Consider the following 47,304-nt stretch of genomic DNA (forward strand, 5'->3'; position numbering starts at 1 on the left):
GCGCGGGCCGCCGCGAGCCCGCCCGGGTGCACGCGCTCCGCGGTCCGCAGCACGACGACGGCGGCGCCGCGGCGCGCGAGCCGGCCGGCGGCGTAGAGGGCGTCGCCGCCGTTGTCACCCGCCCCGGCCAGCACGACGACGCGGCGGCCCACCACCCCGCCGGTGCGCGCGCGCAGCACGGCGGCGCACTCGACGGCCAGGGCGGCGGCGGCGCGCTGCATGAGGGCGCCCTCGGGCGAGCGGGCCATCACGGCGGCCTCGGCGGCCCGGACGTCGGCGGTGCGGTGCGCGGGGATCACGCGGGCGAGCCTCGCACCGCGCCCGCGCCGGCGCACTCAGACGCCGGTCAGCGGCCTTCGGCGACGACCATCGCGGAGGCGATGCCCGCGTCGTGCGAGAGCGAGAGGTGGAAGGTCTCGACCCCGAGGTCCGCGGCGATCTTGGCCACGCTGCCGCGCACGACGATCTGCGGCCGGTGGCCGTTCTCGCGCTCGACGACGACGTCGCGCCACACCAGGCCCACGGGAGCCCCGAGCGACTTGGCGACGGCCTCCTTCGCGGCGAAGCGCGCGGCGAGCGACTCGGCGGGCAGGCCCCGCTCCCCGTCGCCGAAGAGGCGGTCCAGCAGGCGTGGCGTGCGCTCGATCTGTCGCACGAACCTCGCGATGTCCACCACGTCGATCCCGATCCCGACGATCATGCGGGTCCCCCTCCGGCCGAGGCGCCACCGTCCCACGGTGCGGCGCGCCCGGCTGCGGCGGGGTGGGCTCACTCGACCGTGACGGACTTCGCCAGGTTGCGCGGCTGGTCGACGTCGAGGCCCTTGGCGGTCGCGAGCTCGCACGCGAAGACCTGCAGCGGCACCACGGCCAGCAGGGGCGAGAGCAGCGTCGAGGTCTGCGGGATGCGGATGATCACGTCGGCGAAGGGCTCGACCGCCGTGTCGCCGACCTCGGCGATGACCAGGGTGCGCGCGCCGCGGGCCCGCACCTCCTGGATGTTCGAGACGACCTTGGCGTGCAGCGAGTGCCGCCCGCGCGGGGAGGGCACGACGACGAACACCGGCTGGCCGGGTTCGACGAGTGCGATCGGGCCGTGCTTCAGCTCGCCGGCCGCGAAGCCCTCGGCGTGGATGTAGGCGAGCTCCTTGAGCTTCAGCGCGCCCTCCATCGCCACGGGGTAGCCGACGTGGCGGCCCAGGAACAGCACCGAGCGGGTGTCGGCCATGTAGCGGGCGATCTCGCGGACCTGCTCGAGGCCGTCGAGCACCTGCCGGACCTGGCCGGGGATCTCCTGCAGCTGCTCCATCACGCCGGCGACCTCGTCGGCGTACTTGTCGCCGCGCAGCTGCGCCAGGTACAGGCCCAGCAGGTAGCAGGCCGTGATCTGCGCGAGGAACGCCTTGGTCGAGGCGACCGCGATCTCCGGGCCCGCGTGGGTGTAGAGCGCGGCGTCGGACTCGCGCGGGATCGTCGAGCCGTTGGTGTTGCAGATGGCCAGGACGCGCGCGCCCTGCTCGCGCGCGTGGCGCACCGCCATGATCGTGTCCATCGTCTCGCCCGACTGCGAGATCGCGACGACCAGCGTCCGCTCGTCGACCACGGGGTCGCGGTAGCGGAACTCGTGCGCGAGGTCCACCTCGACGGGGATCCGGCACCAGTGCTCGATGGCGTACTTCGCGACCTGCCCGGCGTAGGCCGCCGTCCCGCAGGCGACCACGACGATCTTGTTCACGGCGCGCAGGTCGGCCTCGGAGATCTTCATCTCGTCCAGGACGAGGCGGCCCGTGGCGTCCGTGCGGCCCAGCAGGGTGTCCGCGATCGCCTGGGGCTGGTCGTGGATCTCCTTGGCCATGAAGCTGGGGAAGCCGCCCTTCTCGGCGGCCGCGGCGTCCCAGTCGACGTGGAAGCGGCGGCCCTCGGCGGGACGGCCGTCGAAGCCCTGCACGCGCACCGCGTCGGGGGTGATGGTGACGACCTGGTCCTGGCCGAGCTCCAGCGCCTCGCGGGTGTGGGCGATGAACGCCGCGACGTCGGAGCCGAGGTAGTTCGCGCCCTCGCCCAGGCCCACGACGAGCGGGGAGTTGCGGCGCGCGCCCACGATCGTGCCCGGCGCCCCGCGGTGCACGGCGAGGAGCGTGAACGCCCCCTCCAGCCGCGCGCACACGAGCCGCATGGCCTCGGTGAGGTCCTGCGTGCGGGCGAACTCCGCGCCCAGCAGGTGCGCGACGACCTCGGTGTCGGTCTCGCTCGTGAACGGCACGCCCGCCTCGAGCAGTTCGCCGCGCAGCACGGCGAAGTTCTCGACGATGCCGTTGTGGATGACCGCGACGGTGCCGGACGCGTCGACGTGGGGGTGCGCGTTCTCGTCGGTGGGCCCGCCGTGGGTGGCCCAGCGGGTGTGCCCGATCGCCGTGGTCGAGGCGGCCAGCGGGTCCAGGTCGAGGGCCTCGACGAGGTTGACCAGCTTGCCGGAGCGCTTGCGGACGTCGAGGCCGTCCGGCGTCACGACGGCGATGCCCGCGGAGTCGTAGCCCCGGTACTCCAGGCGCCGCAGCCCCTCCAGGACGACGGCGGTGCCGTCGACGGCGCCCGCGTGCTCGGAGCTGACGTATCCGACGATTCCGCACATGGTTGCCAGCCTACGGTGGGTGACGGCGCGCCGAGGGCGTCCGCGCGCCGTCCCTCCGGACGGCCCAACGGCGCCCGCGCCCGCCGGGGGCGGTGCGGGCACCCGGTAGCGTTCGGCCCGTGAGCACCGCTGGTCCGGCCCACGAGGCGCAGCTGCCCGCGGAGCGCGCCGGCGTCCGGGACGCCTCGCCCTACGTCGAGCTGGACCGCAAGGCCTGGAGCGAGCTGCGCGCCTCGACACCGCTGACCCTCACGGCCGAGGACGTCTCGCGCCTGCGCGGCCTCGGGGACCGCATCGACCTGCGGGAGGTCGAGGAGGTCTACCTGCCGCTGTCGCGGCTGCTGACCCTCTACGACCGCGCCGCCGGCAGCCTGCACGCCGCGACGTCGACGTTCCTCGGCGAGCGCACGGCGCGCACCCCGTTCGTCATCGGCGTCGCCGGGTCCGTGGCCGTCGGGAAGTCGACGACGGCGCGCATCCTGCGGGAGCTGCTGTCGCACTGGCCCGAGACGCCGCGCGTGGAGCTCCTCACGACCGACGGGTTCCTGCTGCCCAACGCCGAGCTGGAGCGCCGGGGCATCCTGCACCGCAAGGGCTTCCCCGAGTCCTACGACCGGCGGGCGCTGCTGCGGTTCGTGTCCGCCGTGAAGTCCGGCGCCCCCGAGGTGCGGGCGCCGGTGTACTCCCACCTCACCTACGACATCGTCGAGGGCGAGGAGGTCGTCGTCCGCCAGCCCGACGTCCTCATCGTCGAGGGCCTCAACGTCCTGCAGCCGGCCCGCGTGCGGGCCGACGGCACGCAGGGCGTGACCGTCAGCGACTACTTCGACTTCTCCGTCTACGTGGACGCCCGCACCGACGACGTCCGCAACTGGTACGTCTCGCGGTTCCTGCGCCTGCGCGAGACGGCGTTCAGCCGGCCGGAGTCCTACTTCCACCGCTACGCCGGCCTCACCGACTCCGAGGCCGTGACGCGCGCGCAGCGCATCTGGCACACCATCAACGAGCCGAACCTCGTGGAGAACGTCCGGCCCACCCGCGCCCGGGCGACGCTGGTGCTGGCCAAGGACTCCGACCACTCCGTGCGCCGCGTCCGCCTGCGCAAGCTGTAGCCGGGCGCGCCGGGCCTAGCGCCGCACCGCGTCCCGGGCGGCGAGGGCGCTGCGGACGTCCGCGACGGGGGCCTCGAGCTCCTCGCACAGCTCGTCGAGCCGGAACCCCATGGCCTCGTTCACCGCGATCATCGGGACGTTGGACGTCGCGTTCCAGGTGGACACCCTCGTCGCCTCCGGCGCGTCGGCGACGGCGGCGCGCAGGGCGGCGACCTTGAGCAGCGTCCCGAGCCGGTGCCCGCGGTGCTCCGCCACCACCAGGGTGTCCCACTGCTGTAGGCGGTCCGGCTCGTGCGCGGACTGCACGAGCGTCGTGTAGCCGACGAGGGTGCCGGCGGCGTCGGCCGCGACGGCGGTCCAGCTGCGCCGGCCCTGCGCGCGCCGCAGCGCCTCCCCCGAGCGCACGCGCGCCGCGTCCCACACCTCCGGCTCGACGGCGAGGTCGCCCTGCGGGGCGTCGGTGCTCATGCGGGCCATCAGCCCCGCCACCGCCTCGACGTCGGGCTCGGGCACGGCGTCGGGGAAGGTCCACCAGCGGTAGCCCGCGGCGTGCGGCCGGGCGGCGGCCTCCAGGTCGTCCAGCGTCCGCGCCGGCACGGGCAGGGCGAGCTGGCGGCGCGCCTCGACCAGCCCGGGGGCGAAGCCCCAGCGCCGGAGCGCGACGGTGCCCGGCCAGGTGCCCTCGGGGTGGGCGACCGGTCGCTCGGTCTCGGCGCGCAGGACGCTGCACCCCGCGGCGGCGGCCACCTCGGCCACCGCGGCGAGCAGCCGGGTGCCGACCCCGCGGCGGCGGGAACCCGGGGGCACCGCGATCTGCAGCCGCGCGACGTGGCGGTTGTCGTGCACCGCCACCCGCACGTCGGCGGCCCCGGCCGCGGTGCCGTCGTCGTCGAGGGCCAGCAGCCAGTGCAGGACGTCGTGGTCGGTGCCGCGCGCGAGCTCGGCCCGCAGCTCCTCCGGTCGCCACGACGCGGGGTCGGGACGGTCGTGCCCCTCGCCCGCGGCGAGCGCGGCGTACCAGCGGTCGAAGAACTCCCCCGCCCACGCCTCGCGGGCGGGGTCGTCGGACGACGTCGTCACGAGTCTCACCCGCTCAGTGAAGCGGGCCGCCGCTGCCCGGGGCGAGCGCTTTTCCGCGGGCCCGGGCGGAGGGGGCCGGCCTCAGAGGGCCAGGCGGTCCCGCACGACGACGGCGAGCCGGTCGGCGATCTCCTGCGCGTGCCCCAGCTCGGCGGCCTCGACCATGACCCGCACCAGGGGCTCGGTGCCGGAGGAGCGCAGCAGGACGCGGCCGAGGCCGGCGAGCTCCGCGTCGGCGGCGGCGACGGCGGCCTGCAGCCCCTCGTCGGTGGCGGCCCGGGCCTTGTCGACCCCGCGCACGTTGACGAGGACCTGCGGCAGGCGCTGCACGACGCCCGCGAGGTCGGCGAGGCTGCGGCCCGTCTGCGTCATGCGGCCCGCGAGCTGCAGGGCCGTGAGGACGCCGTCACCCGTCGTCGCGTGCGAGGGCAGCACCACGTGGCCGCTCTGCTCTCCGCCGATGCTGAACCCGCCCGCGGTCAGGGCCTCCAGCACGTAGCGGTCGCCCACGCCGGTCACGACCATCCGGACGCCCTCGCGCTCCATGGCCAGCTTCAGCCCGAGGTTGCTCATGACGGTCGCGACGAGCGTGTCGTCCGTGAGCTCACCGCGCTCCTTCAGCGCGAGCGCGAGCACGGCCATGATCTGGTCGCCGTCGACGACCTCGCCCGCCGCGTCCACGGCCAGGCAGCGGTCCGCGTCGCCGTCGAGCGCGACCCCGAGGTCGGCGCCGTGCGCCAGGACGGCGGCCTGCAGCGGCCCGAGGTGCGTGGAGCCGACCCCGTCGTTGATGTTCAGCCCGTCCGGCGCGGCCGCCAGCGCGGTCACCCGGGCGCCGGCCTCGGCGAGGACCCGGGGCGCGATGGCGCTGGCCGCGCCGTGGGCGCAGTCGACGACGACGTGCAGCCCGTCGAGGGAGTGCGGCAGCGAGGCGAGGACGTGCGCGACGTAGGCGTCCGCGGCGGCGGCCTCGACCACCGGGCCGCGCTCGACGCGGCCCACGTCGGCGCCGGTCGGGCGGTGCGCGACGCCGTCGCGGTACGCCTTCTCGACCGCGTCCTCGACGTCGTCGGGCAGCTTGGTGCCGCCGCGGGCGAAGATCTTCAGCCCGTTGTCGGGCATGGGGTTGTGCGAGGCGGAGAGCATCACGCCGAAGTCGCTGCCGGTGAGGCCGACCAGGTGGGCCAGGGCCGGGGTGGGGACGACGCCCACGTCGCGCACGTCCACGCCCGCGCTGGCGAGGCCGGCCACGACGGCGGCGGAGAGGAACTCCCCGGACGCGCGGGGGTCGCGCGCCACGAGGGCGGTGGTGCGCCCGCTCGCGGCGCCGAGGACGCCCGCGGCGGCCACCGACAGGCCCAGGGCCATCTCGGCGGTGAGGTCGACGTTCGCGACACCGCGCACGCCGTCGGTCCCGAAGATGCGGCCCACTGCGTCGTCCTCCTCCTGCCCGGCCTCGCGGCCGGACGTGCTGCTGGGCACCTGCCGCAGACGCCAAGACGGCCCCGGGGTCGCCCCCGGGGCCGTCTGGCGGCTGCTGCCGTCCGCGCGGTGCGCGGGCGGGATCAGCGCTTGCTGAACTGAGGCGCCTTGCGGGCCTTCTTGAGTCCGGCCTTCTTGCGCTCGATGGCGCGCGGGTCGCGGGTCAGGAAGCCGGCCTTCTTCAGCGCCGGGCGGTTGGCCTCGAGGTCGATCGCGTTCAGCGCGCGGGCCACGCCGAGGCGCAGGGCGCCGGCCTGACCGGACGAGCCGCCGCCGTGGATGCGGGCGACGACGTCGAAGGAGCTCTCCAGCTCGGTGACCCGGAACGGCTCGTTGACGAGCTGCTGGTGCACCTTGTTGGGGAAGTAGTTGTCCAGCTCACGGCCGTTGATGACCCACTTGCCGGTGCCCGGGACGATGCGCACGCGGGCGATGGCCTGCTTGCGCCGGCCCGTCGCCGCACCGGGGGCGATGATGCTGGACCCGCCGGTCCGCGGCTGCGCGGACTCGGAGGTGTAGGTGCCCGTGAACTCGTCGGACTCGGTGATGTCCTCGACGGTCTCGGTGGTGTACTCGGCCACGATTCTCCTCAGTCAGTTCGCAGTGGGCGCAGTGCTCACTGCGCGACCTGGGTCAGCTGGTACGGCACGGGCTGCTGGGCCGCGTGCGGGTGCTCAGAGCCCGCGTAGACCTTGAGCTTGGACAGGACCTGACGGCCCAGCGAGTTCTTGGGGATCATCCCGCGGATGGCCTTCTCGACGGCCTTCTCCGGGTTCTTCTCCAGGAGCTCGGTGTACGAGGTGGCGCGCAGGCCGCCCGGGTAGCCGGAGTGGCGGTACGCCAGCTTCTGCTCCCGCTTGGAGCCCGTGAGGGCCACCTTGGCCGCGTTGATGATGATGACGTGGTCACCACCGTCGACGTGCGGGGCGTAGGTCGGCTTGTGCTTGCCACGGAGGAGGATCGCGGTCTGCGACGCGAGGCGCCCGAGCACGACGTCCTCAGCGTCGATGACGAGCCAACGGCGGTCGATGTCGCCTGGCTTCGGGGTGAACGTGCGCACGGGACTAGCCCAACTCCTCGAGACGGTTTCCGGACATGGCCCTCGCTCGGGGCCGCCGGGGTGGGCAGGCACTGCGTGGGCGCAACGGCCAGTCACGTTACCTTCCGGGTGGCCGCAGGGTCAAAACGGTGCGGTTCCGGGGGTCGCGCGGGCCGGGAGGCTGCTCAGCGTGCCCGGAGGACCCGACCAGCGTCCCAGACCGGCTCGGGTGCCTCGAACACGCCGCCGTCCTCGCCGAAGACGAGGAAGCGGTCGAAGCCGCGGGCGAACCAGCGGTCGTGGGTGACGGCCACGACCGTGCCCTCGAACGCCGCGAGCGCCTCCTCCAGGGCCTCGGCCGAGTGCAGGTCGAGGTTGTCCGTCGGCTCGTCCAGCAGCAGCAGCGTGGCGCCGGACAGCTCCAGCAGCAGGATCTGCAGCCGCGCCTGCTGGCCGCCCGAGAGGTGCTCGAAGCGCTGCTCGGCGGCCTCGGCGAGGCCGTAGCGGTCCAGGGCGCGCGAGGCCGTCTCGCGGTCCATGCCGCTGCGGTGGCCCGTGCCGCGGTGCAGCACCTCGAGCAGGGTGCGCCCCGCCAGCGTCGGCTGCTCGTGCGTCTGCGCGAACCAGCCGGGGCGCACGCGGGCCCCCAGCCGCGCGGAGCCGGTGTGCGCGACGGGCGCCACGGGGGTGCCGCCGTCCTCCTCCCCGACCGGCTGGTGCTCGAGGTCGGGGTCGCTGCCGCCGGCGGCCAGCAGCCGCAGGAAGTGCGACTTGCCGGAGCCGTTGGCGCCGAGCACCGCCACCCGGTCGCCCAGCCACAGCTCCGCGTCGAAGGGCCGCATGAGGCCCGTCAGCTCCAACCGCTCGCAGACCACGGCGCGCTTGCCCGTGCGCCCGCCCCGCAGCCGCATCCGCACGTCCTGGGCCGCGGGCGGGGCCTGCGGCGGGCCGGCCTCCTCGAACTTGGCCAGCCGGGTCTGCGCGGCGGCGTAGCGCGAGGCCAGGCCGTCGTTGAACTTGGCCTTCTCCCGCAGCGTGAGGACCAGGGCGCGCAGCTTGACCCGCTCCTCGTCCCAGCGCCGGCGCAGCTCCTCCAGCCGCTCGCCGCGGGCCGTGCGCGCCGCGCCGTAGGAGGCGAAGGAGCCGCCGTGCACCCACGCGACGGCGCCCAGCGCGCCCGGTTCGAGGGTCACGATCCGGTCGGCCGCGGCGGCCAGGAGCTCGCGGTCGTGGCTGACGAGCAGGACCGACTTCGGCGTCTCGCGCAGCTGCTGCTCGAGCCAGCGCTTGCCGGGCACGTCGAGGTAGTTGTCCGGCTCGTCCAGCAGCAGGACCTCGTCGTCGCCGCGCAGCAGGGCCTCCAGCACGAGCCGCTTCTGCTCCCCGCCCGACAGCGTCCGCACGAGGCGGTGCTGGCAGCGGTCGAACTCCACGCCGAGCGCCGCGAGGGTGCAGGAGTCCCACAGCACCTCGGCGTCGTAGCCGCCGGCGTCGCCGAAGTCGGCCAGGGCGTGGGCGTAGCGCATCTGCTCGCGCTCGGCGTCGGTCTCGAGCATGGCCAGCTCCGCGGCGTCGACGGCGGCCGCGGCCTCGCGCAGCCGGGGCCCGGCGACCGAGACGAGCAGCTCGCGCACGGACGTGTCGTCGCGCAGGGACCCCACGAACTGGCGCATGACGCCGAGGCCGCCGCTGCGGGCCACGGCCCCGGACTGCACCGGCAGGTCGTCCGCGATGAGCCGCAGCAGCGTCGTCTTGCCGGTGCCGTTCGGGCCGATCAGGGCGGTGGTCCGGCCGTCGGAGACGCGGAAGCTCACCTCCGACAGCAGCGGCCTGCCGTCGGGGAGCTCGTGACTGACGGCCTGGACGTCGACGTGACCCACACCCCCGAGTGTGCCGTCCCGCGGGGCGGTGCTGGACCGGGTTGCCGGCTCAGTCCTCCGCGCGGGCCGTGTGGAGGGTGCGCAGGGTGCAGCTGGTGGAGTCGGCGTCGGCCCAGGAGCCCTCGACGTCGAGGACGGCGACCTGGCAGGTGCGCAGCTGGTGCACCTCCCCCGTCAGGGCCTCCACGAGGGCGCTCACGCCGGGGTTGTGCGCCACGAGGACGACGGTCGCCTCGGGGCCGTCGATGTCCAGCCCCCGCACGATGCGCAGCAGGTCGCCCAGCGACGCCTCGTACAGCCGTTCCTCGTCGACGACGACGGGCTCGACGCCCCACGCGTCGAGCAGCCGCGCGGTGGTCTCCTCGGTGCGCCGGGCCGGCGACGTCAGCAGCAGCTGCGGGGACGCGACCGCGCCGGCGAGCCAGCGGCCCGCCTCCTCGGCGTCCGCGCGGCCCCGCGGGGACAGCGGGCGGGCGATGTCCTGGAGTCCGGGCGGGCTGTCGGCCTTGGCGTGGCGGACGACGACGAGCGTGGGCACGGCTCCAGCGTGCCCGACCCGGGTCGCGGGCGGCGCCCCGGGTCACCGGGTGCCCGCTGAGGCGGGAGGTGGGGCGGGCGGTTCAGTCGGGCGGCAGGGTCCGCACGGCGCGGGCCTCGCGCGCCCGGGCCGCGAGGTCGGCGTCGGGCGGGTAGACGACCTCCTCCAGGCACAGGCCGTGCGGTCCGACGACCGTGACGGCGGGGTCGCGGACGCCGGCGGTCAGCACCTCGGCGGGCCAGGCGACGGGGTGGCGGCCCTCCCCCACCGCGAGGACGGCGCCGACGAGCGCGCGGACCATCGAGTGGCAGAAGGCGTCCGCCTGCACGTCGGCGACGACGAGGCCGTCGTCGCCCTCGTCGCGGCGCCAGCCGTAGCGCAGCAGCGTGCGCACCGTCGTGGCGCCGTCGCGGGGGCGGCAGTAGGCGGCGAAGTCGTGCAGGCCGACGAGCCGGGAGGCGGCCTCGTCCATGGCGGCCACGTCGAGGGGGCGCCGGTGGGCGAGCACGTCCAGGCGCCGCAGCGGCGGTGCGCCCGCGGGGTCGTCGCTGACCCGGTAGGCGTAGCGGCGGCGCAGGGCGCCGAAGCGCGCGTCGAAGCCCGCCGGGGCGAGCCGGGCGCCGTGCACGCGGACGTCGGCGGGCAGGACCCCCGCCAGGCGCCGCACGAGGGCCGCCGGGGGCTCGGCGACCGACCGGCCGGGGACGCCGTCCCAGGCCGCGCGCGGGACGTCCACGTGGACCACCTGGCCGCGGGCGTGCACGCCGGCGTCCGTGCGGCCCGCGACGATGAGGCGGGGCGCCGGGTCCAGGCGGAGCACCCGGGCGAGGGCGGCCGTCAGGACGCCCTGGACGGTGCGCAGCCCGGGCTGCTCGGCCCAGCCCGCGAAGGCCGTGCCGTCGTAGCCCAGGTCCAGGCGGACGCGGACGAGCCCGCCGTCCCCGGTGTCGGGGAGGGCGGGCTCGTCCACGGACGGGAGGGAGGCGCTCAGGCCTTGCCCTCGGTGTCCGCGACGTCGGGCAGGGTGTCCGGCTGGTCCACGCTGCCGGCCTCGACCTCGGGGACCTCGGTCGTGGTGCCAGCGGTCGTGCCCTCGGCGGGCGCGGTCTCGGCCGTGGTGGCCTCGTCCGTGCTCGTCGCGGGAGCCTCGTCGCCGACGACGACCTCGTCGGCGGCGGGAGCAGCGGCCGGCGCGGTCGCGGCGGCGACCTGCTCGGCCTCGCGGACGGTGGCCTGCTTGGCGCTGACCGGCTCGAGGACGAGCGCGATCACGGCCATGGGGGCCTTGTCGCCGCGGCGCGGGCCGATCTTCACGATGCGGGTGTAGCCGCCCGAGCGCTCGGCCATCGCCGGGGCGATGTCGGTGAAGAGCTCGTGGACGACGCCCTTGTCCTTGACCGTGCGCATGACACGGCGGCGGGAGGCGAGGTCACCCTGCTTCGCGAAGGTGATCAGCCGCTCGGCGTAGGGCCGCAGCCGCCGGGCCTTGGCCTCGGTGGTGGTGATGCTGCGGTGCTCGAAGAGCTGCGTCGCCAGGTTGGCCAGGATGTGCCGCTGGTGGGCCGGCCCGCCGCCGAGCCGCGCACCTTTGGTGGGGGTGGGCATGTGTGTCGATCTCCTCGGTGATTCTCAGCCCCCTCGGTGGAGGGGGCTGAGGTGCGGACTAGCTCAGAGCTGCTCGTCCTCGGCGAAGGACTGGTCGTCCTCCTCGAAGTCGTTGACGACGGCGCTCGGGTCGAACCCGGGCGGGGAGTCCTTGAGGTGCAGGCCCATGCCGACGAGCTTGGCCTTCACCTCGTCGATGGACTTCTGCCCGAAGTTGCGGATGTCCAGCAGGTCGGCCTCGCTGCGCGAGACGAGCTCGCCGACCGTGTGGATGCCCTCGCGCTTGAGGCAGTTGTAGGAGCGGACCGTGAGGTCCAGCGCCTCGATCTCGAGCGCGAGGTCGGCGGCCAGGGCCGCGTCGGTCGGGGACGGGCCCATGTCGATGCCCTCGGCCTCGACGTTGAGCTCGCGCGCCAGGCCGAACAGCTCGGTCAGCGTCTTGCCGGCCGAGGCCACGGCGTCGCGCGGGCTGATCGAGTGCTTGGTCTCGACGTCGACCACGAGGCGGTCGAAGTCGGTGCGCTGCTCGACGCGGGTCGCCTCGACCTTGTAGGTGACCTTGAGGACCGGCGAGTAGATCGAGTCGATCGGGATGCGCCCGATCTCCTGCTCACCGGACTTGTTCTGCGCCGCGGAGACGTACCCGCGACCGCGCTCGACGGTCAGCTCCAGCTCGAGCTTGCCCTTGCCGTTGAGGGTCGCGATGTGGAGGTCGGGGTTGTGGACCTCGACGCCCGCGGGGGGCGCGATGTCCGCAGCGGTGACCGCACCGGGACCCTGCTTGCGCAGGTACATGACGACCGGCTCGTCGTGCTCCGAGGAGACGACGAGGTTCTTGATGTTGAGGACGATCTCGGTGACGTCCTCCTTGACACCCGGCACGCTCGTGAACTCGTGGAGCACGCCGTCGATGCGGAGGCTCGTCACGGCCGCACCGGGGATGCTCGAGAGCAGCGTCCGGCGCAGCGAGTTGCCGAGGGTGTAGCCGAAGCCCGGCTCCAGAGGCTCGATGACGAACCGCGAGCGGTACTCGTCGACGACGTCCTCGGTGAGGGTGGGGCGCTGTGCGATCAGCACGGAGACTTCCTTCCCGCGGGCGTCCGCCATATGACGCCCCGCACGCCCGTCAGCATCGGTCCACCGACGGGGTCTGGATCGATCGTGAACTGCGTCGATCGTGCGACGGCCCCGGCGGAAGCTCCGCCGGGGTCGTCACCGGGTCAGACGCGCCGGCGCTTGGGGGGCCGGCAGCCGTTGTGCGGGCTGGGGGTGACGTCCTGGATCGCGCCGACCTCCAGGCCCGTGGCCTGCAGCGAGCGGATCGCGGTCTCGCGGCCCGAACCCGGGCCCTTCACGAAGACGTCGACCTTGCGCATGCCGTGCTCCTGGGCGCGGCGGGCCGCGGCCTCGGCAGCCATCTGGGCGGCGAAGGGGGTCGACTTGCGCGAACCCTTGAAGCCGACCTGGCCGGCGGAGGCCCAGGCGATCACCGCACCCGTGGGGTCGGTGATCGACACGATCGTGTTGTTGAACGTGCTCTTGATGTGCGCGTGGCCGTGAGCGACGTTCTTCTTCTCCTTGCGGCGCGGCTTGCGCGCCGCCGTGGCCTGGCGGCTCTTGGGAGGCATGTGGTCCGTACTCCTGGGACTCGAGGACTGAGATCGAGGGCGGGTCGGCGAACGACCCGGGCGGCCCGTGCGGGGCCGCGAGCGCTACTTGCGGCCGACCTTCTTCTTGCCGGCGACCGTGCGCTTCGGGCCCTTGCGGGTGCGGGCGTTGGTCTTGGTGCGCTGCCCGCGGACGGGCAGACCGCGGCGGTGCCGCAGACCCTGGTAGGTGCCGATCTCCACCTTGCGGCGGATGTCGGCGGCCACCTCGCGACGGAGGTCACCCTCGACGCGGTAGTTGCCCTCGATGTAGTCGCGCAGTGCGACCAGGTCCTCGTCCGAGAGGTCGCGGACGCGGAGGTCGGGGCTGACGCCAGTGGCGGCCAGCGCTGCCTTGGCGCGGGTGCGTCCGACGCCGTAGATGTACGTGAGCGCGATCTCCAGCCGCTTCTCGCGGGGGAGGTCGACGCCGACGAGACGTGCCATGCGGGATGGTCCCTTGTCTTCGCGGAGGTCTGCCGCAGCACCGGTCCCGTCGGGTTCGGACGGGTCCCCGGCCTCCGACCGGGGGTGTCGCCGGGAGCGGGGCTCCCGGCGGGTGCTGCGATGGTGCGCCGTCGCGGGACGCGACGGTCACGGGTGCTGCTGCGTCAGCCCTGGCGCTGCTTGTGGCGCAGGTTCTCGCAGATGACCATGACACGTCCGTGTCGGCGGATCACCTTGCACTTGTCGCAGATCTTCTTGACGCTCGGCTTGACCTTCATCACGTCTCCGGTCGTGCGGGCACGCAGCTCGCGGCCAGTGGGGTCACTTGTAGCGGTAGACGATGCGCCCGCGGGACAGGTCGTAAGGGCTGAGCTCGACGACCACCCGGTCCTCGGGGAGGATGCGGATGTAGTGCTGCCGCATCTTCCCGGAGATGTGGGCCAGCACCTTGTGCCCGTTGCTCAGCTCGACGCGGAACATCGCGTTGGGCAGAGCTTCGACCACGGTGCCCTCGATCTCGATGACGCCGTCCTTCTTCGGCATGTCCTCCGCTTTTCCGTCGGTGTCGGATCGTGGTCCGCGGTCCTCCCCCGCGGCTGCGGAGGAGGCATGACGGACCGACGGTCAAGCTTACGTGACGGCGAGCCGCAGACGAAATCCGCGACGGGCCACCGGAGCCGCCCTCGCGGGAGGGGCTGCGGCGCAGTCAGTCCGTGGGGACCTTCACACCCAGCGGACCGAGCTCGGAGGCCCCGCCGTCGGGGGCGGTCAGCACCCAGAGCCCCTCGTCGAGCACGGCGACCGTGTGCTCCCAGTGCGCGGCGCGCGAGCCGTCGCTCGTCACGACCGTCCACTCGTCGGCCAGGACGTCGGTCTCGTCGGTCCCCCGCGTGCACATGGGCTCGATGGCCAGGCACAGGCCCGGGCGGACCTTCGGCCCCCGGTCGCGGTCGCGGTGGTTGAGCACCTCGGGCGCCTGGTGCATGGCCGTGCCGATGCCGTGGCCGGTGTAGCCGTCCACGATCGCGAGCCGGCCGTCGACGGCGTCCTCGACGGCCGCCCCGACGTCGCCGACCCGGCCGCGCCGGTCCAGCGCCGCGATCCCCCGCCACATCGCCTGCCGCGTGATCTCGACGAGCTCCTCGTCGCCGGCCTCGCGCGGCGTCCCGACGATCTGCGTGAACGCGGAGTCGCCGTGCCAGCCGTCGACGACCGCCCCGCCGTCGATCGAGACGACGTCGCCCTCCTCGACCACCCGCCCGCCGGGGATGCCGTGCACGACGACCTCGTTGACGGAGATGCAGAGCGTCTTGGGGTAGCCGTGGTAGCCGAGGAAGTTCGACGTCCCGCCCCCGGCCCGGATGACCTCGGCCGCGACGGCGTCGAGCTCGTCGGTCGTCACGCCCGGCCGCAGCGCGGCCCGAGCGGCCTCCAGCGCGGCGTGGGTGAGCAGGCCCGCCCGGCGCATGGTGCGGATCTGCTCGGGCGTCTTCAGCTCGACCCGGTCGCGTCCGAACACGGTCAGCCGGCGTCCGCGAGGCCGGCCGCGGGGGCGTCGTCCCCGAGCGCGGCGACCAGGCGCGAGGTCACGTCGTCGATGCTGCCCAGGCCGTCCACGCTGCGCAGCAGACCCCGGTCGGAGTAGACCTGCACCAGCGGCGCGGTCTGCTCGAGGTAGACCTCCTGGCGCGTGCGCACGACGCCCTCGGCGTCGTCGCTGCGGCCCTCGGCACCGGCGCGCAGCGTCAGGCGGCGCACCAGCTCGTCGGTGTCGGCCGTGAGCTCCAGGACGGCGGTCAGCGCGGTGCCGGCCTCGGCCAGCATGTCGTCGAGCTCGCGCACCTGGTCGGTCGTGCGGGGGTAGCCGTCGAGGATGAAGCCGCCCGCGGCGTCGGGCTGGGCCAGGCGGTCGCGGACCATCGCGTTGGTGACGGTGTCCGGGACGTACTTGCCCGCGTCCATGTACTCCTTGGCCGTCGTGCCCAGCTCGGTCCCCTGCGCGACGTTGGCGCGGAAGATGTCGCCCGTGGAGATCGCGGGCACGTCGAGGCGGGCCGCCAGGCGCTTGGCCTGGGTGCCCTTCCCGGCGCCGGGGGGACCCAGGAGGACGAGACGGCTCATCGCAAGAACCCTTCGTAGTTGCGCTGCTGGAGCTGAGACTCGATCTGCTTCACCGTCTCCAGGCCGACCCCGACGATGATCAGGATGGACGTGCCCCCGAAGGGGAAGTTGCTGTTGGCGTTGAACGCCACCAGCGCGATGAGCGGCAGGAGCGAGATGAGGCCGAGGTACAGGGCCCCCGGCAGGGTGATGCGGGTCAGGATGTAGTCGAGGTACTCGGCCGTCGGCCGGCCCGCGCGCACCCCGGGGATGAAGCCCCCGTACTTGCGCATGTTCTCGGCGACCTCGTCCGGGTTGAACGTGATCGCGACGTAGAAGAACGCGAAGAAGATGATGAGCAGGAAGTACGCCGCCATGTAGAGCGGGTGGTCCCCGCGCACCAGGTACTTGTCGATCCAGATGACCCAGCCGTCGTTCGGGTCGTTGAACTGCGCCAGCAGGGCCGGCAGGTACAGCAGCGACGAGGCGAAGATGACCGGGATGACGCCGGCCATGTTGACCTTCAGCGGGATGTAGGTGCTCGAGCCGCCGAACATGCGGCGCCCGATCATCCGCTTGGCGTACTGCACCGGGACGCGGCGCTGGGACTGCTCGACGGCGACCACGGCCGCGACCACGACGAGGCCCATGAGCAGGACCGCCGCGAAGGTGAGGAACCCGCGCTCGCGCTGGATGGCCCACAGCGACGTCGGGAAGCCCGAGGCGATCTGCACGAAGATCAGCAGCGACATGCCGTTGCCGACGCCGCGCTCGGTGACGAGCTCGCCCAGCCACATGACGAGGCCGGTGCCCGCGGTCATGGTCAGGACCATGAGGGCGATGACGTGCACGCTCTGGTCGGGGACGACCTGGGCGGTGCAGTTCGTCTGGAAGAGCCGCGTGGGGTCCCGCGCGATCGACACGTAGGTCGTCGACTGCAGGACCGCCAGGGCGATCGTGAGGTAGCGCGTGTACTGGGTCAGCTTGGTGGTGCCCTGCTGACCCTCCTTCTTGAGCTCCTCGAAGCGCGGGATGACCACGGTGAGCAGCTGGATGATGATGCTCGCCGTGATGTACGGCATGATCCCGAGCGCGAAGACCGACAGCTGCAGGAGCGCGCCGCCGGAGAAGAGGTTGACCAGGCCGAGCAAGCTGTTGCCGGTCTCGGCCTGCGCGATGCACTGCTGCACCGCGGAGTAGTCGACCCCCGGCGTCGGCACGAACGAGCCGACGCGGACGAGGACGATGATGCCGAGCGTGAACAGCAGCTTGCGGCGCAGGTCCGGCGTGCGGAACGCCCGGGCCAATGCGGTGAGCACTCGAACCTCCTGCACCGGCCCTGCGGCACGCAGGGGCGGACTGGGGACTGACGGACGGTTGGTGACCGGCGGCAGGCGCCGACCACGGTCCAGACCCTACCGCCCCCCGGAACGACCACGCGGCGGTAGCAGACGATCACTCGTCGCTACCGCCGCGGGGACGCACGGGGTCGTGCAGGTGTGCTGGTCGATCAGAGCGCGGTGGTCGACCCACCGGCTGCGGCGATCTTCTCCACGGCGGACGCGGAGAACTTGTGGGCGCTGACCTGCAGGGCCACACCCACCTCGCCCGTGCCGAGCACCTTCACGAGGTGCCCGTCGCGCACGGCGCCCTTGGCGACGAGGTCGTCCACGGACACGCTGCCACCCTCGGGGAAGAGGGAGGCGAGCTTGTCGAGGTTGACGACCTGGTACTCGACGCGGAACGGGTTCTTGAACCCGCGCAGCTTCGGCAGGCGCATGTGCAGGGGCATCTGGCCACCCTCGAACCCGGCAGGCACCTGGTAGCGCGCCTTCGAGCCCTTGGTACCGCGACCAGCGGTCTTGCCCTTGCTGCCCTCACCGCGACCCACGCGCTGCTTGGCGGTCTTCGCGCCAGGTGCGGGACGCAGGTGGTGCACCTTCAGGACGTGCTCGCCCGGAGTGCCGGCCATGTCAGTCCACCTCCTCGACGGTGACGAGGTGAGCCACCGTGTTCGCCATGCCGCGGAACTCGGGCTTGTCGTCCTTGACGACGCTCTGCCCGATCTTGTGCAGCCCGAGGCTGCGCAGCGTGTTCCGCTGGTTCTGCTTGCCACCGATGCCCGACTTGACCTGGGTCACCTTGATCCTGCCCATCAGGAGGTCACCCCCGCGGCACGTGCGCGCAGCATCGCGGCCGGGGCCACGTGCTCCACGGTCAGACCGCGGCGGGCCGCGACCTGCTCGGGGCGCTCGAGGCCCTTGAGGGCCTCGATCGTCGCGTGCACGATGTTGATCGCGTTGTCGCTGCCCAGGGACTTCGACAGGACGTCGTGGATCCCCGCGCACTCGAGCACGGCGCGCACCGGACCACCGGCGATGACGCCGGTACCCGGGGAGGCCGGGCGCAGCATGACCACGCCGGCCGCCTTCTCGCCCTGGATGGGGTGAGGGATGGTGCCCTGGATGCGGGGCACGCGGAAGAAGTTCTTCTTGGCCTCCTCGACGCCCTTGGCGATCGCCGCGGGCACCTCCTTGGCCTTGCCGTAGCCGACACCGACGGTGCCGTCGCCGTCGCCCACGACCACGAGGGCCGTGAAGCTGAAGCGGCGGCCGCCCTTGACGACCTTGGCGACGCGGTTGATGGTCACGACGCGCTCGACGAAGTTGCTGCGGTCGCCCTGACCGCCGCGGGCGTCACCGCGACCGCCGTCACGGCGACCGCCGTCACGGCCACCGCGGTCGTTGCCACCGGCTCCGCCGGCCGCACCGGTTCCACCGGCGCCTCGGCGCTGGGGTCCAGGCATCAGACGTTCCTCTTCTCTGCTGCGGTCACGGTCGTCGCCCTCACAGGGCCAGTCCGGCTTCGCGGGCGCCGTCGGCGATCGCCGCGACACGTCCCGCGTAGCGGTTGCCGCCGCGGTCGAAGACCACGGCCTCGATGCCGGCCGCCTTGGCGCGCTCGGCCACGAGCTGGCCGACCTGCTTGGCCTTCGCCGACTTGTCGTCGGAGGAGCCGCGCAGGTCCGCCTCCATGGTCGAGGCGGACGCCAGCGTGTGGCCGGCCGCGTCGTCGATGACCTGCACGAAGACGTGGCGGGTCGAACGCGTGACGACGAGGCGCGGACGTGCGGCGGTGCCGACGACCTTCTTGCGCACGCGGGTGTGGCGGCGCTTGAGCGACGCGGACTTGCCCTTGGTGGTGCGCTGCGTGGACAGAGCCATCGTCACTTACCAGCCTTTCCGACCTTGCGGCGGACTACCTCGCCCGCGTACCGCACGCCCTTGCCCTTGTACGGGTCGGGCTTGCGCAGCTTGCGGATGTTGGCGGCGACCTCGCCGACCTGCTGCTTGTCGATCCCCGCCACGGAGAAGCGGGTCTGGTTCTCGACGGCGAACGTGATGCCCTCGGGAGCCCGGACGACGACCGGGTGGCTGAAGCCCAGGGCGAACTCGAGGTCCGAGCCCTTGGCGGCCACGCGGTAACCGGTGCCGACGATCTCGAGGCGCTTGACGTAGCCCTCGGTCACGCCGACGAGCATGTTGTTGATGAGCGTCCGCGTCAGCCCGTGCAGCGAGCGCGAAGCGCGCTCGTCGTCGGGACGCACCACCCGGAGGACGCCGTCCTCCGGGCGCTCGACCGTGATCGGGTCGGCGATGGTGTGGGCGAGCGTGCCCTTGGGGCCCGTGACCGTGACGGCGGAGCCGTCGATGGTCACGTCCACGCCGGCGGGAACGGGGATCGGAAGTCGACCGATGCGCGACATGAGTCCTCCTCCCTCACCAGACGTAGGCGAGGACTTCCCCACCCACGCCCTTCTTGTTGGCCTGCTTGTCGGTCAGCAGCCCCGAGGACGTGGACAGGATCGCCACGCCGAGGCCACCGAGCACGCGGGGCAGGTTGGTCGACTTCGCGTACACCCGGAGACCGGGCTTCGACACGCGGCGCAGGCCGGCGATCGAGCGCTCGCGGTTCGGGCCGAACTTCAGGTTCATCGTCAGCTTCTTGCCGACCTCGGCGTCCTCGACCGTCCAGGAGGCGATGTAGCCCTCCGCCTGGAGGATCTCCGCGATGTGCGACTTCAGCTTGCTGTACGGCATGGAGACCGTGTCGTGGTACGCCGAGTTGGCGTTGCGCAGACGGGTCAACATGTCCGCGATGGGGTCGGTCATCGTCATCGGGCTCGTCCGCCCTTCCTCACCGGGGTTTCCGGACCACGGGGCGTGGTGCGGACCTGCGGCGTCGTCGTGTACAGAGAGGTCACCAGCTGCTCTTCGTCACACCGGGCAGCTCGCCGGCGTGCGCCATCTCGCGGACGCAGATCCGGCACAGGCCGAACTTGCGGTAGACCGCGTGCGGTCGCCCGCAGCGCTGGCAGCGGGTGTAGCCGCGCACCGCGAACTTCGGCTTGCGCGCGGCCTTCATGATCAGAGCGGTCTTCGCCACGGTCAGTTCTCCTTGAAGGGGAAGCCCAGCGCACGGAGCAGCGCGCGGCCCTCCTCGTCGGTCTTCGCCGTCGTCACGACGGTGATGTCCATGCCGCGGACCCGGTCGATGCGGTCCTGGTCGATCTCGTGGAACATGGACTGCTCGTTGAGACCGAACGTGTAGTTGCCGTTGCCGTCGAACTGCTTCGGCGAGAGACCGCGGAAGTCGCGGATGCGCGGCAGCGCGAGCGACACGAGGCGGTCCAGGAACTCCCACATGCGGTCGCCGCGCAGCGTGGTGTGCGCGCCGATCGGCATGCCCTCGCGGAGCTTGAACTGCGCGATGGACTTGCGGGCCTTGGTCACCTGGGGCTTCTGCCCCGTGATGACGGTCAGGTCGCGGATCGCGCCGTCGATCAGCTTGGAGTCGCGTGCAGCCTCGCCGACACCCATGTTCACCACGACCTTGACCAGGCCGGGGATCTGCATGACGTTGCCGTACTCGAACTGCGTCTGCAGCGTGCTCTTGATCTCGTCCCGGTAGCGCTGCTTCAGGCGAGGCAGCGGGCGGGCGGTGGTGGTCTCAGTCGTCATCAGATGTCCTTGCCGGAGCGCTTGGCGACGCGGATCCGCTGGGTCTTCTGGCGACCGTCGCGCTCCACGGACTCGGTGCGGATGCCGACGCGGGTCGGCTTGCCCGTCTCCGGGTCGACCAGCTGCACGTTGCTGATGTGCAGCGGGGCCTCGCGGACCTCGATGCCGCCGGCGACGCCGGGAGCCGCCTTGGTGTGGCGCTTCATCTGGTTGACGCCCTCGACGAGCACCCGACCGGTGTCGGCGAAGACCTCCAGGACCTTGCCCTGCTTGCCCAGGTCGGAGGTCTTGGTGCCGTCCTCGTTGCGACGACCACGCACGCGCGTGATCACCTGCACGAGGTCACCCTTCTTGATCCTGATCTTCCCCATGGTCAGAGCACCTCCGGAGCCAGCGAGATGATCCGCATGAACTTCTTGTCGCGCAGCTCGCGGCCGACCGGCCCGAAGATGCGCGTACCCCGCGGGTCCCCGTCAGCCCGGAGGATGACGGCCGCGTTCTCGTCGAAGCGGATGTAGGAACCGTCGGCGCGCCGACGCTCCTTCTTGGTGCGGACGATGACCGCCTTGACGACGTCGCCCTTCTTCACGTTGCCACCGGGGATCGCGTCCTTGACCGTGGCCACGATCACGTCACCGATGCCCGCGTAGCGGCGGCCGGAGCCGCCGAGCACGCGGATGCAAAGGATCTCCTTGGCACCCGTGTTGTCGGCGACCTTGAGCCGCGACTCCTGCTGGATCACTCTCTACTCCTTCGTCGCGCCGGTTCTCGCCGTGCGGTCTGGCCGGACGGCGAGCCTGACGGAACGGACATGGACTCGTCTCGGGCGACCCCGGCCGGAGCCGGGGCGCCTGAGGTCACTTGGCGCGCTCGAGGACCTCGACCACGCGCCAGCGCTTGGTCGCGGACAGCGGACGGGTCTCGGCGATGAGGACGAGGTCGCCCACACCCGCCGACGAGACCTCGTCGTGCGCCTTGACCTTGGTGGTGCGGCGGATGACCTTCGCGTAGAGGGGGTGCTTGACGCGGTCCTCCACCTCCACGACGACGGTCTTCTGCATCTTGTCGCTGACGACGTAGCCGCGACGCGTCTTGCGCTGCCCGCGGTCGTTCGTCGTCTCGGCGCTCTGCTCGCTCACTCAGCGGCCTCCTTGGTGATCGGCGCCTCGGTGATGCCGAGCTCGCGCTCACGCATCGTCGTGTAGATGCGGGAGATGTCCCGCTTGACGGCGCGGAGCCGGCTGTTGTTCTCCAGCTGACCGGTCGCCGACTGGAAGCGCAGGTTGAAGAGCTCTTCCTTCGCCTTCTTGAGCTCCTCGACCAGCTTCGCGTCCTCGAACTCGCGCAGCTCGTCCGGGCCGAGGCCCTTGGTCCCGACGGACATCACGCCTCACCGCCTTCACGACGCACGATCTTGCACTTGACCGGCAGCTTGTGGATGGCGCGGGTCAGCGCCTCCGAAGCGGTCTTCTCGTTGGGGAACGACAGCTCGAACATGACGCGTCCGGGCTTGATGTTCGCGATCCACCACTCCGGCGAGCCCTTGCCGGAACCCATGCGGGTCTCGGCGGGCTTCTTGGTGAGCGGCCGGTCCGGGTAGATGTTGATCCAGACCTTGCCGCCACGACGGATGTGGCGGGTGATGGCGATACGAGCGGACTCGATCTGGCGGTTGGTGACGTAGCCGCCCTCCACCGCCATGATCCCGTACTCGCCGAACGTCACGCGGGTGCCGCCGCTGGCCGCACCACGCCGCGTGGGGTGGTGCTGCTTGCGGTGCTTGACTCGCCGTGGGATGAGCACGACTCAGGCCTCCGTTCCGTTCGAGCCCTTGCCGGTGACGGGCTGGGCAGCCGCCTCACCGGTGGGCGCGGCAGCGCCGGCCGCGGCCTCGGCCACGGGCGCGCTGGTCTCGGTGGGACGACGCCGGGGGGCGCCGCCGCGGTCGGGACGGTCACCGCGCTCAGGGCGACGGGGCGCCCGGGGGGCGGCCGCCTGCGACTGGGCGAGCTCACGGCTGGTGACGTCGCCGTGGTAGATCCAGACCTTCACGCCGATGCGGCCGAAGGTCGTCTTGGCCTCGTAGAAGCCGTAGTCGATGTTCGCGCGCAGCGTGTGCAGCGGCACACGACCCTCGCGGTAGAACTCCGAGCGGCTCATCTCCGCGCCGCCGAGGCGGCCCGAGCACTGCACCCGGATGCCCTTGGCGCCCGAGCGGAGCGACGTCTGCATCCCCTTGCGCATGGCGCGGCGGAACGAGACGCGGCTCGCGAGCTGCTCGGCGATGCCCTGGGCGACCAGCTGCGAGTCCACCTCGGGGTTCTTCACCTCGAGGATGTTCAGCTGCACCTGCTTGCCCGTGAGCTTCTCGAGCTCGCCGCGGATGCGGTCGGCCTCCGCACCGCGACGGCCGATGACGATGCCCGGCCGGGCGGTGTGGATGTCGATGCGGACGCGGTCACGCGTGCGCTCGATCTCGACCTTGGAGATGCCGGCCCGCTCCATGCCCTTGGACATGAGCCTGCGGATCGCGACGTCTTCCTTCACGTAGTCGGCGTAGCGCTGACCCGTCTTGGTCGAGTCGGCGAACCACCGGCTGGAGTGGTCGGTGGTGATGCCCAGTCGGAACCCGTGCGGGTTGACCTTCTGTCCCACTAGCGGGTCCTCCTCGTCTTCTTGGCGCCCGGAACCGCGGGCGCGACGACCACGGTGATGTGGCTCGTGCGCTTCAGGATGCGTCCCGCCCGGCCCTGGGCGCGGGGACGGAAGCGCTTCATCGTCGGCCCCTCGTCCACGGAGATGCTCTGCACGACGAGGTCGTTCGGGTCGAACGCCTCGGAGTGCTTGTCGGCGAGGAACCGCGCGTTGGCGATCGCACTCTCGACGAGCTTCAGCACCGGCTCGGCGGCCGCCTGGGGGGCGAACGAGAGCACGGCGACGGCCTCGTTGGCCTTCTTGCCCCGGATCAGGTCGACGACTCGGCGCGCCTTCTGGGGCGTGACGCGGAGGTACCGCGTCTGCGCCTTGGCTTCCATCCCTGTCCTGCCTTCTGGTCTCAGTCTCACGACTGGCGTTCGGTCACTTGCTCGGGCTGACGTTCGTGCCGACTCGGTGGTCAGCGACGACGCCCCTTGCGGTCGTCCTTCTCGTGACCGCGGAACGTGCGCGTGGGCGCGAACTCGCCGAGCTTGTGCCCCACCATCGCCTCGGTGACGAAGACGGGGACGTGCTTGCGGCCGTCGTGCACCGCGAACGTGTGGCCCAGGAAGTCCGGCGTGACGACCGAACGGCGGGACCAGGTCCGGATGACGGTGTGGGTGCCCGCTTCGTTCTGAGCGTCCACCTTCTTCTGAAGGTGGTCGTCGACGAAGGGGCCCTTCTTCAAGCTGCGAGGCATTGTTCTTCAGGCTCCCTATCGGCGCTTCTTGCCGGCGCGGCGCCGACGGACGATGAGCTTGTCGCTCTCCTTGCCCGGACGCCGCGTGCGGCCCTCGGCCTGGCCCCACGGGCTGACGGGGTGACGTCCACCGGACGTCTTGCCCTCGCCACCACCGTGCGGGTGGTCGATCGGGTTCATCGCGACACCGCGGACGGTGGGGCGCTTGCCCTTCCAGCGCATGCGGCCGGCCTTGCCCCAGTTGATGTTCGACTGCTCGGCGTTGCCGACCTCGCCGACGGTGGCGCGGCAGCGCACGTCGACGTTGCGGATCTCGCCCGACGGCAGGCGCAGCTGGGCGAAGCGGCCCTCGCGGGCCACGAGCTGGACGCTGGCGCCGGCCGAGCGCGCCATCTTCGCGCCGCCACCGGGGCGGAGCTCGACGGCGTGGATCACGGTGCCGACGGGGATGTTGCGCAGCGGCAGGTTGTTGCCGGGCTTGATGTCGGCGGCCGGACCGTTCTCGATCTGGTCGCCCTGCTTCAGGCGGGTCGGCGCGATGATGTAGCGCTTCTCGCCGTCCACGTAGTGCAGCAGCGCGATGCGCGCCGTGCGGTTGGGGTCGTACTCGATGTGCGCGACCTTGGCCGGCACGCCGTCCTTGTCATGGCGACGGAAGTCGATGACCCGGTAGGCGCGCTTGTGGCCGCCACCGATGTGGCGGGTCGTGATCCGGCCGGTCGAGTTGCGCCCGCCGGTCTTCGACAAGGGGCGGACGAGCGACTTCTCAGGCTCGGACCGCGTCACCTCGACGAAGTCGGCGACGCTCGAGCCACGGCGGCCCGGAGTCGTCGGCTTGTACTTGCGGATTCCCATGGTGCGTCAGTCCTCGGGTTCGATGGTGGTCTGCGACGGTCGCCGGTCAGGCGGCCGAGCCGCCGAAGATGTCGATCGTGCCCTCGCGCAACGTCACGATGGCCCGCTTGGTGTCCTTGCGCTTGCCGATCCCGTTGCGGGTCCGCCGGGTCTTGCCCTGGCGGTTCGCGGTGTTCACGGACGAGACCTTGACGCCGAAGACCTTCTCCACGGCGATCTTGATCTCGGTCTTGTTCGCGCCGGGGTCGACGATGAACGTGTATTTGCCCTCGTCGATGAGCCCGTAGCTCTTCTCCGAGACGACCGGCGCGATGAGGATGTCGCGCGGGTCCTTCTGCGTGCCGCCGAGCGCGCTCACAGGGTGCTCCCTTCCGACTCCGAGGCCACCGCGGTCGCCGTGCGGACCGGTCCGGCCACGAACGCGTCGAGCGCGTCGCGGGTGAACACGACGTCGTCGGAGACCATGACGTCGTAGGTGTTGAGCTGGTCGGCCACGAGGACGTGGACGCCGGCGATGTTGCGCAGGCTCTTCTCCGCCACCTCGTCGCCGCGGCGCACGACCACGAGCACGTTCTTGCGCCCGCTGAGGGTGCTGATCAGCGAGACCGCGGTCTTCGTCGAGGGGACGTCACCCAGGGCGAGGCCCTCGACGACGTGCACGCGCTCGTGGTTGACGCGGTCCGAGAGCGCTCCGCGCAGAGCGGCGGCGATCATCTTCTTGGGCGTCCGCTGGGAGTAGTCGCGCGGCTTCGGGCCGTGCACGACGCCACCACCGGTGAACTGGGGGGCGCGGAGCGAACCCTGACGGGCGCGGCCGGTGCCCTTCTGCTTGTACGGCTTCTTGCCGCCACCGCGGACCTCGCCCCGGCGCTTGACCGACGCGGTGCCCTGGCGGGCGGCGGCGAGCTGCGCCGTCACGACCTGGTGGATCAGGGGGACGTTGACCTGGCGGCCGAAGTGCTCGGCCGGCAGCTCGACGGTGCCGTTCGTCCCGCCGTCGGCGGTCCGCAGCGGCACGGTGATCGGCTCGGTGGCCTCGATCGTCGTGGACATCTGCTCAGGCCTCCTTCGTGCGCGCCTTGGACGCGTTCTTGACGAGGACCACGCCACCGCGGGGGCCGGGGACCGCGCCCGTGATGAGCAGCAGACCCTTCGCCGCGTCGATCGCGTGGACCGTCAGGTTCTGGGTGGTCTGGCGGGCGCCGCCCATGCGGCCGGCCATGCGCATGCCCTTGAAGACGCGACCGGGAGTGGCGCAGCCACCGATCGATCCGGGCTTGCGGTGGTTGCGGTGCGCACCGTGGGAGGCACCGACGCCGTGGAAGCCGTGACGCTTCATGACACCGGCGAAGCCCTTGCCCTTGGTGGTGCCGACGACGTCGACCGTCTCACCGGTGGTGAAGACCTCGACGGTGACCTCCTGGCCGGCGGTGTACTCCGCGGCGTCGGAGGTGCGCAGCTCGACCAGGTGACGGCGCGGCGCGACGCCGGCCTTGTCGAAGTGCCCGGTCGAGGGCTTGTTCGCCTTGCGCGGGTCGACGACCTGGGCGGCCAGCTGGACGGCCTCGTAGCCGTCGGTGGACGCGGTGCGGACCTGGGTCACGACGTTGGGCTCGACGCGGACCACCGTCACGGGCACGAGCCGGTTGGCCTCGTCCCACAGCTGGGTCATGCCGAGCTTGGTGCCGAGCACCCCTCGCAGTTGCCTGTCGCTCATCGTCTGCAGTCCCTCAGAGCTTGATCTCGATGTCGACACCCGCGGGGAGGTCGAGTCGCATGAGCGAGTCGACCGTCTTCGGCGTGGGGTCGATGATGTCGATGAGGCGCTTGTGCGTGCGCATCTCGAAGTGCTCGCGGCTGTCCTTGTACTTGTGCGGCGAGCGGATCACGCAGTAGACGTTCTTCTCGGTCGGCAGCGGCACGGGCCCGGCGACGGAAGCGCCAGTACGGGTCACCGTGTCGACGATCTTGCGCGCCGAGCTGTCGATGACCTCGTGGTCGTAGGCCTTGAGCCTGATGCGGATCTTCTGTCCCGCCATGGCGTCGTCTGACTCTCTCTCTTCGTCCCGCTACTGACTCGCGCGCGGCGCGGAGCCCTGGTCCGAGCTCCGACCCCCGAGGTCGGGCGTGTCGTGCTCTCGCACGGCTTCCACCCTCGCCCGGTTGCCCGGTGTGGTCCTGTTCAGGTCTGTACCGTCCGCCGCCCGACGAGTCGGTCGACGTTCGCGGTTGTGGCCGCGGGCGCGGAAGCACGCCTCAGCGACACAGCAACCCCGACAGTCTGCCAGAAGGCAGTGGCCCTTGGCCAATCGCGGCCCGCGGCTCCCACCGCGGACGACGAACCTGGTGTCCCCCACCGGAACGGCGCGGGCTTCTCGTGCGTGCGGGGCGGGTCCGAGAGGACCCGCCCCGCACGAGGTGTGAGCTGGGCGGCTAGGCCGCCCGCATCACTTGAGGATCTTCGTGACCCGGCCGGCGCCGACGGTGCGGCCACCCTCGCGGATCGCGAACTTGAGGCCCTCTTCCATGGCGATCGGCTGGATGAGGTCGACCTTCATCTCAGTGTTGTCGCCGGGCATGACCATCTCGGTGCCCTCGGGCAGCGAGACGACGCCGGTGACGTCGGTCGTCCGGAAGTAGAACTGCGGACGGTAGTTGTTGTAGAAGGGCGTGTGACGGCCACCCTCGTCCTTCGAGAGGATGTACGACTGCGCCTCGAACTCCGTGTGCGGGGTGATCGAGCCGGGCTTGCACACGACCTGACCGCGCTCGACGTCCTCGCGCTTGAGACCGCGCAGGAGCAGCCCGACGTTCTCGCCGGCCTGGCCCTCGTCGAGGAGCTTGCGGAACATCTCGACGCCCGTGACGGTCGTCTTCTGGTTCTTCTCGCGGATGCCGACGATCTCGACCTCCTCGTTGACCTTGAGGATGCCTCGCTCGATGCGCCCGGTCACGACGGTGCCGCGGCCGGTGATCGTGAAGACGTCCTCGATCGGCATGAGGAAGGGCTGGTCGACCGCGCGCACGGGCTCGGGGATCGCGGTGTCGACCGCGTCCATGAGCTCGAGCAGCTTGGCGCCCCACTCGGCGTCGCCCTCGAGGGCCTTCAGCGCGGAGACCCGCACGACCGGGAGGTCGTCGCCGGGGAACTCGTAGCTGGAGAGCAGCTCGCGGACCTCCATCTCGACGAGCTCGAGGAGCTCCTCGTCCTCGACCATGTCGGCCTTGTTCAGCGCGACGACGATGTAGGGGACGCCGACCTGGCGGGCCAGGATGACGTGCTCCTTCGTCTGCGGCATGGGGCCGTCGGTCGCCGCGACCACGAGGATGGCGCCGTCCATCTGCGCCGCACCCGTGATCATGTTCTTGATGTAGTCGGCGTGACCAGGGCAGTCGACGTGCGCGTAGTGGCGCGACTCGGTCTGGTACTCGACGTGCGCGATGGAGATGGTGATGCCGCGCTGGCGCTCTTCGGGCGCCTTGTCGATCTGGTCGAACGCCGACGCCGCGTTGAGGGTCGGGTACTTGTCGTGCAGCACCCGGGTGATGGCCGCAGTCAGCGTCGTCTTCCCGTGGTCGATGTGACCAATGGTGCCGATGTTGACGTGCGGCTTAGTCCGCTCGAACTTCGCCTTCGCCACTGGGGGTCCTCCTCGGACTTGTAGATCTTCCCCGACCCGGTGGGTCGGGAGGGTGGGTGTCCGGCCCACCGTGTGGTGGCCCAGATGGTGTTCTGCCGTGCCCTGCTGGGGGTGTTACTCCCCGCGGACCTTCTTGACGATCTCCTCCGACACGTTCCGCGGAACCTCCGCGTAGGAGTCGAACTGCATGCTGTAGACCGCCCGGCCCTGCGTCTTGGACCGCAGGTCCCCGACGTAGCCGAACATCTCCGACAGCGGGACCGTCGCCTTGACCAGCTTCGCCCCGCTGACGTCCTCCATGGACTGGATCTGTCCGCGGCGGGAGTTCAGGTCGCCGATGACTTCACCCATGTAGGACTCGGGGGTGCGGACCTCGACGGCCATGACCGGCTCCAGCAGAACCGGGTCAGCGCGCTTGACGGCCTCCTTGAGGACCATCGAGCCCGCGATCTTGAACGCCATCTCGGAGGAGTCGACGTCGTGCGCCGCACCGTCGAGAAGGCTCGCCCTGATGCCGACGAGCGGGTAGCCCGCCACGACGCCGAGCTGCATGGCGTCCTGGATGCCGGCGTCCACGCTCGGGATGTACTCCCGCGGGACGCGGCCACCGGTGACCTTGTTGTTGAACTCGTAGAACTCCCCGTCAGAGGTGTCCATGGGCTCGATGGTCACCTGGACCTTGGCGTACTGGCCGGACCCACCGGTCTGCTTCTTGTGGGTGTAGTCCATCTTCTCCACCGCGCGACGGATCGTCTCGCGGTAGGCGACCTGGGGCTTGCCGACGTTGGCCTCGACCTTGTACTCGCGGCGCATCCGGTCCACGAGGATGTCGAGGTGGAGCTCGCCCATCCCCTTGATGATCGTCTGGCCGGTCTCCTGATCGAGCTCGACCTGGAAGGTCGGGTCCTCCTCCGCCAGGCGCTGGATCGCGGTGCCCAGCTTCTCCTGGTCGCCCTTCGTCTTCGGCTCGATGGCCACCGAGATGACGGGCTCGGGGAAGGTCATCGACTCCAGGACGACCTGCTGCGCGGGGTCGCACAGCGTGTCGCCGGTGGTCGTGTCCTTGAGGCCGATCATCGCGTAGATGTGGCCCGCACGAGCCTCGTCGACCGGGTTCTCCTTGTTGGAGTGCATCTGGAAGAGCTTCCCGATGCGCTCCTTCTTGCCCTTGGTCGAGTTCACGACGCCCGAGCCGGCGGCGACGCGGCCGGAGTACACCCGGACGTACGTCAGCTTGCCGAAGAACGGGTGCGCGGCGACCTTGAAGGCGAGGCCGGAGAAGGGCTCGGTCGCGTCCGGACGGCGCACGATCTCCACCGTCTCGTCGCCGACCTTGTGCCCGACCATGGGCTTCACGTCCAGCGGCGAGGGCAGGTAGTCGATGACGGCGTCGAGCATGGGCTGCACGCCCTTGTTCTTGAACGCCGAGCCGCAGAAGATCGGGTAGAGCTCGGAGTTGACGGTCAGCGTGCGGACGCCGGCCTTGATCTCCTCCGTCGTCAGCTCACCCCCGCCGAGGTACTTCTCCATCAGCTCGTCGTCCGCCTCGGCGACGCGCTCGACCAGGGCGCTGCGGTACTCCGCGGCCTGCTCGGCCAGGTCGGCCGGGATGTCCTCGACCTCGTAGTCGGCGCCCATCTGGACGTCACCGCGCCAGGTCAGGGCCTTCATCGTGACCAGGTCGATGACACCGGTGAAGGTGTTCTCGGCACCGATCGGCAGCTGCATGACCAGCGGCTCGGCGCCGAGGCGCTCCTTGATCGTCTTCACGGTGAAGAAGAAGTCCGCGCCGAGCTTGTCCATCTTGTTGACGAAGCAGATGCGGGGGACGTCGTACTTGTCCGCCTGCCGCCACACCGTCTCGGACTGGGGCTCGACACCCTCCTTGCCGTCGAAGACGGCGACCGCACCGTCCAGGACGCGCAGCGAGCGCTCGACCTCGACCGTGAAGTCGACGTGGCCGGGCGTGTCGATGATGTTGATCTGGTTGTTGTCCCAGAAGCAGGTGGTGGCCGCGGAGGTGATGGTGATGCCCCGCTCCTGCTCCTGCTCCATCCAGTCCATCGTGGCCGCGCCGTCGTGGACCTCACCGATCTTGTAGTTGATCCCCGTGTAGAAGAGGATCCGCTCGGTGGTCGTGGTCTTGCCGGCGTCGATGTGGGCCATGATGCCGATGTTGCGGACCTTGGTCAGGTCCGTCAGCACGTCCTGTGCCACGGTTTACTGCCTCTTCCCTGGGATCGAGGGGGTGAGTCGGCGAGGTGCGGACGCCGCCGGGGTCACCAGCGGTAGTGCGCGAAGGCCCGGTTCGACTCGGCCATCTTGTGGGTGTCCTCGCGGCGCTTCACCGCGGCACCGAGGCCGTTGGACGCGTCGAGGATCTCGTTGAGCAGGCGCTCGGTCATCGTCTTCTCGCGACGCTGCCGGGAGTAGCCGACGAGCCAGCGCAGCGCGAGCGTCGTGGAACGGCTCGGGCGCACCTCGATCGGCACCTGGTAGGTCGACCCGCCGACGCGGCGGGAACGGACTTCGAGCGCCGGCTTGACGTTGTCGAGGGCGCGCTTGAGGACGACGACCGGGTCGCCGCCCGTCTTGTCGCGCGTGCCTTCGAGAGCGCCGTAGACGATGCTCTCCGCGACGGACTTCTTGCCGTCGAGGAGGATCTTGTTGACGAGCTGCGTCACCAGGGGGGACTGGTAGACGGGGTCCACCACGAGGGGACGCTTGGGTGCGGGGCCCTTGCGGGGCATCAGCTCTTCTCCTTCTTCGCGCCGTAGCGGCTGCGCGCCTGCTTGCGGTTCTTGACACCCTGCGTGTCCAGCGAGCCGCGGACGATCTTGTAGCGGACACCGGGGAGGTCCTTCACGCGGCCGCCGCGCACCAGGACCATCGAGTGCTCCTGGAGGTTGTGGCCCACGCCCGGGATGTAGGCCGTGACCTCGATGCCGCTCGTGAGCTTCACGCGCGCCACCTTGCGCAGCGCGGAGTTCGGCTTCTTGGGCGTCGTGGTGTACACGCGGGTGCAGACACCGCGGCGCTGGGGGCTGCCCTTGAGAGCGGGGGTCTTGGTCTTGACGACCTTGTCCTCCCGGCCCTTGCGGACCAGCTGCTGGATCGTAGGCACCCTGTCTCCGTCATTCGTTCGATCTGGTGTGTCGGCCTGCGCTGCCCGTGGTGGGCCGGCGCTACACGCTTGTGCCGACCCACGAGGTCGGGCGTGTCGTTCTCGGTGAGGACCCCCACGCCGACGTCCTGTCAGCTGTGTGCGGGCACGCTCGTGTCAAGCGGACACGAATCTACCTGCTGGGCAGGAGAGGGTCAAAACGGCTCGTGGCCGCCCTCTCCCCCACCGTGGCACCGCCCGTCCCCCCGCGGTCAGCGGGGGGACGGGCGGCACCGGAGGCGTCAGCGGTAGTCGCTGCTGCCGTAGTCGAACTCCTCGAGCGGGACGGCCTGACCGCTGCCGACCCCGAACTGGGAGTAGTCGACGTCGTCGTAGCCCGGCACCGCGTACATCTGCGCCTTGGCCTCCTCGGTCGGCTCCACCCGGACGTTGCGGTAGCGCGGGAGACCCGTGCCGGCCGGGATGAGCTTGCCGATGATGACGTTCTCCTTGAGCCCGAGCAGCGGGTCGCTCTTGCCCTCCATCGCGGCGTTCGTCAGGACGCGGGTCGTCTCCTGGAAGGAGGCCGCGGACAGCCACGAGTCCGTCGCGAGCGACGCCTTCGTGATGCCCATCAGCTCCGGGCGACCGGAGGACGGCTGGCCGCCCTCCGCCATGACCCGGCGGTTCTCCTCCTCGAAGCGCGCGCGCTCGACGAGCTCGCCCGGCAACATCTCGGCGTCGTTCTGCTCGATGATCGTGACGCGCTTGAGCATCTGCCGGACGATGACCTCGATGTGCTTGTCGTGGATCGACACGCCCTGCGAGCGGTAGACCTCCTGGACCTCGTCGACGAGGTGCATCTGCACCCGACGCGGCCCGAGGATGCGCAGCACCTGCTTGGGGTCGATGGCCCCCTGCACGAGCTTCTGGCCGACCTCGACGTGCGAGCCCTCCTCGACGAGCAGCCGGTGGCGCTTGGTCACCGGGTACGCGATCTCCTCGGACCCGTCGTCGGGGGTGACGACGAGGCGCCGGCCCTTGTCGGTGTCCTCGATGGACACGCGACCGGGGACCTCCGAGATGGGCGCGTTGCCCTTGGGGGTGCGGGCCTCGAAGAGCTCGACCACGCGCGGCAGGCCGTGCGTGATGTCGCCCGACTCCGACGCGGCACCACCGGTGTGGAAGGTGCGCATCGTCAGCTGGGTGCCGGGCTCGCCGATCGACTGGGCCGCGACGATGCCGACGGCCTCGCCGATGTCCACGAGCTTGCCGCTGGCCAGCGAACGCCCGTAGCAGAGGGCGCAGGTGCCGACCTTCGACTCGCAGGTGAGCACGGAGCGGACCTTGATGGTCTCCACGCCGCGCTCGACCAGGTCGTCGATGACGACGTCGCCGAGGTCCGAGCCGGCCGCGAGGACGACGTCGCCGTCGACCTCCACGTCGGAGGCCAGGACGCGGGCGTAGACGCTCGTCTCGACGTCGTCGTGACGGCGCAGCGACCCGTCGCCACCGCGGACCGCGATGGGCATCGAGAGACCGCGCGAGGTGCCGCAGTCCTCCTCGCGCACGATGACGTCCTGCGACACGTCGACGAGGCGCCGGGTGAGGTACCCGGAGTCCGCCGTGCGCAGCGCGGTGTCGGCGAGGCCCTTGCGGGCACCGTGCGTGGTGATGAAGAACTCCAGCACCGTCAGGCCCTCGCGGAAGCTGGCCTTCACGGGGCGGGGGATGATCTCGCCCTTCGGGTTGGCCATCAGGCCGCGCATGCCGGCGAGCTGACGCATCTGCATCCAGTTGCCTCGCGCCCCCGACGACACCATCCGGTGGATGGTGTTGTGCGTGGGCATCGCGGCCTCGAGGTCGCGGGCGACCTCGTTGGTGGCCTGGGTCCAGATCTCGATGAGCTCCTGGCGACGCTCGTCGTCGGTGATCAGACCGCGCTCGTACTGCTGCTGGACCTTCTCGGCCTTGGCCTCGAAGACCTCGAGGATCGCGAGCTTGTTCGGCGGCGTGACGACGTCGGAGATCGCGACCGTGGTGCCCGAGCGGGTGGCCCAGTGGAAGCCGGCCTCCTTCAGGGCGTCCAGCGTCGCGGCCACCTGGACCTTCGGGTAGCGCTCGGCCAGGTCGTTGACGATCAGCGACAGGCGCTTCTTGTCCACGACGGCGTCGACGAACTCGTAGTCCACGGGCAGCGTCTCGTTGAAGAGCGCGCGGCCCAGCGTGGTCTCCACGACCAGGTCGTCACCCGCGGTCCAGCCCTCGGGCAGCTTGCCGTCGGCGGCCCACGTGTGGCCGGGGACGACGCCCGAGAGGCGGATGCGGACCCGTGCGTTCAGGTCCAGCTGGCGAGCGTCGAACGCCATGATCGCCTCGGCGAGCGAGGAGAGCGTGCGCCCGGCGCCCAGCACGTCCTCGCGCTCGGCGGTGAGGTGGTAGATGCCGATGATCATGTCCTGGGTGGGCATGGTCACCGGGCGACCGTCCGCCGGCTTGAGGATGTTGTTGCTGGACAGCATGAGGATGCGGGCCTCGGCCTGCGCCTCGGCCGACAGCGGCACGTGCACGGCCATCTGGTCGCCGTCGAAGTCCGCGTTGAACGCGGTGCAGACGAGCGGGTGGATCTGGATGGCCTTGCCCTCGACCAGCTGGGGCTCGAAGGCCTGGATGCCGAGGCGGTGCAGCGTCGGGGCGCGGTTGAGCAGCACCGGGTGCTCGGTGATGACCTCGGACAGGACGTCCCAGACCACCGGGCGGGCGCGCTCGACCATGCGCTTGGCCGACTTGATGTTCTGCGCGTGGCTGAGGTCGACGAGCCGCTTCATGACGAAGGGCTTGAAGAGCTCCAGCGCCATCTGCTTGGGCAGGCCGCACTGGTGCAGCTTGAGCTGCGGGCCGACGACGATGACCGAGCGGCCGGAGTAGTCGACGCGCTTGCCGAGCAGGTTCTGGCGGAACCGGCCCTGCTTGCCCTTGAGCATGTCGGACAGCGACTTCAGGGGCCGGTTGCCCGGGCCCGTGACGGGACGACCGCGGCGGCCGTTGTCGAACAGCGCGTCGACGGCCTCCTGCAGCATCCGCTTCTCGTTGTTGACGATGATCTCGGGCGCACCGAGGTCCAGCAGCCGCTTCAGCCGGTTGTTGCGGTTGATGACGCGGCGGTACAGGTCGTTCAGGTCGGAGGTCGCGAAGCGGCCACCGTCCAGCTGCACCATCGGGCGCAGGTCCGGCGGGATGACCGGGACGCAGTCCAGGACCATGCCCTCGGGCGAGTTGCGCGTCGTCAGGAACGCCGAGACGACCTTGAGCCGCTTCAGCGCGCGCGTCTTGCGCTGCCCCTTGCCCGTCGCGATGATCTCGCGCAGGTTCTCGGCCTCGGCCTCGAGGTCGAAGCTCTGCAGGCGCTTCTGCAGCGCAGCAGCACCCATCCCGCCTTCGAAGTACATGCCGAAGCGCTCGCGCATGGCGCGGTAGAGCACCTCGTCACCCTCGAGGTCCTGGACCTTGAGGTTGCGGAAGCGGTCCCAGACCGTGGCGAGGCGGTCGATCTCGGCGTCGGCACGACGGCGGATCTGCGCCATCTCGCGCTCGGCCGACTCGCGCACCTTGCGGCGCACGTCCGACTTCGCACCCTCGGCCTCGAGCTCGGCCAGGTCGTTCTCGAGCGTCTTGGCGCGCGTGTCGACGTCGTTGTCACGACGGTTCTCGACCTCGCGCTTCTCGACCTCGATCTGCGCCTCGAGCGAGGAGAAGTCGCGCTGGCGACCCTCGTCGTCGACCCACGTGATCATGTAGGCGGCGAAGTAGATGACCTTCTCGAGGTCCTTCGGCGCCAGGTCGAGCAGGTAGCCCAGACGGCTCGGGACGCCCTTGAAGTACCAGATGTGCGTGACGGGGGCGGCCAGCTCGATGTGCCCCATCCGCTCACGACGCACCTTGGCGCGCGTGACCTCCACGCCGCAGCGCTCGCAGATGATGCCCTTGAAGCGGACGCGCTTGTACTTGCCGCAGTAGCACTCCCAGTCCCGGGTCGGACCGAAGATCTTCTCGCAGAAGAGCCCGTCCTTCTCCGGCTTGAGCGTGCGGTAGTTGATGGTCTCCGGCTTCTTGACCTCACCGTGCGACCACGTGCGGATGTCCTCCGCCGTGGCCAGGCCGATGCGTAGCTCGTCGAAGAAGTTGACGTCGAGCAACGTGATCTTCTTTCTGTCGTGTGCTGAGAGGTCTGACATTCCGTGGAACCCGCCCGGGACGTCCCGGGGGCTCCGTTGGCCGGCGGTGGCGGGCCGCAGGTGCGAACACCCGCGGCCCACGCCCGTCAGACCTCTTCGACGCTGCTCGGCTCGCGCCGAGCCAGGTCGATGCCCAGCTCCTCGGCCGCCCGGAAGACGTCCTCGTCGCTGTCGCGCATCTCGATGGCCATGCCGTCCGAGGAGAGGACCTCCACGTTCAGGCACAGCGACTGCATCTCCTTGATGAGCACCTTGAAGGACTCGGGGATGCCGGGCTCCGGGATGTTCTCGCCCTTGACGATGGCCTCGTAGACCTTCACGCGGCCGAGGACGTCGTCGGACTTGATCGTCAGGAGCTCCTGCAGGGCGTAGGCGGCGCCGTACGCCTCCAGGGCCCAGACCTCCATCTCGCCGAAGCGCTGACCACCGAACTGCGCCTTACCACCCAGCGGCTGCTGCGTGATCATCGAGTAGGGACCCGTGGAGCGCGCGTGGATCTTGTCGTCGACCAGGTGGTGCAGCTTCAGGATGTACATGTAGCCGACCGAGACCGGCTCCGGGAACGGCTCGCCGGAGCGGCCGTCGAACAGGCGCGCCTTGCCGTTGCCCTTGACCAGGCGCTCCCCGTCGCGGGTCGGCGTGGTCGAGGACAGCAGCCCGGTGATCTCCTCCTCGCGCGCACCGTCGAAGACGGGCGAGGCGATGCGGGAGCCGCCGGGAGCGCTGCGGATCTCCTCCGGGATGAGCTTCGCCCAGTCCGGCTGACCCTCGATCTCCCAGCCCTGCTGGGCGACCCAGCCGAGGTGGAGCTCGAGGACCTGGCCGACGTTCATCCGGCTCGGCACGCCGAGCGGGTTCAGGATGATGTCGACCGGGGTCCCGTCCTCGAGGAACGGCATGTCCTCGACGGGCAGGATCTTGGAGATGACGCCCTTGTTGCCGTGGCGGCCGGCCAGCTTGTCGCCGTCCGTGATCTTGCGCTTGTTCGCCACGTAGACGCGGACCAGCTGGTTCACGCCCGGGGGCAGCTCGTCACCCTCGTCGCGGTCGAAGACCTTGACGCCGATGACCGTGCCGGTCTCGCCGTGGGGCACCTTCAGCGACGTGTCGCGGACCTCGCGGGCCTTCTCGCCGAAGATGGCGCGCAGCAGGCGCTCCTCCGGGGTCAGCTCGGTCTCGCCCTTGGGCGTGACCTTGCCGACGAGCAGGTCGCCGTCGCGGACCTCGGCGCCGATGCGGATGATCCCGCGCTCGTCGAGGTCGGCGAGGACCTCCTCCGCGACGTTGGGGATGTCGCGGGTGATCTCCTCCGGCCCCAGCTTGGTGTCGCGGGCGTCGACCTCGTGCTCCTCGATGTGGATGGAGGAGAGGACGTCGTCCTGCACGATGCGCTGCGACAGGATGATCGCGTCTTCGTAGTTGTGGCCCTCCCACGGCATGAACGCCACGAGGAGGTTGCGGCCCAGGGCCATCTCGCCACCGTCGGTCGACGGGCCGTCGGCCAGGACCGTGCCGACCTCGACGCGGTCGCCGTCGCTGATCACGACGCGCTGGTTGTACGCGGTGCCGTGGTTGGAGCGGCGGAACTTCGCGACCCGGTAGGTCGAGGTGGTCCCGTCGTCGTTGCTGACCGTCACGAGGTCCGCGGAGACCTCCGTGGCGACGCCGGCCTTCTCGGCCACGATCACGTCACCCGCGTCGACGGCCGCGCGGAACTCCATGCCCGTGCCGATGAGCGGCGCCTCGGTCTTGACCAGCGGCACCGCCTGGCGCTGCATGTTCGAGCCCATGAGCGCGCGGTTGGCGTCGTCGTGCTCGAGGAACGGGATCATCGCGGTGGCGACGGAGACCATCTGCCGCGCCGCGACGTCCATGTAGTCGACCTCGGAGCGCTGCACGAACTCCGCGTCCCCGCCCTTGGCGCGGACCAGCACGCGGGCCTCGGCGAAGGCGCCGTCCGCGTCCAGCGGGGCGTTCGCCTGCGCGATGACGAAGGCGTCCTCCTCGTCCGCGGTCAGGTAGTCGACCTCGTCGGAGACCTTGCCGTCGGTGACCTTGCGGTACGGCGTCTCGATGAAGCCGAACGGGTTGATGCGCCCGTAGCTCGACAGCGACCCGATCAGGCCGATGTTCGGGCCCTCCGGGGTCTCGATCGGGCACATGCGGCCGTAGTGCGACGGGTGGACGTCGCGGACCTCCATGCCGGCGCGCTCGCGGGACAGACCGCCCGGCCCGAGCGCCGACAGGCGGCGCTTGTGGGTCAGCCCGGCGAGCGGGTTGGTCTGGTCCATGAACTGCGACAGCTGGCTCGTCCCGAAGAACTCCTTGATGGAGGCCACGACGGGACGGATGTTGATCAGCGTCTGCGGCGTGATCGCCTCGACGTCCTGGGTCGTCATGCGCTCGCGCACGACGCGCTCCATCCGCGACAGGCCCGTGCGGACCTGGTTCTGGATGAGCTCGCCGACGCTGCGCAGGCGGCGGTTGCCGAAGTGGTCGATGTCGTCGACCTCGACCCGGAGGTCGATCGGCTCACCGGCGCGCGTGCCCGGCATGGTGACCTCGCCGGCGTGCAGCTTGACGAGGTACTTGATCGTCGAGGCGATGTCGTCGACGGACAGCACGCTGTTGGCCAGCGGCTGCTCCTGCCCCAGCTTCTTGTTCACCTTGTAGCGGCCGACCTTCGCGAGGTCGTAGCGCTTGGGGTTGAAGTAGAGGTTGTCGAGCAGGTTGCGCGCGGCCTCCTGGGTCGGCGGCTCGCCCGGGCGCAGCTTGCGGTAGATGTCCAGCAGCGCGTCCTCGACGCCCGCGGTGTGGTCCTTCTCCAGCGTGGAGATCATCGACTCGTGGTCGGCGAACTCCTCGCGGATCTGGGACTCGCTCCAGCCGAGGGCCTTGAGCAGCACCGTGACGGACTGCTTGCGCTTGCGGTCGATGCGGACGCCGACCGTGTCGCGCTTGTCGATCTCGAACTCCAGCCACGCACCGCGCGACGGGATGATCTTGGCGGTCCACGTGTCGCGGTCCGACGTCTTGTCCGGCACGCGCTCGAAGTAGATGCCCGGCGAGCGGACGAGCTGCGAGACGACGACGCGCTCGGTGCCGTTGATGACGAAGGTGCCGCGCTCGGTCATGAGCGGGAAGTCGCCCATGAAGACGGTCTGGCTCTTGATCTCGCCGGTCGTCGTGTTCATGAACTCGGCGGTGACGAACAGGGGCGCGGCGTAGGTGAGGTCGCGCTCCTTGCAGTCCTCGAGCGTGTACTTCGCCGGCTCGAAGCGGTGGTCGCGGAACGACAGCGACATGGAGCCCGAGAAGTCCTCGATCGGGGAGATCTCCTCGAAGATCTCCTCCAGACCGGAGGTCATCGGGACGTCGAGCCCACCCGAGCGGGAGGCCTCGACGCGGTCCTGCCACCGCTTGTTGCCGAGCAGCCAGTCGAAGCTGTCGGTCTGGAGCGCGAGCAGGTCGGGAACCTCCAGAGGCTCCCGGATCTTGCCGAAGGAGTACCGACCGGAGACGGTGCGAGCGGAGTTGCCTGGTGCGGACGCTGTGCGCGAGGCGGCCAAGAGGGGTCCTTCCACGGGCCTGCGAACGTGACGTGCACTACCCGGTCCCACTCGGACGTCCCACTGGTCGACATCCGGTCATATGACGCTGGGCAGCGCAAAACAGCAGGGTACCCCACGAGGGCAGGTCTGTCCAAGCCCCCTCCGGCGGAGCGCCGGGCGTCGTCCCGACGCCTGCTCCCCGGTGCGACGGCGGTGTCGCACTCCGAGCCTCGGCGGATCGTCAGCCGGTGATGAGGATGTCCCCCGCGGGGCGCCGCGTCAAGGCACGCGGCCGCAGCGGTGGACGGCGTGTCGCGCGGAGCCCGCACGCACCCGCGCGCAGCGCGCCTCCCCAGCCGCGTGCCTGCGCCGGAGCGCCCCGGACGCGCGCAGGGGCGGCCGGGCCGCAGCCCGACCGCCCCTGGCGGAGTGCCCCGCGCCCCTCAGGGCGCGGAGCGGGGTGTCACTTGAGGGTGACGGTGGCGCCGGCAGCCTCGAGCTGGGCCTTCGCCTTCTCGGCGGCGTCCTTGGCGACCTTCTCCAGGACGGGCTTGGGGGCGCCGTCCACGAGGTCCTTGGCCTCCTTCAGGCCGAGGCTCGTGAGGGCGCGCACCTCCTTGATGACGCCGATCTTCTTCTCGCCGGCGGCCTCGAGGATGACGTCGAACTCGGTCTGCTCCTCCGCGGCCTCGGCCGGGGCGCCGCCGCCGGGGCCGGCAGCGACGGCCACGGGGGCGGCCGCGGTGACGTCGAAGGTCTCCTCGAACTTCTTCACGAACTCGGAGAGCTCGATGAGCGTGAGCTCCTTGAACGCGTCGAGCAGGTCGTCGGTGCTGAGCTTCGCCATGGTGGGCGGTCCTTCCTCGTCAGGGGTGCGTCTGGGGTGGTGCTGGGGGTCGTGCTGTCAGCTGCGTGGACGCTCAGGCGTCCACGGACTCCGCGGCGGCCGGCTCGGAAGCGGCGGCCGGCTCCTCGGCGGCCGCGGGCGCACCCTCGGACACCTTCTCCCGCAACGCGTCCACGGTGCGGACGGTCTTGGACAGCGGAGCCTGGAAGAGCGCTGCGGCCTTGGACTGGGTGGCCTTGAGGACACCCGCGACCTTGGACAGCAGCACCTCGCGGGACTCGAGGTCCGCGAGGGCGGCGACGTCGGCCGCGCTGATCGCGCGACCTTCGAGGTAGCCGCTCTTGACGATCAGCTGGGGGTTGGCCTTGGCGAAGTCACGCAGGCCCTTGGCCGCCTCGACCGGGTCACCGGCGACGAAGGCGATCGCGGTGGGGCCCGCGAGCTGCCCCTCGAAGGCCGAGACTCCGGCCTCGGTCGCCGCGATGCTGGCGAGCGTGTTCTTCACGACCGCGTAGGTCGTGTCGCGACCCAGCGATCGACGCAGCTCGGTGAGCTGCGCGACGGTCAAACCCCGGTACTCGGTGAGCACCGCAGCGTTGGAACCGTTGAACAGTGCCGCGATCTCCTTGACGGCAGCTGCCCTGTCACTCCGTGCCATGGGCCCTCCTTCCACTCATCGGGGGAACCGGTCGGGGCCCGGACGCACGAAACGCCCCGGCGCAGGTGCGCGGGGGCGTCGGGCCGGACCTCCCGGGGGAGGACGGCTGGAGCTCTGGCTCACCTGCGCAGGTCGCCCGTGTGCACGGGGCCTTCTGCGGCTGCGGTCCTGGAGGGGACTGCGGCTGCGACCGGCGGTCTTCGGTACGAGCAGTCTACACGCGGGCGCGGGCCGCCCCCGACCACCGCGGCGGCGGCCGGTGGCGGACGCGGCAGGGGCGGGACCGCGGCTGCAGTCCCGCCCCTGTCGCGTGCGTGGCCTCGTCAGGCCTGCGGCGTCGTCAGACGGCCGTCGGGTCCTCGATCAGGTTCTTGACCAGCGCCGGGTCCACGGGCACGCCCGGGCCCATCGTCGTGGTCATGGTGGCCTTCTTGAGGTAGCGGCCCTTGGACGCGGACGGCTTGAGCCGCAGGACCTCGTCGAGCGCGGCGGAGTAGTTCTCGACCAGCTGGCGGTCGTCGAAGCTCGCCTTGCCGATGACGAAGTGCAGGTTGGCGTGCTTGTCCGTGCGGAACTCGATCTTGCCGCCCTTGATCTCCGTCACGGCCTTCGCGACGTCCATCGTGACGGTGCCCGTCTTGGGGTTGGGCATGAGGCCGCGGGGCCCCAGCACCTTGCCCAGGCGGCCGACCTTGCCCATGAGGTCCGGCGTCGCGACGGCGGCGTCGAAGTCGAGGCGGCCCTTGGCGACCTCGTCGATGAGCTCGTCGCCACCGACGATGTCGGCGCCGGCGGCCTCGGCCTGCGCGGCGCGGTCACCGGTCGCGAAGACCAGCACGCGGGCGGTCTTGCCGGTGCCGTGCGGCAGGTTGACGGTGCCGCGGACCATCTGGTCGGCCTTGCGGGGGTCGACACCGAGGCGGAAGGCCACCTCGACGGTCGCGTCGTACTTCGTCGTGGAGGTCTCGCGGGCGAGCTTCACGGCGTCGAGGGGGGCGTAGAGGGCGTCGGCGTCGATCTTGTCGGCGGCGGCGCGGTAGGCCTTGCTGCGCTTCACTTCTGCTCCTGGGAGGTGAGAGGGAGTCGTGGTCGGTCGGGCCGCGCGCGGCCCTGCCACTGGGTGTTCGGCCGGGGACGTGGCCCCGGCCGGAGGCGGTGGCCTCAGTCCGAGACGGTGATGCCCATCGACCGGGCGGTGCCGGCGATGATGCGCGACGCCATCTCGAGGTCGGTGGCGTTGAGGTCCTGCAGCTTGGTCTCGGCGATCTCGCGGACCTGGGCCTGCGTGAGGTTCGCGACCTTGTCCGTGTGGGGGGTGCCCGAGCCCTTCGCGACGCCGGCGGCCTTCTTGATGAGCTCCGCGGCCGGCGGGGTCTTGGTGATGAAGGTGAACGAGCGGTCCTCGTAGACCGTGATCTCGACCGGGATGACGTTGCCGCGCTGGGCCTCGGTCTGGGCGTTGTACGCCTTGCAGAACTCCATGATGTTCACGCCGTGCTGACCGAGCGCGGGCCCGATCGGCGGGGCGGGAGTGGCCATGCCGGCCTTGATCTGGAGCTTGATGAGCCCGGAGACCCTCTTCTTGGGGGGCATGTCTGTCCTCTCGGTGCCCCTGCTGGGGCGTGGCGGCCTTGTCGGTGCCCGCGGATCGGGCGACGAGGGGTTGCGGCCGGTGGATCCAGTCTACGCGAGGCGCCGGCGGCGCCCCGCACGCACGAGGACCCCGGCCACCGGCCGGGGTCCTCGTGAGGGGTGCGTCAGATCTTGGCGACCTGGCTGAAGCTCAGCTCGACGGGGGTCTCGCGGCCGAAGATGGACACCAGCACGGTGACCTTCTGGCGGTCGGCGGAGATCTCCGAGATCGTCGCGGGCAGGGTCTCGAACGGGCCCTCCATGACGGTGACCGACTCGCCGACCTCGAAGTCCACGACGCGCTCGGGCTGCGCCGCGACGGGCTTGCCGTCGGCGGTCTTGGCCTGCTTCGGCTCCAGGGTGGCGGCCAGCATCGAGAAGACCTCGTCGTTGGACAGCGGCACGGGCTGGTGGGTGTTGCCCACGAAGCCGGTCACGCCCGGGGTGTGGCGCACGGCGCCCCACGACTCGTCGGTCAGGTCCATGCGCACGAGGACGTAGCCGGGGATGCGGACGCGGCGCACGTTCTTGCGCTGCCCGTTCTTGACCTCGACGACCTCCTCCATGGGGACCTCGACCTGGAAGATGTAGTCCTCCATGTTGAGGGAGGTCATGCGGGTCTCGAGGTTGGTCTTGACCCGGTTCTCGTAGCCCGCGTAGCTGTGGATGACGAACCACTCGCCGGGCATGCGCCGCAGCTGCTTGCGGAACTCCTCGGCCTCGTCGACCTCCTCCTCGACGGCGTCCGCCCCGGGGGCGTCGGCGTCGGGGGCGTCGTCGGTGTCGCCGGCGTCGACGGCGTCGTCCACGTCGGCGGCGGTCTCGGCACCCTCGGGGGCGACGGCGTCCAGGACGTCCGCCTCGGCCGCGGCCTCGGCGCCGGGCTCCTCGGCCTCGAAGTCGCCGACGGGCAGGTCGGGGGTGTCCGCGGCCTGCTCCTGCTCGGCCTCGACGTCGGCCTCGCGGTCAGCGGCCAGGTCGTCGGCGTCGTAGGACTGCGTGGCGACGAACGGGTCGTCGACCTCGGTCGGGCGCTCGGACACGGTGCTTGCCTGCTTCCTTCGGGTTCGGTGGTCGCGTCAGGAACTGGACCCGAACACCAGCAGGACGAGCTTGCCGATGCCGTAGTCCAGGGCGGACACGAAGAGCATCATCACGACGACGAAGACCAGCACGACCGCGGTGTAGCTCAGCAGGTCGCGGCGCGTCGGCCAGACGACCTTGCGGAGCTCCTCGACGACCTGGCGCAGGAAGAGCAGGACCCCCGTGCGGCGCTTGGCCGAGGCGTGGTCCTCCTCGGTCTTCGTCGTCTCGCTCACGTCGACCCTGCTCCCTACCGTTCCCGGTGCTCGTCGTGCGGTCGCGTCCGGCACGGACACGGTGCTGCTCGCAGGGCAGGAGGGACTCGAACCCACAACCGCCGGTTTTGGAGACCGGTGCGCTACCAATTGCGCCACTGCCCTGAGCGGTCCCGCAGCCCCAGGGGGCGTGCGTCACCACGGCGGGAGGACCCGCCGACGTGGAGTCTAGGCGACGCAGCAGGTGGGCGTCGAACCAGCGCGCCGGGCACCCGCCCCGCCGACGTGCTCCCCCGCACCCCGGACCGACCCCTCCCCCACGGCGGGCGACGGGTGCCACGATGGTCCCGTGACCGCCTCCAGCGCCCCCGCCACCCCGACGCCGGCCACCGCGGCGACCCCTCCCGCGCAGCGGGCCCGGGTGTCCGCCCGCGTCGCCGGCATCGCCGAGTCCGCGACCCTCGCGGTGGACGCCAAGGCCAAGGCCCTCAAGGCCGCCGGGCGTCCCGTGATCGGCTTCGGGGCGGGCGAGCCGGACTTCCCGACGCCCCCGGCGATCGTCGAGGCGGCCGTCGCGGCGTGCACGGACCCGGCCAACCACCGCTACACCCCCGCCGGGGGGCTGCCGGTGCTGCGCGAGGCCATCGCCGCCAAGACGCTGCGCGACTCCGGCTACGAGGTCGCGGCCTCGCAGGTCCTCGTGACCAACGGCGGCAAGCAGGCCGTCTACGAGACGTTCGCGGCGCTGCTGGACCCCGACGACGAGGTCGTCCTGCCGACGCCGTACTGGACGACCTACCCGGAGGCCGCGCGGCTGGCGGGCGGGCGCTGCGTCGAGGTCTTCGCCGGCCCCGAGAGCGGCTACCGGGTCACCGTGGAGCAGCTGGAGGCGGCGCGCACGCCCCGCTCGAAGGTGCTGCTGTTCAACTCCCCCTCCAACCCCACGGGCGCCGTCTACACGCCCGAGGAGGTCCGGGCGATCGGCCGCTGGGCGCTCGAGCACGACCTCTGGGTCGTCACCGACGAGATCTACGAGCACCTCGTCTACGACGGCCACCGCGCGGCGTCGATGCCCGTGGAGGTGCCCGAGCTCGCCGAGCGCTGCGTCGTGCTGAACGGGGTCGCCAAGACCTACGCCATGACGGGCTGGCGCGTGGGCTGGCTCATCGGGCCGCCCGACCTCGTCAAGGGCGTCGCGAACCTGCAGTCGCACCTCACGTCGAACGTCGCGAACGTCTCCCAGCGCGCGGCCGTCGCGGCGCTGACGGGGGACCTGGACGCGGTCGCCGCCATGCGGGAGGCCTTCGACCGCCGCCGGCGCACGATCGTCGGGATGCTCGACGCGATCGACGGCGTCTCCTGCCCGCTGCCGGAGGGGGCGTTCTACGCCTACCCGTCGGTGCAGGGGCTCATCGGGCGCACGCTGCGCGGCACCGAGATCACCTCCTCCGCCGTGCTGGCGGAGCTGATCCTGACCCACGCGGAGGTGGCCGTGGTGCCCGGTGAGGCCTTCGGGCCCAGCGGGTTCCTGCGCTTCTCGTACGCCCTGGCCGACGACGACCTCGCCGAGGGCGTCGGCCGGGTCCAGCGCCTGCTGGCCGAGGCCGTCTGAGCCCCCGCGCCCGGGGCGCGGGCACCCGCCCGCCGCCCCGCCGCGGAGCCTGACGCGCCACGGCGAGCACTGGCAGACTCACTGACCGTGACGCAGCGCCCGCTCGAGTCCCTGCCCAAGGCGCACCTGCACCTGCACTTCACGGGCTCGATGCGGCCCTCGACGCTCGTGGAGCTCGCCGAGCGCAACCGGGTGCGGCTGCCCGCGGCGCTGACCGGTCACCAGATGCTCACGCTCTCGCCCGACGAGCGCGGCTGGTTCCGCTTCCAGCGGCTCTACGACGCCGCCCGCGCGTGCGTGCGCACCGCCGACGACATGCGGCGCATCGTCCTGGAGGCCGCCGCCGACGACGCGGCCGAGGGCTCGCGCTGGCTGGAGCTGCAGGTCGACCCGACCTCCTACGCGGTCCACGTCGGCGGCATCACCCCGGCCCTGGAGATCGTGCTGGCCGCGGCGCGCGAGGCGACCGAGCTCACCGGGACCGGGGTCGCGGTGGTCGTCGCGGCCAGCCGGATGCGGCACCCGCTGGACGCCCGGGTGCTGGCCCGGCTCGCGGCCCGGCACGCGGGGGACGGCCCGGGCACGGTCGTCGGCTTCGGGCTGTCCAACGACGAGCGGCGCGGCACGACGGCCGACTTCGCGGGGGCCTTCGCCATCGCCCGCCGGGCCGGGCTCGCGGCGGTCCCCCACTCCGGCGAGCTGCTGGGACCGGCGCACGTCACCGAGACCCTGCGGACGCTGCAGCCCGACCGCCTCGGCCACGGCGTGCGCAGCGCCGAGGACCCCGCGGTGCTCGCGCGCCTGGTGGACGCGGGCGTCGCGCTGGAGGTCTGCCCGACGAGCAACGTCTCCCTCGGCGTGTACCCGGAGCTCGCCGGCGTGCCGCTGCGGCGCCTGCTCGACGCGGGCGCGACCGTCGCCCTCGGGGCCGACGACCCGCTGCTCTTCGGCCCGCGCCTGATCGAGCAGTACCGCAGCGCGCGCGAGGACCACGGCCTCGACGACGCGGCGCTGGCCGGCCTCGCCAGGGGCTCCATCACGGCCTCCCGCGCCCCCGCGGCGACGAAGGCGCAGCTGTCCGCGGACGTCGACGCCTGGCTCAGCGCGGTCCCCGCGGGGTCCCGGAACGGCTGACAGACCGCCTCCGGAGTGATTGACTCAATGAGTCGAGTCAATGGGTCGGTATGCCGGCCAGACCGAGGAGGCCCCGTGTTCGGACCGCTGGTGCTCGCCGCCCCCCTGCTGCTCCTGCTGGTCGGGGGAGCCGGCGTCGGGGGCTTCCTGCTCGCGCGCCGCGTCCCGGCGGGCCGGCTGCCGCTGCCCGTGGCGGCCGCCCGCCGCCGCGGCACGGCCCTCGCGCTGGCCGCGCTCGTCGTCGCCGGCACCCTCCTCGTCGCCGGGACGACGCTGCCGCAGGACAGCCTGGGCCGCACCCGGCTCGTGGCCGTGACCCCGCTCGCGGCCGCGGCCGCGCACGCCCTCGTCCTGCTGGTCGGCGAGCTCACCTGGCCGCGACCGCGGCAGCGGGTGCGCAGCGCGCGCCTCGCCGTCCGCTCCGTGCGCGCCGACGCCCCGCGCGGCCTGCTGGTGGCCTACGCGGCGAGCGTGGCCCTGGCGCTGCTCGCCTGCCTGGCGGGCGCGCTGCTGGCCGACGGCACCGGGCGGGCGATCGGCTGGCGGTCCGCCGACGGGCTCGCGGCCTCGACGCGCGGACCGTTCCCCGGCGCCTTCTACGCCGCTCCCGTGGCCGCGGGTGTGCTCGTCCTCGCCCTGCTCACCGCGGCGCTGCTGGTCCGGGTGCCGCACCGGCCCGCCGCCGCGGGCGCCGACGCGACGACCGACGGGACCCTGCGCCGCGCCGCCGCCCACCGCGTGCTGCGGGTCTCCACCGCGG

At 71.5% G+C, this 47,304-nt stretch carries 54 protein-coding genes, 1 tRNA gene and 2 pseudogenes; 4 read left to right on the forward strand and 53 right to left on the reverse strand.

Translation table 11 applies throughout. The features are described from left to right. The 3 genes from F1544_RS15435 to glmS all read right to left on the reverse strand — a co-directional run. Positions 1-248, reverse strand: a 248-nt coding sequence (locus tag F1544_RS15435) for an NAD(P)H-hydrate epimerase (RefSeq protein ID WP_306669064.1), incomplete at its 3' end; no start/stop codon positions are given. A gap of 98 nt (positions 249-346) precedes the next feature. Next, positions 347-700: a holo-ACP synthase gene (locus F1544_RS15440; RefSeq protein ID WP_167586952.1), complete on the reverse strand. Its 354-nt coding sequence runs from the start codon at positions 698-700 to the stop codon at positions 347-349. A gap of 68 nt (positions 701-768) precedes the next feature. Further along, on the reverse strand, positions 769-2,631 hold the full coding sequence (gene glmS, locus F1544_RS15445) for a glutamine--fructose-6-phosphate transaminase (isomerizing) (protein WP_167586954.1): 1,863 nt from the start codon (positions 2,629-2,631) through the stop codon (positions 769-771). 152 nt (positions 2,632-2,783) lie between these two features. Between glmS and coaA the strand changes: the two genes are divergently transcribed. Further along, positions 2,784-3,743, forward strand: coding sequence for a type I pantothenate kinase (gene coaA / locus F1544_RS15450; protein WP_208971976.1), 960 nt, complete (start codon positions 2,784-2,786; stop codon positions 3,741-3,743). Between the two features lie 15 nt (positions 3,744-3,758). On the opposite strand, the gene F1544_RS26485 is transcribed toward coaA, so the two are convergent. From F1544_RS26485 to F1544_RS15700, 50 genes and pseudogenes are all read right to left on the reverse strand, one after another. Further along, on the reverse strand, positions 3,759-4,832 hold the full coding sequence (locus F1544_RS26485) for a GNAT family N-acetyltransferase (protein ID WP_167586958.1): 1,074 nt from the start codon (positions 4,830-4,832) through the stop codon (positions 3,759-3,761). Between the two features lie 72 nt (positions 4,833-4,904). Further along, positions 4,905-6,254: a phosphoglucosamine mutase gene (gene glmM, locus F1544_RS15460; RefSeq protein WP_167587016.1), complete on the reverse strand. Its 1,350-nt coding sequence runs from the start codon at positions 6,252-6,254 to the stop codon at positions 4,905-4,907. A gap of 134 nt (positions 6,255-6,388) precedes the next feature. Beyond that, complete coding sequence (gene rpsI, locus F1544_RS15465) at positions 6,389-6,886, reverse strand: 30S ribosomal protein S9 (protein WP_373368088.1); 498 nt, start codon at positions 6,884-6,886, stop codon at positions 6,389-6,391. A gap of 35 nt (positions 6,887-6,921) precedes the next feature. Further along, entirely contained in the window at positions 6,922-7,365 is a 444-nt protein-coding gene (gene rplM, locus F1544_RS15470) for a 50S ribosomal protein L13 (RefSeq protein WP_167586960.1), read from the reverse strand. 164 nt (positions 7,366-7,529) lie between these two features. Beyond that, entirely contained in the window at positions 7,530-9,224 is a 1,695-nt protein-coding gene (locus tag F1544_RS15475) for an ATP-binding cassette domain-containing protein (RefSeq protein ID WP_167586961.1), read from the reverse strand. A 49-nt stretch (positions 9,225-9,273) separates the two neighbouring features. After that, on the reverse strand, positions 9,274-9,762 hold the full coding sequence (locus tag F1544_RS15480; protein ID WP_167586963.1) for a SixA phosphatase family protein: 489 nt from the start codon (positions 9,760-9,762) through the stop codon (positions 9,274-9,276). 82 nt (positions 9,763-9,844) lie between these two features. Continuing rightward, on the reverse strand, positions 9,845-10,732 hold the full coding sequence (gene truA, locus F1544_RS15485) for a tRNA pseudouridine(38-40) synthase TruA (protein ID WP_167586965.1): 888 nt from the start codon (positions 10,730-10,732) through the stop codon (positions 9,845-9,847). 17 nt (positions 10,733-10,749) lie between these two features. After that, positions 10,750-11,367: a 50S ribosomal protein L17 gene (gene rplQ / locus F1544_RS15490; protein WP_167586967.1), complete on the reverse strand. Its 618-nt coding sequence runs from the start codon at positions 11,365-11,367 to the stop codon at positions 10,750-10,752. A 63-nt stretch (positions 11,368-11,430) separates the two neighbouring features. After that, positions 11,431-12,444, reverse strand: coding sequence for a DNA-directed RNA polymerase subunit alpha (locus tag F1544_RS15495; RefSeq protein WP_167586970.1), 1,014 nt, complete (start codon positions 12,442-12,444; stop codon positions 11,431-11,433). A gap of 143 nt (positions 12,445-12,587) precedes the next feature. Next, positions 12,588-12,995, reverse strand: a complete 408-nt coding sequence (gene rpsK, locus F1544_RS15500) for a 30S ribosomal protein S11 (RefSeq protein ID WP_166605562.1) — start codon at positions 12,993-12,995, stop codon at positions 12,588-12,590. 84 nt (positions 12,996-13,079) lie between these two features. Beyond that, on the reverse strand, positions 13,080-13,460 hold the full coding sequence (gene rpsM, locus F1544_RS15505; protein WP_167586972.1) for a 30S ribosomal protein S13: 381 nt from the start codon (positions 13,458-13,460) through the stop codon (positions 13,080-13,082). A 164-nt stretch (positions 13,461-13,624) separates the two neighbouring features. Beyond that, complete coding sequence (gene rpmJ / locus F1544_RS15510; RefSeq protein ID WP_009740505.1) at positions 13,625-13,738, reverse strand: 50S ribosomal protein L36; 114 nt, start codon at positions 13,736-13,738, stop codon at positions 13,625-13,627. A 43-nt stretch (positions 13,739-13,781) separates the two neighbouring features. Next, the gene (gene infA / locus F1544_RS15515) at positions 13,782-14,003 is read right to left on the reverse strand and encodes a translation initiation factor IF-1 (protein ID WP_166605559.1); all 222 of its coding nucleotides are present in this window, start codon (positions 14,001-14,003) and stop codon (positions 13,782-13,784) included. 163 nt (positions 14,004-14,166) lie between these two features. Next, positions 14,167-14,979 carry a type I methionyl aminopeptidase gene (gene map / locus F1544_RS15520; RefSeq protein WP_167586974.1) on the reverse strand — a complete coding sequence of 271 codons (813 nt, stop codon included), beginning with the start codon at positions 14,977-14,979 and terminating at the stop codon, positions 14,167-14,169. 2 nt (positions 14,980-14,981) lie between these two features. Next, positions 14,982-15,581, reverse strand: a complete 600-nt coding sequence (locus tag F1544_RS15525) for an adenylate kinase (protein ID WP_167586976.1) — start codon at positions 15,579-15,581, stop codon at positions 14,982-14,984. Continuing rightward, positions 15,578-16,879 (reverse strand): preprotein translocase subunit SecY, encoded by a 1,302-nt coding sequence (secY, locus tag F1544_RS15530; protein ID WP_167586978.1) that lies wholly within the window; start codon positions 16,877-16,879, stop codon positions 15,578-15,580. The genes F1544_RS15525 and secY overlap by 4 nt, the downstream gene beginning before the upstream one ends. Positions 16,880-17,070: 191 nt before the next feature. Further along, positions 17,071-17,532: a 50S ribosomal protein L15 gene (gene rplO / locus F1544_RS15535; protein ID WP_208971973.1), complete on the reverse strand. Its 462-nt coding sequence runs from the start codon at positions 17,530-17,532 to the stop codon at positions 17,071-17,073. A gap of 1 nt (position 17,533) precedes the next feature. Further along, positions 17,534-17,716 (reverse strand): 50S ribosomal protein L30, encoded by a 183-nt coding sequence (rpmD, locus tag F1544_RS15540; RefSeq protein WP_166605555.1) that lies wholly within the window; start codon positions 17,714-17,716, stop codon positions 17,534-17,536. After that, positions 17,716-18,366, reverse strand: a complete 651-nt coding sequence (gene rpsE, locus F1544_RS15545) for a 30S ribosomal protein S5 (protein ID WP_167586980.1) — start codon at positions 18,364-18,366, stop codon at positions 17,716-17,718. The genes rpmD and rpsE overlap by 1 nt, the downstream gene beginning before the upstream one ends. 40 nt (positions 18,367-18,406) lie before the next feature. Continuing rightward, positions 18,407-18,784, reverse strand: a complete 378-nt coding sequence (gene rplR, locus F1544_RS15550) for a 50S ribosomal protein L18 (protein ID WP_167587019.1) — start codon at positions 18,782-18,784, stop codon at positions 18,407-18,409. 2 nt (positions 18,785-18,786) lie between these two features. Beyond that, on the reverse strand, positions 18,787-19,326 hold the full coding sequence (gene rplF, locus F1544_RS15555; protein WP_167586982.1) for a 50S ribosomal protein L6: 540 nt from the start codon (positions 19,324-19,326) through the stop codon (positions 18,787-18,789). A gap of 13 nt (positions 19,327-19,339) precedes the next feature. After that, the gene (rpsH, locus tag F1544_RS15560) at positions 19,340-19,738 is read right to left on the reverse strand and encodes a 30S ribosomal protein S8 (RefSeq protein WP_166605552.1); all 399 of its coding nucleotides are present in this window, start codon (positions 19,736-19,738) and stop codon (positions 19,340-19,342) included. Positions 19,739-19,820: 82 nt separating this feature from the next. Beyond that, the gene (locus F1544_RS15565; protein ID WP_167586985.1) at positions 19,821-20,006 is read right to left on the reverse strand and encodes a type Z 30S ribosomal protein S14; all 186 of its coding nucleotides are present in this window, start codon (positions 20,004-20,006) and stop codon (positions 19,821-19,823) included. A gap of 2 nt (positions 20,007-20,008) precedes the next feature. Further along, entirely contained in the window at positions 20,009-20,581 is a 573-nt protein-coding gene (gene rplE / locus F1544_RS15570; RefSeq protein ID WP_244308767.1) for a 50S ribosomal protein L5, read from the reverse strand. Next, positions 20,581-20,952, reverse strand: coding sequence for a 50S ribosomal protein L24 (gene rplX, locus F1544_RS15575; RefSeq protein WP_167586987.1), 372 nt, complete (start codon positions 20,950-20,952; stop codon positions 20,581-20,583). The genes rplE and rplX overlap by 1 nt, the downstream gene beginning before the upstream one ends. Positions 20,953-20,954: 2 nt before the next feature. After that, on the reverse strand, positions 20,955-21,323 hold the full coding sequence (gene rplN, locus F1544_RS15580; RefSeq protein WP_166605549.1) for a 50S ribosomal protein L14: 369 nt from the start codon (positions 21,321-21,323) through the stop codon (positions 20,955-20,957). A gap of 115 nt (positions 21,324-21,438) precedes the next feature. After that, the gene (gene rpsQ, locus F1544_RS15585; protein WP_167586989.1) at positions 21,439-21,720 is read right to left on the reverse strand and encodes a 30S ribosomal protein S17; all 282 of its coding nucleotides are present in this window, start codon (positions 21,718-21,720) and stop codon (positions 21,439-21,441) included. A gap of 2 nt (positions 21,721-21,722) precedes the next feature. Next, a pseudogene (gene rpmC, locus F1544_RS15590) lies at positions 21,723-21,965 on the reverse strand (50S ribosomal protein L29); the annotation flags it as partial. Further along, positions 21,965-22,384, reverse strand: a complete 420-nt coding sequence (rplP, locus tag F1544_RS15595) for a 50S ribosomal protein L16 (RefSeq protein WP_166605547.1) — start codon at positions 22,382-22,384, stop codon at positions 21,965-21,967. The gene rplP and the pseudogene rpmC, both read right to left, overlap by 1 nt. Before the next feature lie 3 nt (positions 22,385-22,387). Then, positions 22,388-23,236: a 30S ribosomal protein S3 gene (gene rpsC / locus F1544_RS15600; RefSeq protein ID WP_167586991.1), complete on the reverse strand. Its 849-nt coding sequence runs from the start codon at positions 23,234-23,236 to the stop codon at positions 22,388-22,390. Beyond that, positions 23,236-23,616 carry a 50S ribosomal protein L22 gene (gene rplV / locus F1544_RS15605; protein WP_166605545.1) on the reverse strand — a complete coding sequence of 127 codons (381 nt, stop codon included), beginning with the start codon at positions 23,614-23,616 and terminating at the stop codon, positions 23,236-23,238. Before rplV ends, rpsC begins: the two co-directional genes overlap by 1 nt. An 80-nt stretch (positions 23,617-23,696) precedes the next feature. Continuing rightward, the gene (gene rpsS, locus F1544_RS15610; protein ID WP_167586992.1) at positions 23,697-23,978 is read right to left on the reverse strand and encodes a 30S ribosomal protein S19; all 282 of its coding nucleotides are present in this window, start codon (positions 23,976-23,978) and stop codon (positions 23,697-23,699) included. A 15-nt stretch (positions 23,979-23,993) separates the two neighbouring features. Then, positions 23,994-24,833, reverse strand: a complete 840-nt coding sequence (gene rplB, locus F1544_RS15615; protein WP_167586993.1) for a 50S ribosomal protein L2 — start codon at positions 24,831-24,833, stop codon at positions 23,994-23,996. A 46-nt stretch (positions 24,834-24,879) separates the two neighbouring features. After that, positions 24,880-25,191 carry a 50S ribosomal protein L23 gene (gene rplW, locus F1544_RS15620; RefSeq protein ID WP_167586995.1) on the reverse strand — a complete coding sequence of 104 codons (312 nt, stop codon included), beginning with the start codon at positions 25,189-25,191 and terminating at the stop codon, positions 24,880-24,882. Further along, a complete protein-coding gene (rplD, locus tag F1544_RS15625) occupies positions 25,188-25,886 on the reverse strand; it encodes a 50S ribosomal protein L4 (protein ID WP_167586996.1) in 699 nt (232 codons plus the stop codon). The genes rplW and rplD overlap by 4 nt, the downstream gene beginning before the upstream one ends. Positions 25,887-25,890: 4 nt before the next feature. Then, entirely contained in the window at positions 25,891-26,550 is a 660-nt protein-coding gene (gene rplC, locus F1544_RS15630; protein WP_208971974.1) for a 50S ribosomal protein L3, read from the reverse strand. A 13-nt stretch (positions 26,551-26,563) separates the two neighbouring features. After that, entirely contained in the window at positions 26,564-26,872 is a 309-nt protein-coding gene (gene rpsJ / locus F1544_RS15635; protein ID WP_012084982.1) for a 30S ribosomal protein S10, read from the reverse strand. A gap of 408 nt (positions 26,873-27,280) precedes the next feature. After that, a complete protein-coding gene (gene tuf, locus F1544_RS15640) occupies positions 27,281-28,474 on the reverse strand; it encodes an elongation factor Tu (RefSeq protein ID WP_166605541.1) in 1,194 nt (397 codons plus the stop codon). Between the two features lie 114 nt (positions 28,475-28,588). Next, positions 28,589-30,691 carry an elongation factor G gene (fusA, locus tag F1544_RS15645; protein WP_167586998.1) on the reverse strand — a complete coding sequence of 701 codons (2,103 nt, stop codon included), beginning with the start codon at positions 30,689-30,691 and terminating at the stop codon, positions 28,589-28,591. A gap of 62 nt (positions 30,692-30,753) precedes the next feature. Then, positions 30,754-31,224 carry a 30S ribosomal protein S7 gene (gene rpsG, locus F1544_RS15650; protein ID WP_167587000.1) on the reverse strand — a complete coding sequence of 157 codons (471 nt, stop codon included), beginning with the start codon at positions 31,222-31,224 and terminating at the stop codon, positions 30,754-30,756. Then, a complete protein-coding gene (gene rpsL / locus F1544_RS15655; RefSeq protein ID WP_012084987.1) occupies positions 31,224-31,598 on the reverse strand; it encodes a 30S ribosomal protein S12 in 375 nt (124 codons plus the stop codon). Before rpsL ends, rpsG begins: the two co-directional genes overlap by 1 nt. Before the next feature lie 281 nt (positions 31,599-31,879). Beyond that, entirely contained in the window at positions 31,880-35,773 is a 3,894-nt protein-coding gene (locus tag F1544_RS15660; RefSeq protein WP_167587002.1) for a DNA-directed RNA polymerase subunit beta', read from the reverse strand. A 125-nt stretch (positions 35,774-35,898) separates the two neighbouring features. Further along, positions 35,899-39,381, reverse strand: coding sequence for a DNA-directed RNA polymerase subunit beta (gene rpoB, locus F1544_RS15665; RefSeq protein ID WP_167587004.1), 3,483 nt, complete (start codon positions 39,379-39,381; stop codon positions 35,899-35,901). Positions 39,382-39,826: 445 nt separating this feature from the next. Next, entirely contained in the window at positions 39,827-40,210 is a 384-nt protein-coding gene (gene rplL, locus F1544_RS15670; RefSeq protein ID WP_167587006.1) for a 50S ribosomal protein L7/L12, read from the reverse strand. Positions 40,211-40,283: 73 nt separating this feature from the next. Continuing rightward, positions 40,284-40,868 carry a 50S ribosomal protein L10 gene (gene rplJ / locus F1544_RS15675; RefSeq protein WP_167587008.1) on the reverse strand — a complete coding sequence of 195 codons (585 nt, stop codon included), beginning with the start codon at positions 40,866-40,868 and terminating at the stop codon, positions 40,284-40,286. Positions 40,869-41,208: 340 nt separating this feature from the next. After that, positions 41,209-41,925: a 50S ribosomal protein L1 gene (rplA, locus tag F1544_RS15680; RefSeq protein WP_167587010.1), complete on the reverse strand. Its 717-nt coding sequence runs from the start codon at positions 41,923-41,925 to the stop codon at positions 41,209-41,211. A 104-nt stretch (positions 41,926-42,029) separates the two neighbouring features. Beyond that, on the reverse strand, positions 42,030-42,461 hold the full coding sequence (gene rplK / locus F1544_RS15685) for a 50S ribosomal protein L11 (RefSeq protein ID WP_167587012.1): 432 nt from the start codon (positions 42,459-42,461) through the stop codon (positions 42,030-42,032). 164 nt (positions 42,462-42,625) lie between these two features. After that, entirely contained in the window at positions 42,626-43,543 is a 918-nt protein-coding gene (gene nusG / locus F1544_RS15690; RefSeq protein ID WP_167587013.1) for a transcription termination/antitermination protein NusG, read from the reverse strand. A gap of 36 nt (positions 43,544-43,579) precedes the next feature. Then, positions 43,580-43,819, reverse strand: coding sequence for a preprotein translocase subunit SecE (secE, locus tag F1544_RS24695; protein ID WP_167587014.1), 240 nt, complete (start codon positions 43,817-43,819; stop codon positions 43,580-43,582). Positions 43,820-43,890: 71 nt separating this feature from the next. Then, positions 43,891-43,963 (reverse strand) — tRNA-Trp (locus F1544_RS15700). A gap of 184 nt (positions 43,964-44,147) precedes the next feature. Here F1544_RS15700 and F1544_RS15705 point away from each other — a divergent pair. From F1544_RS15705 to F1544_RS15715, 3 genes and pseudogenes are all read left to right on the forward strand, one after another. After that, positions 44,148-45,410, forward strand: a complete 1,263-nt coding sequence (locus tag F1544_RS15705) for a pyridoxal phosphate-dependent aminotransferase (RefSeq protein ID WP_167587015.1) — start codon at positions 44,148-44,150, stop codon at positions 45,408-45,410. A gap of 81 nt (positions 45,411-45,491) precedes the next feature. After that, positions 45,492-46,544 carry an adenosine deaminase gene (locus F1544_RS15710; protein WP_244308779.1) on the forward strand — a complete coding sequence of 351 codons (1,053 nt, stop codon included), beginning with the start codon at positions 45,492-45,494 and terminating at the stop codon, positions 46,542-46,544. Between the two features lie 75 nt (positions 46,545-46,619). Then, a pseudogene (locus tag F1544_RS15715) lies at positions 46,620-47,304 on the forward strand (hypothetical protein); the annotation flags it as partial.

Source organism: Kineococcus rubinsiae, from assembly GCF_011839805.1.
In the GTDB taxonomy this organism is placed as follows: domain Bacteria; phylum Actinomycetota; class Actinomycetes; order Actinomycetales; family Kineococcaceae; genus Kineococcus; species Kineococcus rubinsiae.

What these genes read in the sequence shown, in the direction of transcription:
- rpsK (WP_166605562.1), bottom strand. Translation starts at nt 12,995, where the DNA reads ATGCCTCCCAAGAGCCGCCAGGCCACGGCGGCGCGCAAGCCGCGCCGC.
- rpmJ (WP_009740505.1), bottom strand. Translation starts at nt 13,738, where the DNA reads ATGAAGGTCAAGCCGAGCGTCAAGAAGATCTGCGACAAGTGCAAGGTG.
- rpsS (WP_167586992.1), bottom strand. Translation starts at nt 23,978, where the DNA reads ATGCCTCGCAGCTTGAAGAAGGGCCCCTTCGTCGACGACCACCTTCAG.
- rplJ (WP_167587008.1), bottom strand. Translation starts at nt 40,868, where the DNA reads ATGGCACGGAGTGACAGGGCAGCTGCCGTCAAGGAGATCGCGGCACTG.
- rplV (WP_166605545.1), bottom strand. Translation starts at nt 23,616, where the DNA reads ATGGAAGCCAAGGCGCAGACGCGGTACCTCCGCGTCACGCCCCAGAAG.
- rplK (WP_167587012.1), bottom strand. Translation starts at nt 42,461, where the DNA reads ATGCCCCCCAAGAAGAGGGTCTCCGGGCTCATCAAGCTCCAGATCAAG.
- rpsH (WP_166605552.1), bottom strand. Translation starts at nt 19,738, where the DNA reads ATGACGATGACCGACCCCATCGCGGACATGTTGACCCGTCTGCGCAAC.
- rpsG (WP_167587000.1), bottom strand. Translation starts at nt 31,224, where the DNA reads ATGCCCCGCAAGGGCCCCGCACCCAAGCGTCCCCTCGTGGTGGACCCC.
- rpsJ (WP_012084982.1), bottom strand. Translation starts at nt 26,872, where the DNA reads ATGGCGGGACAGAAGATCCGCATCAGGCTCAAGGCCTACGACCACGAG.
- F1544_RS15440 (WP_167586952.1), bottom strand. Translation starts at nt 700, where the DNA reads ATGATCGTCGGGATCGGGATCGACGTGGTGGACATCGCGAGGTTCGTG.
- rplB (WP_167586993.1), bottom strand. Translation starts at nt 24,833, where the DNA reads ATGGGAATCCGCAAGTACAAGCCGACGACTCCGGGCCGCCGTGGCTCG.
- rplL (WP_167587006.1), bottom strand. Translation starts at nt 40,210, where the DNA reads ATGGCGAAGCTCAGCACCGACGACCTGCTCGACGCGTTCAAGGAGCTC.
- rplC (WP_208971974.1), bottom strand. Translation starts at nt 26,550, where the DNA reads ATGAGCGACAGGCAACTGCGAGGGGTGCTCGGCACCAAGCTCGGCATG.
- infA (WP_166605559.1), bottom strand. Translation starts at nt 14,003, where the DNA reads ATGCCGAAGAAGGACGGCGTCATCGAGATCGAGGGCACCGTGGTCGAA.
- rplR (WP_167587019.1), bottom strand. Translation starts at nt 18,784, where the DNA reads ATGGCTCTGTCCACGCAGCGCACCACCAAGGGCAAGTCCGCGTCGCTC.
- rpsE (WP_167586980.1), bottom strand. Translation starts at nt 18,366, where the DNA reads ATGCCTGGACCCCAGCGCCGAGGCGCCGGTGGAACCGGTGCGGCCGGC.
- rplQ (WP_167586967.1), bottom strand. Translation starts at nt 11,367, where the DNA reads ATGCCCACCCCCACCAAAGGTGCGCGGCTCGGCGGCGGGCCGGCCCAC.
- rplD (WP_167586996.1), bottom strand. Translation starts at nt 25,886, where the DNA reads ATGTCCACGACGATCGAGGCCACCGAGCCGATCACCGTGCCGCTGCGG.
- rplO (WP_208971973.1), bottom strand. Translation starts at nt 17,532, where the DNA reads ATGGCCGGCACTCCGGGCGAGCACGTCCTGAAGGTGCACCACCTGCGT.
- glmS (WP_167586954.1), bottom strand. Translation starts at nt 2,631, where the DNA reads ATGTGCGGAATCGTCGGATACGTCAGCTCCGAGCACGCGGGCGCCGTC.
- rpmD (WP_166605555.1), bottom strand. Translation starts at nt 17,716, where the DNA reads ATGGGCAGGATCAAGGTGACCCAGGTCAAGTCGGGCATCGGTGGCAAG.
- rplF (WP_167586982.1), bottom strand. Translation starts at nt 19,326, where the DNA reads ATGTCGCGCATCGGTCGACTTCCGATCCCCGTTCCCGCCGGCGTGGAC.
- F1544_RS15525 (WP_167586976.1), bottom strand. Translation starts at nt 15,581, where the DNA reads ATGAGCCGTCTCGTCCTCCTGGGTCCCCCCGGCGCCGGGAAGGGCACC.
- rplX (WP_167586987.1), bottom strand. Translation starts at nt 20,952, where the DNA reads ATGGGGAAGATCAGGATCAAGAAGGGTGACCTCGTGCAGGTGATCACG.
- rplE (WP_244308767.1), bottom strand. Translation starts at nt 20,581, where the DNA reads ATGACGACTGAGACCACCACCGCCCGCCCGCTGCCTCGCCTGAAGCAG.
- rpsM (WP_167586972.1), bottom strand. Translation starts at nt 13,460, where the DNA reads ATGGCACGTCTCGTCGGCGTCGACCTCCCCCGCGAGAAGCGGCTGGAG.